Annotated in this window: 55 protein-coding genes and 1 other RNA gene (2 of these 56 only partly in view); 27 read left to right on the plus strand and 29 right to left on the minus strand. The window is 57.8% G+C overall.

Going from position 1 to position 57499, the window contains the following annotated elements; genetic code table 11:
- A protein-coding gene (locus tag LC093_RS18130; RefSeq protein WP_226668168.1) for a DUF6314 family protein crosses the window boundary here: on the minus strand, window positions 1-126 show its start. It extends 351 nt beyond the left edge of the window; only the first 126 of its 477 coding nucleotides appear in the window; it begins with the start codon at window positions 124-126; its stop codon lies off the left edge, out of view.
- 12 nt (window positions 127-138) lie between these two features.
- Between LC093_RS18130 and LC093_RS18135 the strand changes: the two genes are divergently transcribed.
- From LC093_RS18135 to ilvD, 4 genes are all read left to right on the plus strand, one after another.
- Window positions 139-1029 (plus strand): carboxylate/amino acid/amine transporter, encoded by an 891-nt coding sequence (locus tag LC093_RS18135; RefSeq protein WP_226668171.1) that lies wholly within the window; start codon window positions 139-141, stop codon window positions 1027-1029.
- 2 nt (window positions 1030-1031) lie between these two features.
- Window positions 1032-2186 (plus strand): acetylornithine deacetylase, encoded by a 1155-nt coding sequence (gene argE / locus LC093_RS18140; RefSeq protein ID WP_226668174.1) that lies wholly within the window; start codon window positions 1032-1034, stop codon window positions 2184-2186.
- A gap of 103 nt (window positions 2187-2289) precedes the next feature.
- Complete coding sequence (gene argA, locus LC093_RS18145) at window positions 2290-3603, plus strand: amino-acid N-acetyltransferase (protein ID WP_226668177.1); 1314 nt, start codon at window positions 2290-2292, stop codon at window positions 3601-3603.
- A gap of 182 nt (window positions 3604-3785) precedes the next feature.
- Complete coding sequence (gene ilvD, locus LC093_RS18150) at window positions 3786-5621, plus strand: dihydroxy-acid dehydratase (RefSeq protein WP_226668180.1); 1836 nt, start codon at window positions 3786-3788, stop codon at window positions 5619-5621.
- Between the two features lie 83 nt (window positions 5622-5704).
- Here the strand turns inward: ilvD and LC093_RS18155 are convergent, their stop codons facing one another.
- The 10 genes from LC093_RS18155 to lgt all read right to left on the minus strand — a co-directional run bounded on the left by LC093_RS18155 (window position 5705) and on the right by lgt (window position 14274).
- Window positions 5705-6370, minus strand: coding sequence for an energy transducer TonB (locus tag LC093_RS18155; RefSeq protein WP_226668183.1), 666 nt, complete (start codon window positions 6368-6370; stop codon window positions 5705-5707).
- Window positions 6371-6574: 204 nt separating this feature from the next.
- A complete protein-coding gene (locus tag LC093_RS18160) occupies window positions 6575-7909 on the minus strand; it encodes a tetratricopeptide repeat protein (protein WP_264193186.1) in 1335 nt (444 codons plus the stop codon).
- Between the two features lie 13 nt (window positions 7910-7922).
- Complete coding sequence (locus tag LC093_RS18170; protein ID WP_226668186.1) at window positions 7923-8543, minus strand: energy transducer TonB; 621 nt, start codon at window positions 8541-8543, stop codon at window positions 7923-7925.
- A 5-nt stretch (window positions 8544-8548) separates the two neighbouring features.
- Complete coding sequence (locus LC093_RS18175; protein WP_226668188.1) at window positions 8549-8950, minus strand: ExbD/TolR family protein; 402 nt, start codon at window positions 8948-8950, stop codon at window positions 8549-8551.
- 156 nt (window positions 8951-9106) lie between these two features.
- Window positions 9107-9634 (minus strand): MotA/TolQ/ExbB proton channel family protein, encoded by a 528-nt coding sequence (locus LC093_RS18180; protein WP_226668191.1) that lies wholly within the window; start codon window positions 9632-9634, stop codon window positions 9107-9109.
- Window positions 9635-9648: 14 nt separating this feature from the next.
- Window positions 9649-11019 (minus strand): MotA/TolQ/ExbB proton channel family protein, encoded by a 1371-nt coding sequence (locus tag LC093_RS18185; RefSeq protein ID WP_226668194.1) that lies wholly within the window; start codon window positions 11017-11019, stop codon window positions 9649-9651.
- On the minus strand, window positions 11016-11798 hold the full coding sequence (locus tag LC093_RS18190) for a DUF3450 domain-containing protein (RefSeq protein ID WP_226668197.1): 783 nt from the start codon (window positions 11796-11798) through the stop codon (window positions 11016-11018). Before LC093_RS18190 ends, LC093_RS18185 begins: the two co-directional genes overlap by 4 nt.
- Before the next feature lie 273 nt (window positions 11799-12071).
- Window positions 12072-12593, minus strand: coding sequence for a dihydrofolate reductase (locus LC093_RS18195; protein ID WP_226668338.1), 522 nt, complete (start codon window positions 12591-12593; stop codon window positions 12072-12074).
- Window positions 12593-13426 (minus strand): thymidylate synthase, encoded by an 834-nt coding sequence (locus tag LC093_RS18200; RefSeq protein ID WP_226668200.1) that lies wholly within the window; start codon window positions 13424-13426, stop codon window positions 12593-12595. The genes LC093_RS18195 and LC093_RS18200 overlap by 1 nt, the downstream gene beginning before the upstream one ends.
- The gene (gene lgt / locus LC093_RS18205) at window positions 13426-14274 is read right to left on the minus strand and encodes a prolipoprotein diacylglyceryl transferase (protein ID WP_226668203.1); all 849 of its coding nucleotides are present in this window, start codon (window positions 14272-14274) and stop codon (window positions 13426-13428) included. Before lgt ends, LC093_RS18200 begins: the two co-directional genes overlap by 1 nt.
- Before the next feature lie 55 nt (window positions 14275-14329).
- On the opposite strand from lgt, the gene LC093_RS18210 reads away from it, so the two are divergent.
- The 5 genes from LC093_RS18210 (at window position 14330) to LC093_RS18230 (ending at window position 21438) form a co-directional block, all read left to right on the plus strand.
- Window positions 14330-15181, plus strand: a complete 852-nt coding sequence (locus tag LC093_RS18210) for an NRDE family protein (RefSeq protein ID WP_226668205.1) — start codon at window positions 14330-14332, stop codon at window positions 15179-15181.
- Between the two features lie 357 nt (window positions 15182-15538).
- A complete protein-coding gene (locus LC093_RS18215; protein ID WP_226668208.1) occupies window positions 15539-17461 on the plus strand; it encodes a L,D-transpeptidase family protein in 1923 nt (640 codons plus the stop codon).
- Between the two features lie 240 nt (window positions 17462-17701).
- Window positions 17702-19033, plus strand: coding sequence for a L,D-transpeptidase family protein (locus LC093_RS18220; RefSeq protein WP_226668212.1), 1332 nt, complete (start codon window positions 17702-17704; stop codon window positions 19031-19033).
- A 12-nt stretch (window positions 19034-19045) separates the two neighbouring features.
- Window positions 19046-20230 (plus strand): L,D-transpeptidase family protein, encoded by a 1185-nt coding sequence (locus tag LC093_RS18225; protein ID WP_226668215.1) that lies wholly within the window; start codon window positions 19046-19048, stop codon window positions 20228-20230.
- Between the two features lie 674 nt (window positions 20231-20904).
- Window positions 20905-21438, plus strand: a complete 534-nt coding sequence (locus tag LC093_RS18230) for a DUF882 domain-containing protein (RefSeq protein ID WP_226668218.1) — start codon at window positions 20905-20907, stop codon at window positions 21436-21438.
- Window positions 21439-21511: 73 nt separating this feature from the next.
- Here LC093_RS18230 and LC093_RS18235 read toward each other — a convergent pair whose 3' ends face one another.
- Complete coding sequence (locus LC093_RS18235) at window positions 21512-22714, minus strand: imelysin family protein (RefSeq protein WP_226668221.1); 1203 nt, start codon at window positions 22712-22714, stop codon at window positions 21512-21514.
- Window positions 22715-22794: 80 nt separating this feature from the next.
- The gene (locus LC093_RS18240; RefSeq protein WP_226668223.1) at window positions 22795-23487 is read right to left on the minus strand and encodes an HAD family hydrolase; all 693 of its coding nucleotides are present in this window, start codon (window positions 23485-23487) and stop codon (window positions 22795-22797) included.
- A 415-nt stretch (window positions 23488-23902) separates the two neighbouring features.
- On the opposite strand from LC093_RS18240, the gene LC093_RS18245 reads away from it, so the two are divergent.
- Both LC093_RS18245 and ptsP read left to right on the plus strand, forming a co-directional pair.
- Window positions 23903-24406 carry an RNA pyrophosphohydrolase gene (locus tag LC093_RS18245; RefSeq protein WP_226668341.1) on the plus strand — a complete coding sequence of 168 codons (504 nt, stop codon included), beginning with the start codon at window positions 23903-23905 and terminating at the stop codon, window positions 24404-24406.
- Between the two features lie 84 nt (window positions 24407-24490).
- Entirely contained in the window at window positions 24491-26770 is a 2280-nt protein-coding gene (ptsP, locus tag LC093_RS18250) for a phosphoenolpyruvate--protein phosphotransferase (protein WP_226668226.1), read from the plus strand.
- 115 nt (window positions 26771-26885) lie between these two features.
- On the opposite strand, the gene gcvH is transcribed toward ptsP, so the two are convergent.
- Both gcvH and gcvT read right to left on the minus strand, forming a co-directional pair.
- Entirely contained in the window at window positions 26886-27275 is a 390-nt protein-coding gene (gene gcvH / locus LC093_RS18255) for a glycine cleavage system protein GcvH (protein WP_226668230.1), read from the minus strand.
- Window positions 27276-27370: 95 nt separating this feature from the next.
- Window positions 27371-28459, minus strand: a complete 1089-nt coding sequence (gene gcvT, locus LC093_RS18260; RefSeq protein WP_226668232.1) for a glycine cleavage system aminomethyltransferase GcvT — start codon at window positions 28457-28459, stop codon at window positions 27371-27373.
- A gap of 15 nt (window positions 28460-28474) precedes the next feature.
- On the opposite strand from gcvT, the gene LC093_RS18265 reads away from it, so the two are divergent.
- Both LC093_RS18265 and LC093_RS18270 read left to right on the plus strand, forming a co-directional pair.
- Entirely contained in the window at window positions 28475-28750 is a 276-nt protein-coding gene (locus LC093_RS18265; RefSeq protein WP_226668235.1) for a hypothetical protein, read from the plus strand.
- A 142-nt stretch (window positions 28751-28892) separates the two neighbouring features.
- Window positions 28893-29570 (plus strand): 2OG-Fe(II) oxygenase, encoded by a 678-nt coding sequence (locus tag LC093_RS18270; protein WP_226668238.1) that lies wholly within the window; start codon window positions 28893-28895, stop codon window positions 29568-29570.
- 30 nt (window positions 29571-29600) lie between these two features.
- Here the strand turns inward: LC093_RS18270 and LC093_RS18275 are convergent, their stop codons facing one another.
- From LC093_RS18275 to LC093_RS18310, 8 genes are all read right to left on the minus strand, one after another.
- Window positions 29601-30167: a CBS domain-containing protein gene (locus tag LC093_RS18275; protein WP_226668241.1), complete on the minus strand. Its 567-nt coding sequence runs from the start codon at window positions 30165-30167 to the stop codon at window positions 29601-29603.
- 127 nt (window positions 30168-30294) lie between these two features.
- Entirely contained in the window at window positions 30295-30582 is a 288-nt protein-coding gene (locus LC093_RS18280) for a hypothetical protein (protein WP_226668245.1), read from the minus strand.
- A 180-nt stretch (window positions 30583-30762) separates the two neighbouring features.
- Window positions 30763-31923, minus strand: a complete 1161-nt coding sequence (locus LC093_RS18285) for a hemolysin family protein (protein ID WP_226668248.1) — start codon at window positions 31921-31923, stop codon at window positions 30763-30765.
- A 6-nt stretch (window positions 31924-31929) separates the two neighbouring features.
- The gene (locus LC093_RS18290) at window positions 31930-32979 is read right to left on the minus strand and encodes a rhomboid family intramembrane serine protease (RefSeq protein ID WP_226668251.1); all 1050 of its coding nucleotides are present in this window, start codon (window positions 32977-32979) and stop codon (window positions 31930-31932) included.
- Window positions 32980-33163: 184 nt separating this feature from the next.
- Entirely contained in the window at window positions 33164-34399 is a 1236-nt protein-coding gene (locus LC093_RS18295) for a UbiH/UbiF/VisC/COQ6 family ubiquinone biosynthesis hydroxylase (protein ID WP_226668254.1), read from the minus strand.
- A gap of 41 nt (window positions 34400-34440) precedes the next feature.
- Window positions 34441-35721 (minus strand): FAD-dependent monooxygenase, encoded by a 1281-nt coding sequence (locus LC093_RS18300; RefSeq protein ID WP_226668257.1) that lies wholly within the window; start codon window positions 35719-35721, stop codon window positions 34441-34443.
- Window positions 35718-37052, minus strand: coding sequence for an aminopeptidase P N-terminal domain-containing protein (locus LC093_RS18305; protein WP_226668261.1), 1335 nt, complete (start codon window positions 37050-37052; stop codon window positions 35718-35720). The genes LC093_RS18300 and LC093_RS18305 overlap by 4 nt, the downstream gene beginning before the upstream one ends.
- Window positions 37052-37624, minus strand: a complete 573-nt coding sequence (locus tag LC093_RS18310) for a UPF0149 family protein (protein ID WP_226668263.1) — start codon at window positions 37622-37624, stop codon at window positions 37052-37054. Before LC093_RS18310 ends, LC093_RS18305 begins: the two co-directional genes overlap by 1 nt.
- Window positions 37625-37981: 357 nt before the next feature.
- On the opposite strand from LC093_RS18310, the gene LC093_RS18315 reads away from it, so the two are divergent.
- The 4 genes from LC093_RS18315 to LC093_RS18330 all read left to right on the plus strand — a co-directional run bounded on the left by LC093_RS18315 (window position 37982) and on the right by LC093_RS18330 (window position 39441).
- A complete protein-coding gene (locus LC093_RS18315; RefSeq protein WP_226668265.1) occupies window positions 37982-38188 on the plus strand; it encodes a TIGR02449 family protein in 207 nt (68 codons plus the stop codon).
- Window positions 38185-38499, plus strand: coding sequence for a cell division protein ZapA (locus LC093_RS18320; RefSeq protein ID WP_226668266.1), 315 nt, complete (start codon window positions 38185-38187; stop codon window positions 38497-38499). The genes LC093_RS18315 and LC093_RS18320 overlap by 4 nt, the downstream gene beginning before the upstream one ends.
- A 111-nt stretch (window positions 38500-38610) precedes the next feature.
- Window positions 38611-38792, plus strand: a non-coding RNA gene (gene ssrS / locus LC093_RS18325) — 6S RNA.
- Window positions 38793-38820: 28 nt separating this feature from the next.
- A complete protein-coding gene (locus tag LC093_RS18330) occupies window positions 38821-39441 on the plus strand; it encodes a 5-formyltetrahydrofolate cyclo-ligase (RefSeq protein WP_226668267.1) in 621 nt (206 codons plus the stop codon).
- A 91-nt stretch (window positions 39442-39532) separates the two neighbouring features.
- Here the strand turns inward: LC093_RS18330 and LC093_RS18335 are convergent, their stop codons facing one another.
- Together LC093_RS18335 and ilvA are read right to left on the minus strand one after the other, a co-directional pair.
- The gene (locus tag LC093_RS18335) at window positions 39533-39673 is read right to left on the minus strand and encodes a hypothetical protein (protein WP_226668268.1); all 141 of its coding nucleotides are present in this window, start codon (window positions 39671-39673) and stop codon (window positions 39533-39535) included.
- Between the two features lie 324 nt (window positions 39674-39997).
- On the minus strand, window positions 39998-41530 hold the full coding sequence (gene ilvA / locus LC093_RS18340; protein ID WP_226668270.1) for a threonine ammonia-lyase, biosynthetic: 1533 nt from the start codon (window positions 41528-41530) through the stop codon (window positions 39998-40000).
- A gap of 152 nt (window positions 41531-41682) precedes the next feature.
- Between ilvA and rpiA the strand changes: the two genes are divergently transcribed.
- From rpiA to LC093_RS18355, 3 genes are all read left to right on the plus strand, one after another.
- Window positions 41683-42360, plus strand: a complete 678-nt coding sequence (gene rpiA / locus LC093_RS18345; RefSeq protein WP_226668272.1) for a ribose-5-phosphate isomerase RpiA — start codon at window positions 41683-41685, stop codon at window positions 42358-42360.
- Window positions 42361-42379: 19 nt separating this feature from the next.
- Entirely contained in the window at window positions 42380-43003 is a 624-nt protein-coding gene (locus LC093_RS18350) for a hypothetical protein (RefSeq protein WP_226668274.1), read from the plus strand.
- A 178-nt stretch (window positions 43004-43181) separates the two neighbouring features.
- Window positions 43182-43523 (plus strand): DUF4168 domain-containing protein, encoded by a 342-nt coding sequence (locus tag LC093_RS18355; RefSeq protein WP_226668275.1) that lies wholly within the window; start codon window positions 43182-43184, stop codon window positions 43521-43523.
- Window positions 43524-43543: 20 nt separating this feature from the next.
- Here LC093_RS18355 and LC093_RS18360 read toward each other — a convergent pair whose 3' ends face one another.
- Window positions 43544-43876, minus strand: a complete 333-nt coding sequence (locus tag LC093_RS18360; RefSeq protein WP_226668279.1) for a helix-turn-helix domain-containing protein — start codon at window positions 43874-43876, stop codon at window positions 43544-43546.
- A 176-nt stretch (window positions 43877-44052) separates the two neighbouring features.
- Between LC093_RS18360 and LC093_RS18365 the strand changes: the two genes are divergently transcribed.
- Window positions 44053-45138: an AraC family transcriptional regulator gene (locus tag LC093_RS18365; RefSeq protein ID WP_226668284.1), complete on the plus strand. Its 1086-nt coding sequence runs from the start codon at window positions 44053-44055 to the stop codon at window positions 45136-45138.
- A gap of 56 nt (window positions 45139-45194) precedes the next feature.
- On the opposite strand, the gene LC093_RS18370 is transcribed toward LC093_RS18365, so the two are convergent.
- On the minus strand, window positions 45195-46451 hold the full coding sequence (locus tag LC093_RS18370) for an OmpA family protein (protein WP_226668286.1): 1257 nt from the start codon (window positions 46449-46451) through the stop codon (window positions 45195-45197).
- A 215-nt stretch (window positions 46452-46666) separates the two neighbouring features.
- On the opposite strand from LC093_RS18370, the gene LC093_RS18375 reads away from it, so the two are divergent.
- The 4 genes from LC093_RS18375 (at window position 46667) to LC093_RS18390 (ending at window position 53574) form a co-directional block, all read left to right on the plus strand.
- Window positions 46667-47815 carry an acyl-CoA dehydrogenase family protein gene (locus tag LC093_RS18375; protein ID WP_226668291.1) on the plus strand — a complete coding sequence of 383 codons (1149 nt, stop codon included), beginning with the start codon at window positions 46667-46669 and terminating at the stop codon, window positions 47813-47815.
- A gap of 65 nt (window positions 47816-47880) precedes the next feature.
- The gene (locus LC093_RS18380; RefSeq protein WP_226668293.1) at window positions 47881-49413 is read left to right on the plus strand and encodes a cryptochrome/photolyase family protein; all 1533 of its coding nucleotides are present in this window, start codon (window positions 47881-47883) and stop codon (window positions 49411-49413) included.
- A gap of 140 nt (window positions 49414-49553) precedes the next feature.
- The gene (locus tag LC093_RS18385) at window positions 49554-51644 is read left to right on the plus strand and encodes a hypothetical protein (RefSeq protein WP_226668295.1); all 2091 of its coding nucleotides are present in this window, start codon (window positions 49554-49556) and stop codon (window positions 51642-51644) included.
- Window positions 51645-51711: 67 nt separating this feature from the next.
- The gene (locus LC093_RS18390; RefSeq protein WP_226668298.1) at window positions 51712-53574 is read left to right on the plus strand and encodes an amidohydrolase; all 1863 of its coding nucleotides are present in this window, start codon (window positions 51712-51714) and stop codon (window positions 53572-53574) included.
- Between the two features lie 14 nt (window positions 53575-53588).
- Here LC093_RS18390 and LC093_RS18395 read toward each other — a convergent pair whose 3' ends face one another.
- Window positions 53589-54506: a helix-turn-helix domain-containing protein gene (locus tag LC093_RS18395; RefSeq protein ID WP_226668301.1), complete on the minus strand. Its 918-nt coding sequence runs from the start codon at window positions 54504-54506 to the stop codon at window positions 53589-53591.
- Window positions 54507-54733: 227 nt separating this feature from the next.
- Between LC093_RS18395 and LC093_RS18400 the strand changes: the two genes are divergently transcribed.
- Both LC093_RS18400 and LC093_RS18405 read left to right on the plus strand, forming a co-directional pair.
- Window positions 54734-56254 carry an aldehyde dehydrogenase family protein gene (locus tag LC093_RS18400; RefSeq protein ID WP_226668304.1) on the plus strand — a complete coding sequence of 507 codons (1521 nt, stop codon included), beginning with the start codon at window positions 54734-54736 and terminating at the stop codon, window positions 56252-56254.
- 199 nt (window positions 56255-56453) lie between these two features.
- The gene (locus LC093_RS18405; RefSeq protein WP_226668306.1) at window positions 56454-56984 is read left to right on the plus strand and encodes a hypothetical protein; all 531 of its coding nucleotides are present in this window, start codon (window positions 56454-56456) and stop codon (window positions 56982-56984) included.
- A gap of 49 nt (window positions 56985-57033) precedes the next feature.
- On the opposite strand, the gene LC093_RS18410 is transcribed toward LC093_RS18405, so the two are convergent.
- On the minus strand, window positions 57034-57499 hold the 3' portion of the coding sequence (locus tag LC093_RS18410; protein WP_226668308.1) for a glutathione S-transferase. It continues 224 nt past the right edge of the window; only the last 466 of its 690 coding nucleotides appear in the window; the start codon falls outside the window, past its right edge; its stop codon occupies window positions 57034-57036.

A 57499-nucleotide genomic window follows, 5' to 3' on the forward strand; every position in this document is an offset into this window, starting at 1 on the left:
CCAGTTTGTCTGGGAACCCGGGCCGTTACTGGCGGAAAAGCTGAAGGCGCGTACCTTTTTCAATCGCTCACAGAGTTGCGCCAGCGCCTCCAGCCGTTTGTAATCTGTAGGCATAGTTACTGACACACTACATACCCCATGCTTCTGTTGATTCTCGTTACCCTGCTGTGGGCATTTTCCTTCAGCCTGATTGGCGTGTACCTGGCCGGCCAGGTAGACAGCTACTTTTCCGTGCTTACGCGGGTGCTGCTCGCCACCCTGGTATTCCTGCCATTTCTCAACTGGCGTACGCCGGCACGCATCGCAGTTACCTTGATGGCTATTGGCGCGGTGCAACTCGGGCTGATGTACCTGTTCTACTACCAGTCATTCCTGCTGTTAACCGTGCCGGAAGTCCTGTTGTTCACCATTTTCACGCCTGTCTATATCGCCCTGATCTACGATTTACTGGCGCGCCGATTTTCGGCCTGGAACCTGTTAGCCGCCGCGATCTCCGTGGTCGGCGCGGCTATCATCCGCTGGGATTCCCTCAGCAGTGATTACTGGCTGGGCTTTTTTGTGGTCCAGGGGGCGAATCTGTGTTTCGCCATTGGCCAGGTAGCCTACAAGCAGTTTATGCAATCAACCTGCAGTCGTGGCAATGCTCTGCCGCCGCGGCAGACCTTTGGCTGGTTTTTCATTGGCGCCAGCATTGTCGCCGGTATCGCCTGGCTGGTACTCGGCAAACCACAATACCCTTCCAGCAACCTGCAATGGGGTATTTTGCTGTGGCTGGGCGCAGTGGCTTCCGGAGTCGGCTACTTTCTCTGGAACAAGGGCGCCACCCAGGTTTCTGCCGGCACTCTGGCCGCGATGAATAACGCGCTGATTCCCGCAGGGTTACTGGTAAACCTGTTGATCTGGAACCGGGAAGCGAATCTTGCGCGACTCGTCACAGGAGGCGCCATCATTGTTCTGGCTGTCGCCCTGAGTGAATGGCACAGTAGGTCCCGCAAAGGAAAACATCGCGACAGCACACAAGGATTTTGAGTATGAATGCCCGCACCCTGCCCAGCCTGCTGCAGCAACTGCAACAGCTGGTGGCCAGCCCCAGCGTCAGCGCCACCAATCCCACACTGGATATGGGTAACCGCGGCGTTATCGACCTGCTGGCCGCCTGGCTGGAAACCCTCGGTTTCAAAGTAGAGGTCATGCCTATCGATGGCCAACCGCACAAGGCAAACCTGATTGCCACCCTGGGCAGTGGCGATGGCGGACTGGTGCTGGCCGGCCACACCGATACGGTGCCCTATGACGACAACCGCTGGCAATCGGACCCGTTCAAGCTGAGCGAGCGCGACAACCGCCTGTACGGCCTCGGCAGCACCGATATGAAAGGCTTTTTTCCCATTGCCATCGAAGCGGCCAAAGCCTTCGCCGACAAACCTCTGCAACAGCCTCTCATTATTCTCGCCACCGCCGATGAGGAAACGTCCATGTCGGGCGCCCGCGCACTGGTGAAAGCCGGCCGACCCAAAGCCCGCTACGCCGTCATCGGCGAACCGACCGGGCTCAAGCCCATCCGCATGCACAAAGGCATGATGATGCACGCCCTGCGCATCACCGGCCAGGCCGGCCACTCATCGAACCCGGCCTACGGGGCCAGTGCGCTGGAGGCCATGCACGGCGCTATGGGAGAAATCCTCAAATTGCGCAGCGAGTGGCAACAGCGCTACCAGAACCCCGGCTTTGCAGTACCGGTGCCGACACTGAACCTCGGTTGTATTCACGGCGGTGACAATCCCAACCGGATCTGCGGCCACACCGAACTCCAGTTCGACCTGCGCCCGCTGCCGGGCATGCCCATGGATGAGCTGCGCGGCGAGCTGCACCAACGCCTGAAAAACACCGTTCACGGAGAAAAAATATCCTTCGAATTGGTACCACTCATCGGCGACGTCGAAGCGTATGAAGAGCCTGCGCAATCAGAGTTGGTAAAGATTGCGGAAAAGCTGACCGGGCACAGCGCGGCAAGTGTGGCCTTTGCCACCGAGGCGCCTTTTCTGCAAAAGCTGGGGATGCAAACCATCGTGCTCGGCCCCGGGGATATCGATCAGGCACACCAGCCGGATGAATACCTTGGGCTGGAGCGGATTGATCCGATGGTGGAAATTCTTACCGGTTTAATCGGCAAGTTTTGCCTCTAAGCAGACTCCTACGGTGTACAGAAATTTTCGCGAAGGCGCTGCTACCGCAGAAAGTACGGTATATTGCACCCATTAACGAACCACCTGCTGAAGTAGACAGAAAGTGAACACCGATAACACCACCCTCAACTGGTTCCGTAACGCCGCGCCCTATATCAATGACCTGCGCGGGCGAACCCTGGTGGTTGCCATTCCCGGGGAAGGTTTTGCGCACGAAAACTTCCGCAACCTGGTACATGATCTCGCGCTGCTGATCAGCCTCGGTGTACGCCTGGTACTGGTACACGGCGCCCGAGCCCAGGTGAATGAAGCTCTGGCACAGGCCGGTATTGAAAGTCGCTTCCAGGGTAATACCCGTATAACCGATCGCGAGACCCTGGAAATCATCAAGGGCGCGCTCGGCAAACTGCGTTTTGAAATTGAAGCCGCCTTTTCCCAGGGATTGCCGGATTCCCCCATGGCCGGCTCTTCACTTAGGGTGATTTCCGGAAATTTCGTCACTGCGCGTCCAGTCGGCATCATCGATGGCACGGATATGCGCTGGACCGGTCGCGTGCGGCGTATGGAGGCCGGAGCCATCCGCCGCGCGCTGGAAGAAAACGCGCTGGTACTCCTCTCCCCCATCGGGACTTCCCTGACCGGCGAGCTGTTCAACCTGAATTATCTCGACCTGGCCGCTGAAGCCGCCAAGGCACTCAGCGCGGAAAAACTGATCCTGTTCAGGGATGTGCCGCAACTCGAAGTAAAAGGCGAGCCGATCTATGACCTGAGCATCAACCAGGCCGAGGAAGTCGCGGAGTATCTCGACAGCGAAACCCTGAACTGCGCCATTGCCGCCTGTAACAGTGGCACCCAGCGCGTGCACCTGCTCAGTTACGCAGAAAACGGCGCGCTGCTGCAGGAACTGTTCCGTCGCGAGGGTGCCGGTACCATGATCTACCGGGACAGCTACGAAGTGGTTCGCCGGGCCCGTATTAATGACGTCGGCGGCATCCTCGGGTTGATAAGGCCGCTGGAAAAACAGGGCGTGCTGGTGCGTCGCTCACGGGAAAAGCTCGAGGCAGAAATCGATCATTTCACCCTAGTGGAAGTGGACGGTACCCCGGTGGCCTGCGCTGCGCTCTACCCGATCCTCGACGATCAGGGCGATACCGTGGCAGCAGAGATTGCCTGCGTTGCCATTCATCCGGATTTCCGTGGTGGTGGTCGCGGGGCCAAATTACTGCAGCATCTGGAGCGGCAGGCGCGCGCGCTGGAGCTACCGGAGATCTTCGTACTCACAACCCAGACCGAGCACTGGTTTATCGAGCGGGGCTTCACCCAGGTTGAGGTCAGCGACCTGCCCGCCAGCCGACAGTCGCTGTACAACATTCAGCGCAATTCCCGCATTTTACGCAAACAGGTTGTTCCGCAATAATTTTGCGGAACGCCGCCCGTAGCACGGATACAAATTGCGGCATATCTGCCCTTTGTTGCCAAACGCGCAAAATGCTTTGCACTTTGCTACTCTTTCGCGCCTGTGAGCGCTTCAGCGCCGATCCTGTAACCAGGCCCGCCACCTGTTCGACCGCGACCTGAATTCAATTAGTAAGAGTCACTATGCCCCAGTATCGCTCCCGTACCTCCACCGCCGGCCGCAATATGGCCGGCGCCCGCGCACTCTGGCGCGCCACCGGCATGAAAGATGAGGACTTCCACAAGCCCATCATCGCCGTAGCCAACTCTTTCACCCAGTTTGTACCCGGCCATGTACACCTGAAAGACATGGGCCAGCTCGTGGCGCGTGAAATTGAGAAGGCCGGTGGTGTGGCGAAGGAATTCAATACCATCGCAGTGGACGACGGTATCGCTATGGGACACGACGGCATGCTGTACAGCCTGCCCAGCCGTGAAATCATCGCCGACTCCGTGGAGTACATGGTCAACGCTCACTGTGCCGATGCGCTGGTGTGCATTTCCAACTGCGACAAAATCACGCCCGGAATGCTGATGGCCGCGCTGCGCCTGAATATCCCGGTCATTTTTGTTTCCGGTGGTCCGATGGAAGCCGGCAAGACCAAGCTCGCAGATCACAAGCTCGACCTGGTCGATGCGATGGTCATTGCAGCCACCGACGACGCCAGCGATGAACAGGTAGCCGAATACGAGCGCTCCGCCTGCCCGACATGTGGTTCCTGCTCCGGCATGTTCACCGCAAACTCGATGAATTGCCTGACCGAAGCATTGGGGCTGTCGTTACCGGGCAACGGTACCATGCTCGCGACCCATGCCGACCGCGAGCAGCTGTTCCTGCGAGCAGGACGTGAGATTGTGTCACTGGCCAAGCGCTACTACGAGGAAGACGACCTCTCCGCGCTCCCACGCTCCATTGCCAATCACGCTGCGTTTAGTAATGCCATGGCACTGGATATCGCCATGGGCGGCTCCACCAATACCATCCTGCACCTGCTCGCGGCCGCTCAGGAAGGCGAGGTGGACTTTACGCTCGCAGATATCGACCGCCTGTCACGGAAGATTCCGCAACTGTGCAAGGTGGCACCCAATACGCAGAAATACCATATCGAAGATGTACATCGCGCGGGGGGCGTTATGGCCATTCTGGGCGAGCTCGACGCCGCGGGCCTCCTGGACTCCAGCCAGCCCACAGTCCACAGCAACTCCATGCGCGACGCGCTGGAGCAGTGGGACATCTGCCGTACCGACGACCCGGAAGTGCACAAGTTCTTCCGCGCCGGTCCGGCCGGCATCCCCACCCAGCAGGCGTTCAGCCAGGACTGCCGCTGGAACAATCTCGATGGCGACCGCGAGAGCGGCTGTATCCGCTCCGCTGAGCACGCCTACTCCTCCGAGGGTGGCCTCGCCGTCCTGTTTGGCAACCTGGCCCCCAATGGCTGTGTGGTGAAGACCTCCGGGGTGGAAGAAGAGCTGTGGCACTTCGAAGGCCCTGCACACATTGTCGAAAGCCAGGAAGACGCAGTAGCAAATATTCTGGAAGGGCGAGTGAACGAAGGCGAAGCGGTTATCGTACGCTACGAAGGTCCCAAAGGCGGCCCAGGTATGCAGGAGATGCTGTACCCCACCAGCTACCTGAAGTCCAAAGGGCTGGGTAAATCCTGTGCACTGATCACCGATGGTCGTTTCTCCGGGGGCACCTCGGGGCTTTCCATTGGACACGTATCCCCGGAGGCGGCCGGCGGCGGCAATATCGGCTTGGTACAGGATGGCGATCCCATTCGTATCGATATTCCCAACCGCCTGATCGAAGTGGATATTCCCGAGGCAGAGCTGCAACGCCGCCGCGAGGCCATGGACAGCAAAGGGGCTGAGGGCTGGAAGCCAACTAAGCCCCGTCCGCGCAAGGTGAGCCGCGCACTCAAGGCCTACGCCCTGCTGGCCACCAGTGCCGACCGCGGCGCGGTACGGGAAATCGACTGACCCGCGTCCATTCAGCGACACAAAAAAGCGAGCCTATCGGCTCGCTTTTTTTATTTCTCCTATTTAAACAAAGATCCGGGGATCTACTCCGCCATGCGGAAGGTTATCCGGTTGCGCACGCCATGTTGCTCTACCGGTTTCCCTTCCACTACCGGCGGCCGGTACTTGAAGCGCGCCACCGCGTTCAGCGCGGCACTGTTGAATACATCTGTGGGAGCACCACTCATATCGAACCCACCGACAACACTCGGATCACGAACACTACCGTTACTGGTAATGGTGAACTCCACTACGACATACCCCTCAAGGCCTCTCGCCAGGGCCCTGCGCGGGTAGCGCGGAGCCGGTTTGTAAATTGGCAGTGGAGCAGAGTCCACCACAACAGGCCCCTGCTTTTCCGCCTTCACAGTCGGGCGATCAATGATTGTTGAAAAATCACCGGGCTCCACTTGCGGATCTACTTCGACCCGGGGAACCGCCGGTGGTATTTCCTGAGGTTTAGCCGGTGGCTCGGCCTTGATCACCGTAAGTTCGGTCGGCGGCATGTGGATAGGCGCAACCTTCGGCGCATCATCGGTCGGCGGCGCGCGGTAATCCGTTGCGATCAGTTGGGTCATACCAAACAGCAGCAGACCGGTTACCCCCAGTGCAAAAGCACCGCTGCGCAACAGTTTGATGGTTTTGAAAGACAGGGAAAATTGGGGACTGGCGAATGCAGTAAGACTACTTTGCGGATAAGCCTGTTCCATAACACCCCTCCTAATTATTTTCAGGTGTTTTAGTGATCACACAGTGAACTGTGTGGTTGGAAAAGCTGATCAGCTACTTACAGTATTTAGTTGAAATACACGAAGTTGCAAATAAATCGTATTTATTCTCTATATATCGAGCAAAAATTCGGTAAAAAAAAGGCCGCACATTGTGCGGCCTCGAAAACTCCGGAAAACACTGACTTACATGGCCAGTTGCGCTTCCCGTTCTTTCTCATTTTCAACAAAGGTAATCCACTGCTTGGCAAACTTCTCGGAACGCTTGTCGTCCAGCGCCTTCTTGAAGTACTTCAACGAGTCGTCGTACTTCTTCAGGTTCGCATTTGCCATGCCCAGAACGATATACAGCTGGTCTACGCGCTTGATATCGCCCTTTTTAAGTGCCTTGGCAGCCATGTCTACGGCTTCTTTATTCTTGTCCAGGTCCAGGTAGATACCGGCCAGACGGGAATAGAGATCGCCTTTGTCAGACATGCTTGCAGCAGCTTCCAGCTCCGGGATCGACTTTTGCAGCTCCTGAGCCATCTGGTACGCCTGAGCCAGGGTTTCCAGATTTTTGGAGTTGCGGGCAATCTTCTTCTCTTTGATGCCCTTTTCGATCACCTTCGCGCCCTTGTAAGGCATTTCAGCACCCATAAAGAGATAAGCCATATTCAGCAGCTCTTTCTCTTTCTGCAGGGCGCCGGCAACGTAAGCGGCTTCCATCATGTGAAGCATGTCGTCTTCACGCTTGAGCTCGCCGTACATGCCCGCCAGCTGCTTGTAGTACTCACCTTTCGGGTAGTGCTTCACCAGCTTCTCAAGGATATTGGTAACCTGCTTGTAGTCGTTTTTCTCGTAGTAGAGAAAACGCTGCAGGCTGTACCAGTTTTCCTTGGGCACCTTGCCTTCTTTCTCGTACATGGAAACAGCCTGATTCATATCAGCCATCGCCTTGTTGTTGTCACCCAGCTGGTAATAAGCCTGGGCGCGCAACGCGTACGAGTCAGCGGTAACAGTTTCGGAAGCAGCAAACCACTTGTTCAGGTAGTTCACAGCCTGCTTGTAGTCTTCGGTTACGAAGTACAGCTGGGCGATGGTTTGCAGCGTGCCTACTTCGAGCGCTACCGGCAGGTTTTCTGCACCCTGCTGCAATACCTGCTTGTAGTAGGAAATCGCCTGCGGGTACTTCTCCATGCTGTAGTAGACAAAGCCGTAGAAGTAGTACATCTGCGCGGCTTCATAGCCGTTCAGCTTGCTCTTACCCGCTTCCATCTCCTTCAGCGCTGCGAGGGCTTCCTGCCACTTCTGGGCGTCGGCAGCTTCCTGCGCTTTACCCAGGTACTTAAATGCGCTTTCACGCATCGCAGGTGTCTTGCGGGTCTTCTGCTCTGCAGCTTGCGCCTGAGCAAAAGAGCTGGATACACCAACTGCTTCCAGAACAGTCACACTTACGGCGGGAGCCAGTACCAAGGGCAGCGCTACGGACGTGCGCAGGACGAACTTGGACAGGCCTTTCGTCACGGTCGTCATATTCATATGCGTCCCCTAATTATTGCGCCATATTGAAGCTGATCTTGGTTTTTACACCAGGCACTTCAATAGGCTCGCCGTCAACAACCCGCGGCTTGTACTTGTACTTCAACGCGGACTTCACTGCTTCGCGGTTGAAGATGGTGGTTGGATTGCCGTCTTTTGTGAAGGCTTCCACCACGCGCGGATCCCGTACAGAACCGTTCTTGGTTACCGTGTATTCCACGATTACCCAGCCTTCAATGCCACGCTGCAGTGCACGACGTGGATACTGCGGCTGTACTTTCACGATCGGAAGGTAGTCACCCTCGCTCGCGAAGCCACCAATACCGGTCACTTTCAGGTCGGCGTTGGCCGCCGGCGCTGACATGTTCAGTGCATTGTCAATGTCGGGCTGATCAAACTCCGGCTCCGGCATTTCGGGCGGCGGTTGCTCAGGCTCGTCTGGCTTTTCCGGCTTGCTGGTATCGTATTGTGTTTCGATCTTCGTGTCCGGCATGACGACGTCGGCTACCTTGATCTGCTCCTCTTCCTTCGGAGCACCCAGGTTCGCTTCAATCAGCGCATGCATGGTGAAGATCAGGGCAAAAGTGGTGGCTACTGCCAGCGCACCTGCCCCAACTAATCTTACCGGGTTCATAGTTGTTAACTCTTCTCTGTAGCGACCGACACTTTCTCGATACCAATTCTCCTGGCCGCATCAGCGATCAGGGCAACCTTCTCGATACTCGCTTCTTTATCGGGCTGAATTACCAACCACCCTTTCGGGTTTTCCGCGTAGAGACGCTCCAGGGTATTTTTCACCTGACGGTCGTCTACTTTCTCTTTGGCAATCCAGATTTCGTCGTTGTCGTTAATCGCTACCAGAATAGAGGCGGCTTTGAGGTCAGCGGTGGTCGCTTCCGGCTTAACAACATCGACGCCCGGTTCCTTGATGAAGGTCGCGGTGACGATGAAGAAGATCAGCATGATGAACACTACGTCCAGCATGGGCGTAAGGTCGATCGCGCCGGCCTCTTCTTCCGCCGTAGTCTGTTTTCTGCTCATTGCAACTCTCTTTAGCGAAATGCTATTAGCGAGATTTGGCCTTGCGAAGCCTCCACCGCACCCTAAGTGTTAGTGAAAGCTCCATGGATTGGCTAAACCTTCTCAGTGTCCGACCTGCACAAATACTCCAGGCCGGTCACTTTGATTGTGGTGCCGTCAGTGATCCATCGTCAGATGGTCTTCCAGCAGCTGGGTTTCACGCTCAGCAGTACGGGTGATGTAAGTATTTGCAAATACACCTGACAGTGCGGTCACCATGCCCGCCATTGTCGGGATGGTAGCCATGGATACACCACTGGCCATTTGCTTTGCATCACCACCGCCGGTGATCGCGAGCACTTCGAACACGTTGATCATGCCCCATACGGTACCCAGCAGGCCGAACAACGGCGCGAGGGCAACGCAGGTCTGGATCATGTCCATATTGCTCTGGATCTTCTCGGATACCCGGGAAATCAGCGCGTAGCGGATCTGGTGGGCACCCCAGGATTTGCGCTCGGGGCGCGCTTCCCAGGAGTCCACTGCGCCCTGAACATCGCGTTTCAGGCCGCCATTGAAGTAAAAGACCCGCTCAAAAATCAGCGTCCACATGAAGAAGGTCAGGCCGGCGATCAGAAGTAGTACTGGCCCGCCCGACGCCATAAAGGCGTTGACGGCGGCCCATGCGTCATTTAATGCGTGCATGTTGCCGCCTCCTCTTATTTACGCTCAGCGTTTTCTGCAACGATACCGGCACTCTGCTCGTCCAGAATGTGCAGGATGCGCTTGGCACGGCCGTTCACGATGGTGTGCAGCAGTACAGTCGGGATCGCAACACACAGACCCAGAACGGTGGTTACCAGTGCAGAGGAGATACCGCCAGCCATTGCTTTAGGATCGCCCGCGCCGAAGATGGTGATCGCCTGGAAGGTGATGATCATACCGGTAACGGTACCCAGCAGACCCAGCAGCGGAGCAACCATGGCAATGATCTTCAGCAGGTTCAGACCGGATTCGATGGCCGGACGCTCTTTCAGCACCGCTTCTTCCATCTTCAGTTCGAGGGTCTCGCCGTCTACACCTTTGTTCTCTTCTGCTACAGCCAGAACACGACCCAGCGGGTTGTTGGTGTTCGGGGTAGAGGAACGCAGCTGCGCGTTAACTTTCGCGTTTACGCCAGACAGTACGATCAGGCGCCACACAGCCAGCAGTACCGCAACCACACCAACAGCACTGATGATGTAACCAACGATGCTGCCCTGGTGCCAGCGCTCAACGATGCTCGGGCTAGCAATCATGGCTTTCAGGTAAGAACCACCGGTAGGACCAGTCGGGTCGAGGCCGAACGGAGAGAAGCCCTCGGTAGCAGCCTGCAGGTCAGAAGCCATGCTCAGGAACTTACCGTCAGGCTGGCGGATCAGCTCAGCCATCTTCTGCTTGTCGTTCATTTCCAGGTATTTGCCGTTGGAAACCAGGTTAAAGTTACCAACACGCACAACTTCCTGCTCAACCTGCTCACCGTCGGGCAGGATTACAGTGCCGTTGAACTTAACAACCTTGCCAGATTCAACAGTCTCACGCTGCAGTTCGTACCACAGACGCTCGATTTCCTGGATGGTCGGCAGCTTGGTCGCAGAGTTCATTTTGTCGATCAGCTGATCGAGGAACTCAGCGCGGCCCGGGTACTGAGCGGAAACCAGGGAAGTGTCCAGGTTTGAGCGCAGGTCGCCGGCGGTAGAAGTCAGGTGACCAAACAGTTCTTTCAGAGAGCCGAGGCGCTCGTCCAGCTGCTGGCGCTTCTGCTGAACCAGCAGCTCCTGTTCTTCGTACTTCTTCTCCAGCGCCGCAGAGCGGGCTTCTTCGGAAGTACGGGTGTTTTCAGCCTGGGTCAGCAGGGAAGCCTGGTTGGCTTTCTGGCGACGGAAGTCTGCTTCACGCTTTTTGTGCTCGGCAGATTCAGCGATTTTGGAGCTCTGAACCATCTTCAGCAGCTGATCCAGGGAAGTAGCTTTGTCCTGGGCGACAGCAGAAACGCTGAACAGGCCAGCCGCTGCTACTGCAAGGACGCGTTTGGCGATAGAGGTTTTCATTGCGCAGCCTCCGGAGCCGGGATCGGCATAGTCATGATGTCGGTGGTAGCCTGTTTCTTGGCGATTTTCAGACCCTGCATGATGGCGCGACGGTATTCGCCAGCGTCAATCTGAACCCATGCCTTCTGCTCTTTGTCATAAGCCAGGGAGATTTTGGAGTCAGTGGTCTGAGCTACCAGAGCGATACGACCGATCTGCAGCACGCTTACTTCGCGATCCTGACCGTTTACGTTCAGGGTATCGCCGTAGGTGTCGATCTTACGGGCGTATTCAGATTCGAACTTGTACAGTTCCAGCACCTGACGGAATTTCTCCGCTACAGTGATATCGGAACGGTCCATGTTGTTCTTAACATTGGCCAGGTTTTGCTTACGATCGGCCAGTTTGAAAGGCGCGTCCAGTTCGATGAACTGCTCCAGGCCGTCCAGCATACGCAGGATCAGCGGCTGGATCTGACGCTCGATCACGGTTACCTGATCGATGGACTCGTCGAGGTCCTTGATCACGGACAGCTGGTTGGCCAGCTGCTTCTCGAGCTGGCGGTTGTACACGCGCAGACCGTCGATTTCTTTATTAACAACCTTGAACTGCTGGAGCAGATCGGAAGTTTCCTGAGCAATCTTGTCGATGCGTTTTTGAGATGCGGTAGCAGCAGCAGTTTTCTGCTGGCCGACCTTGAGAACGGTATCGAGTGTATCCGCAGTGGCTACGCTACCGTACAGTGCGCCGGCAGACAGCGCAGTGGTCAGCGCCACAGCCATGAATCGCTTGGTTTTCATTAGACCCCCCAGTGGGTTCAATATTTCACAACATGGTCGCGATGAGTTAGCTGCCACAACGCGGTAGATTTTTGGTTTGAAGACAGCTAAGAGCCGCACATTGTAAACAGCCGATTTGATTATTCAAATGCCGAATGACTGAGCCGCCCCTCCTGGGTAGCAAGGTAACACCGAGGTAACAACTTCGGGTTGCCTGCACACATTTGCAGCGACACTTACTGTGCAAACTTTGAACAAACCTACCCGAAGGGATAAGGATTGATCAAGTTGTTTTTATTTCAACCTGTCGTACTGAACTAAGCAGTACTCAAATTCATCCCGCTCGGAAGCGGGGTAACATTCCCTGCTGGACTCTTGCCAGCTATGGTCAATTTCGGGAAAGAAGGCATCCCCTTCCACTTCCGCGGCGACCTCGGTGACATACAGGCGAGCGGCCAGAGCCATGGCCTGCTGGTAGACTTGCGCCCCGCCGATCACCATGACTTCCTCCGCGCCCTCCTTGCTGGCGACCGTATTCGCCACCTGCAAGGCCTGTTCCAAGTCCGGCACAACCGTTACGCCATCGGCCCGCCAGTCAGGATTGCGGGTAATCACGATATTCTCCCGTCCCGGCAGCGGCCGCCCGATGGACTCGAAGGTTTTACGCCCCATGACCACGGGCTTCCCCAAAGTGGTGCGTTTGAAAAACTGCAGGTCACCGGAAATTCGCCAAGGCAGCGCGTTTTCACGGCCGATCGCCCGGTTACGCGCCATCGCCACAATCATCGCCAGCGGGATACTACTCTCGCCAGCCATCATACAGCCACCGGAGCAGGAATATGTGGATGCGCTTCATAGCCGCGCAGCTCGAAGTCCTCGAAGCGGAACTCGAACAGGTCTTTCACCTCGGGGTTGAGTACCATCTCGGGCAGTGGCAGCGGCTCCCGTGACAGCTGCTCTTCAACCTGCTCCGCATGGTTCGAGTAGAGATGCGCATCGCCAAAGGTATGGATGAACTCCCCCGGCTGCAGTCCACAAACCTGGGCCAACATCAGGGTCAGCAGGCTATAGGAGGCGATATTAAACGGCACCCCGAGGAAAATATCTGCACTGCGTTGGTACAGTTGACAGGAGAGCTTGCCGTCCGCAACGTAAAACTGGAACAGCGCATGGCACGGGGCAAGTGCCATGCGACCGGCACGGGCATTGTCGCTCGGCGACACGCCCTCATCCGGTAAATCGGCCGGATTCCAGGCACTGATAATCAGGCGGCGGGAGTCCGGGCGGGCTTTGATTTGCTCCACCAGCTCTTTGATCTGGTCAATATGGCGTCCATCCGCAGTGGGCCAGGAGCGCCACTGGTATCCGTATACCGGTCCAAGGTCACCGTCTTCTGTGGCCCACTCGTCCCAGATCCGCACGCCGTTTTCCTTCAGGTATTCGATATTGGTATCGCCCTTAAGGAACCACAGCAGCTCGTGAATGATCGAGCGCAGATGGCATTTTTTGGTGGTGATAAGCGGAAAACCCTGCGCGAGGTCAAATCGCATCTGGTAACCAAACACACTGCGTGTGCCGGTACCGGTGCGGTCACTTTTCAGGGTGCCGTTGTCGCGCACATGGCGCATCAAATCGAGGTACTGCTTCATTACTTGGCGCCACTCTTGGCTGTAGTTTTCAGTTGTTCAACGTCTTCGCTGCGGCCTTCCGGCAGCGACTGGGTGCGGTAACTCCACACCAGTAACAGGATACCCGCCGCAATCATCGGCAGGCTCAACAGCTGGCCCCGGGTCATCCAGCCAAACAGGTCGAAGCCGATATGGCCGTCGGGCTCGCGTACAAACTCCACCAGGAAGCGGAAGAATCCGTATAAAAGAAGGAACAAACCACCAACGGCCAGACGTGGACGGGGCTTACTCGAGAAGATCCACAGCACCACAAACAGTACCAACCCTTCGAGGAACGCCTGGTATAGCTGGGATGGGTGACGCACGAGCAGTTCGGGATCCCGCGGGAACACCATCCCCCAGGGGCCTTCCGTTTCACGCCCCCAAAGTTCCTGGCCGACAAAGTTGCCGATGCGACCAAGCCCCAGGCCAATGGGAACCAGGGGTGCCACAAAATCGATCAGATCAGGGAACGTAGTGCCAATCTTGCGCGCATAGAGGGTCGCCGCCAGCATCACACCCACGAGCCCGCCGTGGAAACTCATACCGCCTTCCCAGACCTTGAACAGGCTGAGCGGGTGCGCCACCAGCTCGGGAAAGTTATAAAAGAACATGTAACCCAGGCGACCACCCACCACTACACCGATGGCGCAGAACAGGATCAGGTCTTCCACTTCCGACTTGATCACCGGCGACCAGGGCTTGCTGGCGCGGCGCATTGCCAGCCACCAGGCCGCGGCAAAACCGGCCAGATACATCAAGCCATACCAGTGAACCTTGAGTGGACCTATGGCCACAGCGACGGGATCTATTTCGGGATAAGTCAGCATGCTCAAACCGCAGTTATTCGAAGTGGGCGTTATTATGGCACTTTGCAATTGACGAATGCGAGACAACATGTGTCTGCTCCTGATCGCCTTCGGGCAGCACCGGGACTACCCCCTGCTGCTGCTAGCCAACCGGGATGAGTTCTACCAGCGCCCGGCCGCAGCGGCTGCGCCCTGGCAGGACCAGTCTCTGATCGCTGGCCGAGACCTGGAAGCTGGCGGCACCTGGATGGGAATTGCCCCCGCCGGTCGGGTAGCGGCTGTGACCAATATCCGGGAGCCCGGTGTCGCGCCTCCCGCTGATGTACTCTCCCGGGGTGATATCCCGGTGCAGTTTCTTACCGGCACCCTGCCGCCACAGGACTTTGCCACCCAATTGCCGGGCCATCGCTATCGGGGCTTTAACGCCCTGCTGTATGCACATGGCGAGCGCCCGCAACTCATCTGCGCCGGCAATCGGCACGAGCCATTTGAACTGTCGCCCGGTTACCACGGCATATCCAATGGGGCGCCAGATTCGCCATGGCCCAAGGTGGAGTCCGGCTGTAAATCCCTCGAACAACTGGTCACCAGACTTCACGGTAACGCCACCCGTAACCTCGATAACGATAATTTCGTCATGCCGGCACTGGCGCTACTGGCGAATGACACCCGCGCGCCCATTGAGCGCCTGCCAGACACCGGGGTAGGTACCGCGCTGGAGCGGGCGCTGTCGTCCATTTTCGTGCGCATTGAGGACGGCGACTCTGGCAACCAGGAGCAACGCGGCCAGTCTCTTACAGGAGGCTACGGTACCAGGGCAAGCACCCTGGTCGCAGTAGATCGTCGCGGACGCACACAGCTGTGGGAACAGAGTTACGTTCATGGGCACGCGAGTGGCCCCATCCGGCACTACACCTCTGAGTACTGACACCCGTTCCTACTCAGCCCACTCTTCACCCGACTCAGCACATCCAGTAAGCAGCACTCCGGCAAACCCGGTCCACAAGGATTCCGTAAGGTGAAATGAACCAGGCGCCAAGCAAATTTTGCATTTGTTGCCATACTTAATTTCACAGGCCGGCTGATGTTGAGTTTCGCGCAATACGAGCTCTGCGGATGCCGCTATAAAAGGAAGGTCGCGCGGGATGCTCGACGCAGGCACGCCGTCGCCAGGAATATCCTGTCGATCAAATGGGGACAGGCGCGCCGGAGTTGGGAAGGTATGAACGATCGGGCACCGGCTTCCGCACTGTAAACCGGCGCCCTGCTGTATCGCTGAGGTACCATGTCATATTTCATTCCAGAGCGTCGCAAACGCAAGTCGCCACTGCCTATGTTGATCCTGGGCAGTCTGTGTGTGTTTGCCCTCTACTACGCCTATACCGCAAACCAGAAAACGGTGCCCGTGCTGCCGGAAAATGCCGTGCGGCCGCACCTGTTAAATTGGCTGGAGGATAACCCGGACGCCTGGCCGGCACAGGACCCCATCTTCAATCCGGTTGCCGTACGCCGTATCTACCGCCGCACCGACTACCGGTTGCTGTGGTTTGATAACTACAGCCTGAGTGACACGGCCAACGACCTGCTCAAGCAGCTCACTGCATCCAGCTCGGGCAACCCCAGCAGCATGGTGGACTACCGTTATCACCTGGGTTATTTCGACCGCACCCTGCGCGATACCCCGCAGCGGCTGCAGATGGCGGCGGTGCTGGATGTCCTGCTTACGGACGCCTTCATCTCCTACGCGCAAGACACCCAACTCGACAAGCTCAAGCCCGAGAGCCCGAAAAAGCATCGCCCGCTGCGCCAACGGAATATCACTCCGGTCAACCTGACCGAGGGTGGTTTTCAAATGGCCAGTGCCCGTGTGACTCCCAGAGCCAATGACAGTGGCCGCCAGTACTTCCGCGGTTACAACCGTGGCAGCCAATCGATCGACCGCTCGCACTACTACACCCAGCGCCAGTCGCGTCCATCCACCTATGGCAGCAGCCACTCGGCCCGCTACCGGACCCGTAGTTATCCACAGGCCTACCCTCAATCCTATCCCCGCTCCATGCCGCGATTCCGCAGCCTTCAGGACGGCAGTGGCGGGATGGCACCCGCGCACGGTGAAGGCATGTGGGTTGAGGAGAACACCCCCTACGGTGGCGACTCCCAGGCGCTGCGCGAGCAACTGGCGTTCTACCGCAACATCGCTTCCAGCGGTCGCTGGCGGCCGATGCCCGCCGGCCCGGCGATGACCCTGGGCGCCAAACACTCGAATGTTGCAATACTGCGGAACATGCTGGCCCTCTATGGGGACTACTACAGCTACGGCAGTGAACCCAACAGCAACAAATTCGACCAGCGGTTGCACGATGCGGTAGTGCGCTTCCAGATCCGCCACGGCCTCCGGCCCGACGGTATTGTGGGCAAGGCCACTCGTGAGCGCCTGAACATTTCCCCGACTGCACGGGCCCACATCATCGAGGCCAATATCCGCCGTCGCGAGAAACTCCCCACCGGACTTGGTGAGCGGTTTATCCAGGTGAATGTACCGGAGTACCGCCTCCACTATGTGGAAAGTGACCGTGTGAAGCTGTCGATGAACGTAGTGGTCGGCAAGAAAATTCACGAGACACCGGAGATCAACACCCGGGTGGCACGCGTTGTATTCAACCCCACCTGGACCGTGCCCCGTAGTATCCTGGTCAACGAGATTCTGCCCAAGGCCCGCGCCAATCCGAGTGGCATGGAAAATATGGGATATCGGGTAGTTAATGGCAGTGGCGATTACCTTCCTCTGACGCCAAAAAACCTGAGTACGGCCGCCAGCGGTGGATTCCTGATGCGCCAGAAAGGCGGCGAGCAGAATATTCTCGGCCGGATCAAATTCGAGATTCCCAACTCGGATGACATCTACCTGCACGACACCCGCGCCAAGAGCCTGTTCTCGCTCACCGACCGCGACTACAGCCACGGCTGTGTCCGCCTGGAAAAGCCCCGGCAACTGGCCGAAGCCCTACTGCGCAGCGAGCCAGGTGACTGGAGCCGCTATCGGATTGAGCAGCTGACCACCGGTGATGAAACCACCGAAGTCAAAATGAGCCAGAACATCAAAGTCTACGTTACCTACTGGACCGCCTGGGTCGATGGCGAAGGACGTATGAACTTCCGTCCCGACATCTACGGCCGGGATGGCCTGGCAGCCAATCAGTTCGACTAGTTTTTCGTCCCCCCTCTGATTCCATTCGCCGGGCGGCCCCGCCGCCCGGCATTTATTCCGAATCCAACGGAAGAGCCCCCCTCCGCATACCCCAATCGAATTTGGTACCACCCCGGTCACAAGTTACCAATTAGGAACATAACCACTGTCGCTTGCGGCTGTGGCGGCTGACCCGGAAACAGATCCGGGCAGCGGATTAGTGTTCAGGGCTTACAGACTTTCGGGTTCAGGGGTACAAGCATGGGATTCAAGGGTGCCAATCACACGGCCAATCTGCTCTTCAACCGCGCCGCGCTGGCCGCGGTGTTTCTATCGCTAACCGCTCAGGCCACAGAGGGCGACAACCCGCAACAACCGAAAGAACAAGCGCAAAAAGAGAGAACCACAGCCAATGCCGTCGAGCAGGCGACAGAACACTCCTATCCACACACATCCCAGCAGACACGCGAAGCCGAGTACAGTCCGTTCACCCCGTACGGGCGCCAGTACGCACTGATGCGCGAGGAGCTCGCACGCTACCGCGCCCTCGCAGGCGGAAATTTGTGGCAACCGCTGCCCAACGGGCAATCTCTGGCCCCGGGCATGCGGGATGAGCGCGTCAAGGTCCTGCGCTCACTGCTGATGCAATATGGAGACTACGTCGTCACCGGAGATATGAGCGAAAGCGGGTTAAACAGGAACCCGGCAAGTGATCCGGAAAAGTACGACGAACAGCTGCATACCGCTGTGCAACGATTTCAACGTCGCCACGGCCTGCGTACCGATGGCGTAATCGACAACGCCACCCGTTCACACCTGAATACCCCGCCGGACAAGCGGCTGCAAACGCTTGAGGCCAATCTTGAGCGCTGGCGCGAAATGCCCAAAGATCTCGGGCACCGCTATATTCTGGTGAATATCCCTGATTTCACCCTGCGGCTGGTCGCCGGCGAACGGGAGCAGTACCGCATGCGGGTGGTGGTTGGTAAAGCCGAACACAAGACGCCGCAATTAAGCACGCGCCTGACCCGCGTAGTGTTCAACCCCACCTGGACGGTGCCGCGTAACATTGCAGTTCGGGAACTGCTGCCGAAAGGCAGCGCTAACCTGGTCGCCGGGGGATACCGGCTGGTCAATAACCGCGGCAAGTCCGTGCCATTCAGCGGCAGCAACCTGCGCGCCCTGCGCCTCGGCAGCGTCGCACTCCAGCAGCGCGGCGGCGACGGCAATGCACTCGGCCGTTTCAAATTCGTGATACCCAACCGCCAGGCAATTTTTCTGCATGACACCAACAAGAAAAACCTGTTCAGCCGCAACCAGCGCGCCTTCAGCCACGGCTGCATCCGGCTGGAGGAGCCACAGGAACTGGCACGGATTGTACTCGCCAGTCAGGGCAACTGGACCGAAGAGAAATTATCCCGGATGGCCACAGGCAGCCGCACCCGCGGCGTAGCCCTCGAGCAGCCGATCCCGGTCTACATCACTTACTGGACGGCCTGGGTCGACGAGGAAGGTTTACTGAACTTCCGGCCGGACATCTACGGTCGCGACGGCCAGCCATCACTCGCGGAGAACTCCGGGATTGAGGAGTAAGGGGCCTACATCATGAAGTTGCGACTGCCGAATCTGCGAACCTGGCGACAATGGCCACTCTTGCTGGCCGCGGTTGCCATCAGTGCCACAACCCTGACTTCGGAAGCAACCGCAGCCAGGCGACCCGTGGCGGATGCTGTAGACTTCGCCACAGCTGGAGCCCAATTGCGCAGCCACGCCCAGCGCTACCATCACCTGGCCAAAAAGTGGCAGCCATTAGAGCCCGGCGCATCGCTACGTCCAGGCCAGAGAGCCTCGCGCGTGGCCCATTTGCGCATCCTGCTGCGAAAATACGGCGACTACACCGGTCAGCCTGGCCCGCTGCAAATCAGTGGCGGTGACCCGAAACGCTTCGATGCGGGCCTGCAACTGGCCGTTGAGTCCTACCAGCGCCGCCACGGCCTGGCTGTAACCGGCTACGCAGACAAACCAACCTTGATAGCGCTCGCCCGCTCACCGGCCGAACTGGCACGCCAGATGGAACTCAATGCCAGCCGCTGGGACAAGATGCCCCCGACCCCCGGCAAACGCTATATTCTGGTGAACATTCCGGACTTCCGCCTGCAACTGGTCGAAAACCGGAAAGTCTCCCTGGCGATGAAGACTGTGGTAGGCAAAAGCAGCAAGCGCACGCCGGCCATGAGCACCAAAGTCACCTCGGTCGTATTCAACCCGACCTGGACGGTACCGCGCAGCATCCTGCTGACCGACCTGCTGCCAAAAGCGCGTAATAACCCTGAGGCAATGCACAAGCGGGGATACCGGGTCGTGAAATACGGCACCAACAGCACCACCCCCATTTCCGATGCAGGAATCAAAAGTGCGGCGAAAGGAAAAGCCACACTCCGTCAGATCGCAGGCCCCGGCAACACCCTGGGCCGGGTAAAATTCATCATGCCCAACAAGCAATCCATTTATCTGCACGATACCCAGGCCCAGAGCCTGTTCGAGCAGCGCCATCGCGCGTTCAGCCATGGCTGTATCCGCCTGCAACAGCCTGAAGAGCTGGCCTATGCATTACTCGAACATCAGGGTTGGGACAGAACCCGTATCGCACAGGTGACTACTGGCGACGAATCCTTTGCCATCAAAGTGGACGATCCACCTCCGCTGTTTATTACCTACTTCACGGCCTGGGTGGATCCTGACGGCCAAGTACAGTTTCGCCCGGATATCTACCACCTGGACGAGCACTGAGGAGAAACCTGGCAAACCTGAACAGAGGCTGGTCCCCAATAGTCCGTGCTAACTTTCCACCGTCGCCACCAGCCTCCTCGCCGGTGGCGAATCCCCACTCACCTCATCATGGACAGGCATCATGGACAGGCACCATGGACAGGCACCATGGACAGGCACCGACGGTCAGCCAGTACAGGAAACCTATAGCGAAAGACTGACCACCTCCACATTCCCCCAGTGAAAGACCGAAATTCCCCACACCCGGGAGAAGCGCTGACGCGCTTCCCCTGTTCTCGGCCAGTCAACACGTGGTATCGCTCCTAATCCACGCCACATTGCAGGCTATCAACCGCTGACTTCCCCGCTTTCATCGATATTTGTCACAAATTGCGGGCATCGGCGTCACAGGACAAATAGTCAACACCAGCCAGTCAGAAAAGAATTTCATTTCCATTTTGACAACGTTGTCACGGGTTTTCCCGAAGACTCCGTGAACAAAACGCAACAAAAGTTCTGTTCCGGTAGTAGCACAGGATTAATTTCACCAGAGCAATTTCCAACGAATTCGTCATTAGAGCTGATCAGTTTGTAACCAAAGTCTATTTTTTGTACATTCTTCTCATACCGAGTGGCACCGGAGGCAACTCAACAAAGGCATCACTCAACACAACTAGTAGAGGCGGTAACAGGGTATGAAAGAAGTTTCCAGACGCAGGTTTTTAGCAGTTTCTGCAGCGACCGCGGCGGCGGTTTCAGCCGGCCCGGCACTGGCAAAGGTAGGTAAATCGCGCACGCTGAAAATGCGCAACCTCCACACCGGTGAGCGCCTGAGCACAGCATACTGGGCAGATGGCGACTACGTTGGCAGCGGACTCAAGCAGTTCAACCGACTGCTGCGCGACCACCGTGCCAATGAAGTGACACGTATGGATCCGAAACTGTTCGACATCGTGTACAAATTGAAAGAAAAGCTGAATTACAGCGGTGAGATCGAGATCATCTCCGGTTACCGTTCAGCCAAGACCAATGCCAAACTGCGCGCTGCAGGCCGCGGCGTGGCCCGCCGCAGCTACCACACCCGCGGCATGGCCCTGGATATCCGCATGCCGGGTGTCGCGCTGTCCAAACTGCGCCAGGCCGCATTGGACCTGAGGGCGGGTGGTGTAGGTTACTACCCGAAGAGCAACTTCGTGCACGTTGACACCGGTCCGGTTCGCCGCTGGTAATACGCCGCGAGCCAGGCACAAAAAAACCCGGGCAATGCCCGGTTTTTTTTGTGCCTTCCGACCGCGCATGCGGTCAGTTCGACGGACTGGTAAGGCTTACCGGCGTCATATCCTGCTCCTGTGCCGGTACCCGGGTTTCCCCGGAAATCAGCCCGGTGATGACCTCAACCTGATCGCGACTGCGCTGTAGCTCAGCTGGATCGGCCAGCTCGAAAGGGTCTTCCATTTTCAGCAAGCGCGCTTCCAGCTCGGCAAAAGCCTGTGTCAGGGCGTCAGCCTGGGGCTGATCCAGCAACAGGTCTGCCAGACCACCACTGCCGTTTTCTGGCAGCCAGCTTTCCTGCAAAGTGCGCAATATCGCCAACAGGGCCTGCTTCGAATCCGCCGCGAGACTGCTTTCCACATCGCTTTCAGAACTTTCAGGAATACGCGGCAACACTTCATCCCGCAGCAGCTGGACGTGCGCGTTGCGCACGGTCTGCAGCCGCGACACGGGCGCCTGGGCCAGGAACCGCTGGGACAGGTCGTTGGCATTCAGTGGCCAACGACTCGCCAGACGCTGTATATCCTCGCCGATCCCCTGAGTGATCAGGCGGGTCAGCTCACGGCGCCGGTTGGCCGCCTGAGCTTCCGGGTGCTCGCCACCGGAAGCAGCTTCAAACTGGTCCGCCGTGCGCTCGCTGGTAGGTCCCCAGAGCATAACTTCCAGTGCGTGGAACCCGGTGCTGGCCTCTTCGTGTGCAGTCAGGCGATGCTGCTTGCGCAAGTTCGCCAGGGTCAGCTCGATCGCGGTGTCATTGACGATGCCACTGGTGGAATAACCTGGCACCGTATCCAGATAGCCCGCCTGGGCCGGCCAGCTGTTCAGGGCCAGCAGTAACTCTTCACCCTGCTGATGCAGGTCTGCCGGCGCAAAGGCGACTTCAATATAAGGCAATGACGCCGACAGCTCCCGATGTGCATCCAGCCATGCCAGCTTGGCGGCCTCCAGGTGATCTTCTGTGGGCGACTCAAGCAGTGTGGTCACCGCGCGCCCCAATGCATCCGCCGCGGCCTGTGCGTCGATAACCTGCGTTTGCCCCGCCTGCCAGAACTGGTTGGACAGGGCATCTGCGACAGCGCCGTTTATCACAGTCCCGGTATCAGCTGCGGGGCTGCCCTCTGCCACCGCAGGCGATTCCGTCTGCCGCTCGCAGCCGCTACTGAGCAGCAGAAACCCCGTGATGGCGGTAACGGCCAATGGAAGAAGTACCCCGTGTCGTACTGCTTTACTCACCTGATGTCGATTCCCGAAATATCCAAACTGAAAATAGAAAAGAAGCCCCTGCGAGACGGAAACCCGCCGCAAGAGACTGATTAAAAACTCAGCGCGTCACTGTATTCCGCCCGATCACCGCGCAAGCTGATCACCCGCCAGCCACGCTCCAGCGCTTCGCGCTGCAGGCGTTCGTCCGGATCAACCGCGACCGGGTGCTCTACCTGCTGTAACAGCGGCAGGTCGTTAATGGAGTCGCTATAAAACCATTTTTCGCCGCGGGCAAAATGGCTGTTCTCGTCCAGCCAGGCCTGCAGACGCAACACCTTGCCCCCCTGAAAACACGGCTGTCCGGCGACCCGGCCGGTGAACCGACCTTCAATCTCCTCCGGTTCCGTCGCGATCAGGGTATCAACGCCCAGGCGTTCGGCAATCGGCGCCACCACAAAGCGGTTGGTCGCGGTAATGATCATGATGTGATGCCCCGCCTCCCGGTGCCGCTGGATCAGGTCCTCCGCGTTGGGCAGCCAGATCTCACTGATCACTTCCTGCATGAATTCCCGCTGCAGGTTGTCCAGCTGCCCCCGAGAGATCTGCGCAAGTGGTTCCAGCGCAAACTCGAGGTAGGCAAAAATATCGAGATCACCCCGTTGATAATCGCGGTAAAAACGGTCGTTCTCACTGCGAAAACGCTCGCCATCCACACACTCACGGGCAACGAGGAATTCACCCCATGCGTGATCGCTGTCGCCACCGATCAGGGTGTTGTCCAGATCAAAAATTGCCAACTGCACAAAACTCTCCTTTCTTCACTATAGGGCACCCTTGACGCACAGGTGATCTTTCCGACCAATTTTGTGCCACGCGTCCCAATCATCCATTGCCCTGCCGCACACCGACACTGCTATTTGGGCGCCGAAATGGCACGCGATTCTAACCTGTCGGTAAAAGGCATACACAGACCCGTTTCACTGAATTGCCGTAATTCAGTCGCTGTGGAACAATGCAGAACAACTGTGTGCGGCAAACACCGCACCATAAAAAATTGAGGACGGAATTTTGGGCGACGGCAAGCAACCACCCGCCGGGCGAAAAAAACGCCGCAAACCCGCCAGAAATTCTGCGCGCAATGATAAGACCAAGAGCGGTAGAAATGACCGCCGGCAGGCCGCAGAAGCCACTGGTAACGTTTCGAATAACGACAGCAATATCGACAGTGAAGGCTTCCGCCCCAATGTCGGCATCATTGTTGTGAACGAGCGCGGCCAGGCTCTCTGGGCGCGCAGGGTTGGAGGCAAAGACGCGTGGCAATTTCCCCAGGGCGGCATCAATCCGGGCGAGACCCCGGAACAGGCGTTATACCGGGAGCTGTATGAAGAAATCGGGCTGACCCGCAGCCAGGTCACCATGCTGGCCTCTACCCGAGGCTGGCTGCGATACCGGCTGCCACAGCGCCTGGTGCGGAAACGCTCGGAGCCACTGTGTATCGGCCAGAAGCAAAAGTGGTATTTGCTGCAGTTGAACGCCGAAGAGAGCAACATCAGCTTCAATAACGGCTACAAACCGGAATTCGACCACTGGCGCTGGGTGACTTACTGGCACCCCCTGACCAAAGTGGTGACCTTCAAGCGGGAGGTCTATCGGCGCGCACTCACGGAGCTGGCGCCCACGCAATTACAGTTGGAAAGACGCTGGCTGCAGCGCGACCGCTAACCCGGCCAGCGCCGCGGCCGTCTCAGGCCGCCAGCGCTCTCCGGCCGTGCGCCGGAGCCAAAGACACTCGGCGAGGAAGCCAATTTGCTCGGATCACTGCGTAGCATCGTTCAGGAGGTCAACACCGCCCGGGATTTGCCCTCGGTGCTGGATATCATTGTCCGGCGTGTTCGGGAGGTCATGAAAACCAAGGTTTGCTCGGTTTACCTGCGTGACAAGCAAACCGGTAACTATGTGTTGATGGCCACGCAGGGCCTGAACCAGGATGCGGTCGGGCAGGTTTTCCTGGCCCCCGGCGAAGGCCTGGTGGGTAACGTGGTTACCCGCGAGGAACCCATCAACCTGGAGCAGGCCGAAGCCCACCCCGCTTTCCAGTACTTCCCCGCTACCGGCGAAGAGCGATTCTCCGCCTTTCTCGGCACCCCCATCATTCATCACCGCAATGTACTCGGCGTACTGGTCATCCAGCAGGCGGAAAAGCGCCGCTTTGACGAGGGCGAAGAAGCGTTCCTCGTCACCCTGTCCGCCCAGCTGGCCGGGGTAATCGCACATGCCGAAGCCACCGGCGCCCTCGCCGCCATTGGCCAGCAGCGCAACGAAGCCAAATTTGGCGGTATCGCCGCCTCCCCTGGCGTTGCCATCGGTCGCGCCCATATCGTTGCCCCGCCCGCCAACCTGGCTACCGTGCCTTTTGCGTTCAGTACCGATGTGGATGCTGAGCTGGAGCTATTCCAGGAGGCTCTCGCCGCAGCGCGGGACGAGATACGCGCGGTGGGAGAAAAGCTCAAGGACAACCTGAACAAGGAAGAACGCGCCCTGTTCGATGCCTACATCAGCATGCTCGACGACAACTCCATTGCCGTTGAAGTGTGCGAGCGTATTCGCCAGCAGGTCACCGCCAGCCGCGCGTGGGCGGAGGTAATGCTGGAGCATGTGCGGCGCTTCGAGGCGATGTCTGACTCTTACTTCCGCGATCGCGCCGCCGATGTGCGTGACCTGGGAGCACGAGTGCTGATGCACCTGCGCCAGCAACAACAGAGCCAGCGGGACTATCCGGAAAACACCATTCTGGTGGGTGAAGAACTGACCGCTGCGGTCCTCGCGGATGTGCCACCCAGCAAGCTCGCCGGCCTGGTTTCAGTGAAAGGCTCCGCCAACAGCCATGTAGCCATCATTGCCCGGGCCATGGGGCTGCCTGCAGTGTTGGGTGCTCAGGAGTTGCCGTGGGAGCAGATCGACGGTGCCGATCTGGTAGTCGATGGCTACCGTGGCGAGCTGCATATTCACCCCGGGCCGGAACTGAAGCGCCGCTATGACGCCATCGTCGAAGAGGAACGCGAGCTCGCCCGCAATCTCGATCACCTGGCGAAACTTCCCTGCGAAACCGCCGATGGCCACCGAATACGCCTGTGGGTAAATACCGGGCTGATGGCGGATGTAGTGCGCTCCCTTGAGCGTGGAGCGGAAGGCGTAGGCCTGTACCGTACCGAAGTCCCCTTCCTGCTCCGTGACCGCTTTCCGTCGGAAGAAGAGCAGCGCGAGATCTACCGCGAGCAGCTACAGGCGTTTGCTCCGCGCCCCGTTACCATGCGCACCCTGGATATCGGTGGCGACAAGGCCCTGACCTATTTCCCGATCGAAGAAACCAACCCGTTTCTCGGCTGGCGCGGTATCCGCGTCACCCTGGACCACCCGGAAATTTTCCTCGCCCAGGTAAGGGCGATGATGAAAGCCAGTCTCGGTCTCGACAACCTGCGCATCATGCTGCCGATGATCAGTGGCGTGAGCGAGCTGGAAGCGGCGCGCAAACTGGTCGACCGGGCCTACGACGAATTACTGGACGAGGGATACGCGATCCAGCGTCCACCACTCGGGATCATGATAGAAGTCCCCTCCGCGGTGTACCAGGCCCGGGAGCTGGCGGCGCGGGTGGATTTTATGTCGGTGGGCAGTAACGACCTGACCCAGTACCTGCTGGCGGTCGACCGCAACAACAGCCGTGTAGCGAGTATCTACCACAGCTTCCACCCCGCAGTGCTGCAAGCGCTGCTGCAGGTGGTCACAGCGGGCCACGAAACCAATACCAAAGTTGGGATCTGTGGCGAGCTGGCCGGTGACCCCGGCGGTGCCCTGTTGCTGGTAGCCATGGGCTACGACGTGCTATCCATGAACGCAACCAACCTACCGCGGGTTAAAGCCGCACTGCGGGAAGTGAATAAATCTGAGCTCGACCGACTGCTGCAACATGTCCTGAAGATGGAGAGCCCGGAGCAGATTGAAGAAAAACTGCACGGTTATCTGCAGGACCTGGGGCTCAAGGCACTGGTACAGCCACAGCAGACTGAAGCGGACTCAGACAAGTAACCAAAGTACGAACACGGGGCTGCGAAGGCAATGATCGCCACAAGCGAGACAGTCCCTGCAGAAACAAAAACGCCGGGCTGAGCCCGGCGTTTTTTCTGGCGTGCGCCGATGGCAATTAGCCCTCGTCACTTTCCGCCTTGTACGCTTCCGCGTCCAGCAGCTTGTCCAGCTCACTTTCGTCACTGGGCTTGATGCGGTAGAACCAGCCATCATCGTACGGGCTGGAGTTAACGGTTTCCGGCTCGTCTTCCAGAGCCTCGTTCACCGCAACCACTTCACCGGAGATCGGCGAGTAGATATCGCTGGCCGCTTTTACGGACTCAACAACACCTGCTTCTTCACCGGCAGACAGGGTCGCGCCCACTTCCGGTGTTTCCACGTAAACCACATCACCCAGGGCATCCTGGGCGTGGTCGCTGATCCCTACAGTGACAGTGCCGTCTTCTTCCAGACGAGCCCACTCGTGGCTGGAAGCGTATTTCAGTTCGCTGCGAATCTCGCTCATGAGCGTTTCCCTCAAAATAACTGCTAAACAGTGTATGCAAATAAATCAGAATTCAGAAAAATCGGTGCCGTGGTGCCAGGTATGTCTGGCAGCGCTTACACCAGAGACTTGCCGTTACGCACGAAGCTCGGCTTCACCACCCGTACCGGAACCAGTTTTTTGCGGATCTCCACCTGCGCGGTGTCCCCAACACTGACCGGTACCCGGGCCATCGCAATGGAGTAGCCGAGGGTCGGTGAGAAAGTACCGCTGGTGATGATACCCTGACGTTCAGTGCCGTCCACTACTACAGACTGGCCAGCACGCAAAACACCGCGCTCTTCCAGCACCAGTCCGACCAGCTTGTTCTCCACGCCGGCCTGTTTCTGCGCTTCCAAAGCCTCGCGGCCGATGAAGTCCCGAGACGCCGGCTCCCAGCTGATGGTCCAGCCCATATTGGCTTCCAGCGGAGAGGTGTCATCATCCATCTCGTGGCCGTACAGGTTCATGCCAGCTTCAAGGCGCAAAGTATCACGTGCGCCCAGTCCGCAAGGAGCAACCCCCGCATCCGCCAGCGCCTGCCAGAATCCACTCGCGTCTTCATTCGCCAGCATAATTTCAAGGCCATCCTCACCGGTATAACCGGTGCGGGCAATGAACCAGTCGCCACGCGCAAAGCTCTGGAAGATCTTGAGCCCATCAATGGCAGCGGTCCAGTCGATACCCAGTACTTCCTTGACCTTCTCCAGCGCCAGCGGCCCCTGGATGGCAACCATTGCCAGGTTCGGACGCTCGGTCAGGGTTACGTCAAAATCCTGCGCCTGCTGGTTCATCCACGCCAGGTCTTTTTCGCGGGTGGCGCAGTTTACAACCACACGGTAGCCCGGGTCGCGGAAGTAAACGATCAGGTCGTCCACCACGCCGCCCTTTTCATTGAGCATACCGGTGTACAGCGCCTTGCCCGGATTGCCGGCCAGCTTGGCCACATCATTGGCAACCAGCTTGCGCAGGTAATCGGTCGCACCTGCGCCGTCGATATCGACGACAGTCATATGGGAAACATCAAACATGCCGGCTTCTTTACGCACTTTGTGGTGCTCATCCAGTTGGGAGCCGTAGTGCAGAGGCATGTCCCAGCCGCCAAAATCCACCATTTTGCCGCCCATAGCGACATGGGCATCGTACAGTGCCGTTTTGTTTCCCATTTTGATTCCCGAAGTATGAAAGTGTTCTCTTATGCCACTTTGCCTCAAGGCGTTCAGCGGCAATTTATGGCGGCGTATTCTAACGGCCGCAGAACAGGAGATGCCAGATGGCAACACTCTGCAAAGACTAGCAGCAACAGTGAAAAATTTTATGTATTTACCGTCAGGAAGAACAAGGCGCCAGCTCACAGGCTTCTGGCACAATTTTTAGCCAACAAGGTGTACCCGACATGCCGCCTCCTCAATATTGCCACTCCGGCCGCCGGCGAGACCGCCAGCGCCTACCTGTAGCCCCCGACAAAATATGCCAATTACAGCTGGCGCGATCAGAAAACAGGCAGTATAAATAGCGCCAGACCGCCTCAGGCATCCCTCGCGCGGCATACCCTACCCGTCAGCGGCCACCCTGGCCTCCGATTTGGATTTACCCTTATTGAACATTTTGAATTCTGCGGCGGAAGATCTCTGGCGCCGCGGCCCCGACGGTGACGACCCGCTCGACCGCATCGCAACCGCCCTGCGCGGTCCCGGCTACATTGTATTGCCGGCACCGCTGCCCCCGGCCTTGCTGGGTGCTTTATTACGCCACTTCCGTTCGATCGACCGCACACGCTTCCAGAGTGCCGGTATTGGCCGCGAAGGCGATCACCAGCTGAACCAGTTTGTGCGCACCGATGAGATTTTCTGGCTCGACAAGAGCAACCCCGCGGTAGGAGCCTATCTGGAGTGGGCGGAAAACCTGCGCCTGGGGCTGAACCGGCGGCTTTTCCTTGGCCTGTTCGACTACGAGTGCCACTACGCCCGGTACGAGCCCGGTAGCTACTACAAGAAACACGTGGATGCCTTTAAAGGCGGTACCAACCGTATCGTCAGTACCGTTCTGTATCTGACGCCCAACTGGCAGCCGAAAGACGGGGGAGAACTGCAGATTTACGCGCCCGACAGTGACGAGGTGATCGAAAAAGTCGCCCCGCGTTTCGGGCAGATGGTGGTCTTCCTGTCTGAAGATTTCCCTCACGAGGTACTGACCAGCAACCGGTCCCGCTACAGCGTTACCGGCTGGTTCCGGGTCAACAACAGCCTCGGTGAAAACATCGACCCGGCCCGCTAAGCGGGTCGGGCCCGTGGTGCATCTGGATAATCAGTGCATGGCGGTGACAGACCGCATGAGCTCAGCGATATTTGCCGGGGTTTCAATCGGGAACTCCATATGCAGGCGTGCGGCAACCTCATCCACATTGATAATCCCCCGCACATGATGCTGGTCGGTATCCACCACCAGACAGTGGCGCTGACCACCGCTGCGTAGTGTCGCCAGCACATCGCGAATAGACGCCCGTTGCAGCTCCGAATAACTGAGGAGCTGCAGCCGGTCGCGGGTACGCATCAGGTCACCGACGGTGAGCTCATGGCGGCTGATTCCCGCCGCGACATATTGCATCACCCGCTGCGGGGCAACGTCCTCTACCGTCAGCAAACCAATAAAATCCCCGCGATGATCCATAACCAGTACCGAATTCAGGTGGCCGGTGCGCAGAACCTGCGCCGCATCCATCGCCGATACGGAAGCTGTCAGGATCGACGGGTGATGCAGCTTGAAGTCCGTGACGAAATGCAGTGCCGGGGAGTCCAGTGACAGTTCATCAAACTCCTCCGGAAATACCAGCTTGTCTGTATCGTGCAGCGGGGTGAGACTGAGTTTCTTCATAGCAATAATTCTCTTTTTTCGGGCGTGCGCGAATAGATCGCGCAATTGCAGCCCAAACTTCTGTGGCCCGGGCAATCCAATTGGAAAATCGCCAGGTCAAATTCTGTTTTTGGAAAAGTTGGAGAAATTATTGCGAGGCCGGCGGCCCGCGAATGGTGTGCGCAGCGCGCACTTGAGAAAAGAGGAGTTCGGCAGGAGCAACGGGAAAACCCGCAATTGCAGCAACAGGTAATTGCAACTGCGGGGTAGGAACAGGGTGCGGATCACACTCATCGGCCGACGACGAGTCGGGATCCTGCAACAGTGCGCTTATCTGCTTGTCTGCATTATCCAGCTGCAATACCAGCGGCTCTGCGCGACCTTCGGCACAGAGCAACATGGATTGCAGTAGTATCAGCAGGATTCCAAGGCGCACGTTTATTCGCTCATTCGAATTAGTTTTTCCCTTTACTCATTTATCTGCCCGCCACGGGTATTTTTCAAGTGTCCTGCGACGAATGGCAGGCATTTATCGCCTGAGTGCCACCTGCCTGCACCAGACTCCCGTTATGAAGCACGTTCATTGGAGCATACCGCGGCCGCAATGTTCCCCCGGCTACTGGTCTTCAGGCTTATCGGTATCACCGTCACCTTTCAAGACGTCGCCGATCTTGCGCTGCAGGGCCTCCTGAGGCTCCTCCTCATCCTGTTCCGACTGGGCGGACTCATCCACCCGCAAACCGTAACGCTTGGAACGCCAGCGCCACAGGCGCTTGGCCAGCTCCTGCCGATCCGGGGTTTTATCCGCTTCGTCGACAATCTCTTCCCCGAGCAGGGTTTCGAGAATATCTTCCAGTGTTACCAACCCTTCGAGACTGCCGTATTCATCCACAACCGCACTGATCTGCACCCGCCGCGACAGCATTTTGTGGAATACCTGATAGATCGCCGCGGTTTCCGGCAACATCAACAAGTCGCGGCTCAGGCTTCGCAACTGACGGTCGTGTTCGCCGCGTGCATAGGCGAGCAGCAGGTCCTGCTTGAGCACGAACCCCACCACCAGCTCTGGGTCATCCTGCTCGTAGATCGGAATACGGGAAAAGCGGCTCTTTTCCACTTCACCGTAAGCATCACCAACGGTCATATCCCGCGATAGGGAAAAGACCACTGTCCGCGGTGTCATCACCTCGCGCACAGAATGGTTGCGCAGGGTAAAAAACAGGTTGTGGAGAATACTGGTTTCGTGACGCTCCAGCTGGCCCTCGGCCTCCCCTAGCTCGGCCATCACAGCAAACTCTTCGCGGCTGAACCCGGTCAGCGTCGGCCCGCGTGTGAGCCCACGCGTGAGCCAGTCCGACAGCCACACAAATGGCTTCAGAACCCAAACCAGGTATCGGAGGCAATAAGCGGTGACGGGCGCCAGCTGGCGCCAGTACAGCGCGCCCAGGGTTTTCGGAATGATTTCGGAAAACACCAGGATCAGGAGAGTCAGGATCGCGGAGGCAATTCCCAGGTAGTGGCTACCAAATACTGCAGCGGCCTGCGCACCGGCACCAGCAGCGCCAGCGGTATGGGCAACGGTATTCAGGGTCAGGATTGCGGCCAGCGGCGCGTTGATATCATCCTTCAACTGCCGCAACACGCGCCCCGCGCGCTGCCCCTCCCGCTCCAGCAAACTGATGTACGGCCGGGTGACACTCAGGATGACGGACTCGGCAATGGAACACAGGAAGGAAAAACCGAGTGCAATCAGGACGTAAATAACCAGTAGCAACATGGGGTATCAGAAAGTCTCTCGCGCGTTTTTTACTGGCCGCGCTTGCGGGGCGAAGCGTCGAGCACCGCCGGCCAGGCAAAATAGCAGGCCGAGGATCAGGCCCGAGGCAAAACCGGCAATGTGGGCGGCGTTGGCAATGCCTCCGGAAATGAAATAATCCACCACACCGCTCATACACACCAGCAGCCATATCACCGCCACCCAGATCAGGGAAGGCGGCACATCCCGCCAGCCCGGTACCCAGCGCTGGACGACAAACGCCGCTCCGACAAGTGCGTAGACCACCCCGGACATTCCCCCGAAAAGTACCTGCGGCGACCAGAAATACTGGACCAGGTTGGAAACCGGCGCACTGATGAATACCAGCAAAGCAAACAGCCAGGAGCCCGCACGCGCCTCCAGGGAACGGCCGACAATCCAGATACCCAGGCTGTTAAACAGCGCATGTGGCAGGGAGAAGTGCACCATCGCTGGCGACCACAACCGCCAGTACTCCCCCTGAGCCAGATGTGCAGCCAGGGAAGATTGACCAAAATCGAAGTCACCCGCCTGCTGGGGAAAAATCACCAGGCCCTTGACCCAGCCCTGACTTAATAAAGCCCAGCCAATAAAGCACAGAACGATAAGCAACAGGCTGACCGGAGTCTGGCCCAGGCGCCACTGGGGAATCACAGAATACGGAACTTCGCTGATACTGGGCTCGCCGGATACCGGCTCTTGCCGGGAAGTTGTATCAACCGGGCCTGCGGGGTCTCCTGCGACACTCTTTCCCGTGGACTGAGCGACATCAGAGCCTTGCAGGTCCGGGGGCTGCATATCCGATGGCTGCTCTTCGTAGACGTGCACCGAAATCTTTTCGAGATCCACCTCGCCCGCGTGCCAGCGCTGTAGCAGCTGTCGCATTGGCTCGGCCAGTTGCGGCGCCAGAGTGGCGACGCACTGGTGATTGCGCTCTTCGCTGATTCGCATCGGCAGCTGGTGGCGGCGAATAAACGCCGCCACTGCCGAGAGGTCATCCTGCAAGGGAAATTCGTAGACTGTTACCCAATCGCTCAACACTGCACCCCTGTAGCGCCAGCCACTGCAGTCGCAGCGGTCTGATTTCGATGTTTTACGTGTGCGAGGACTCTAACAAATTTTTGCGCAGCGAGCCGGGAAAAACCGGAATAGCCGGCTGCTGAGATGGGGCGCGACGAAGGTAAAAAAGCGCGGTCTGGATAGCCGCGCGTGCGACAAAGCATTACACAGACATGGCGCGCATGATGATCCGCTTTTTCAGCAGCGGGCTCGCATCCACCATGCTGAGGCCGGTGTTGCGCAACCAGCGCCAGTGCAGATCACCGGCGCCAAACAGGGATTTGAACGTACTCATGGCTTTCAAAGTTGCGGCATTCTCCCCTTTGCGGCGACGCTGATAGCGCGCCAGTACGGAAGCATGAGACGGGTTCAGATCGCGTTTGAGTGCGCGATCAACCTCTTCCGTCAATACACGCACATCCATAAATCCGAGGTTGACGCCCTGCCCCGCAAGCGGATGAATACTGTGCGCGGCATCGCCGATCAGCGCCGCGCCCGGCCCATAGTAGGCCTCGGCATGACGCGCTCGCAGCGCAAACGAGAAGCGCTCACTAACAAACTCCACCGTGCCAAGACGGCTTTCAAATGCCTTTTCCAGGTTCAGGGCAAATGCCTTGTCATCCAGCATCACCAGTTCCCGGGCCAGTTCGTCGTCGGCGGACCACACGACGGCACAGTGATTGTCATCGCCGAGGCCGGAGAGTGGCAGGAACGCCAGTGGCCCGGTGGACAGGAAGCGCTGCCACGCCGTGAACTGATGGGACTGTTCACAGCGCGCTACACAGACCAGAGCGGTCTGCTTGTACTCGACATCCCGGGTGCGGATACGCAACATATCCCGCACCCGTGAGCGCGCGCCATCGGCACCGATTAACAGCCGCGTGGTCAGCACTGGCGGCGCCTCATTCAGGCCGTCAATGGCATCGTGGTTCTGGTCGCGGGCCTGCAGGTGCCACAGACCGCAGTCACGCCACCAGCTTTCCAGTTTAAAACCGGTCACGAGATCGACATTGGGCAGCGCCTCAATACGCTCTCGCAATGCGGCCAGCACCACATTGTTCTCCACAATATGGCCGAGATTTGGCATCTGGACATCGCGGCAATCAAACCACACGGAACCGGTGCCTTCGGCGTCCCACACCCGCATCTGGGTATAGGGGCACTCGCGTTTGCCGGCAATCAGCTGCCAGGCCCCAACTTCTTCCAGCAGATCTCTGGAAGCTTCTGTCAGTGCGACCACACGGGCATCGTAAGCATCCGGCTTAACCTGCGGTTCGATCTCCGACGCCTCCAGCAGCGAAATTCGCAGCTGAGGGTGACGCACGGCCAGTAGAGCTGCTTGCGCCATGCCCACCATACCGCCGCCAACGATGGTGATATCCATCCGCTGTCTGTTCATAGGCCGTTGCTCTCCGGTTCTTATCCGATGCCGTATTTCAGTTAAATGCCCAGGCCCGCCGCCTGGCGCACGAAGCCAGATCGCAATGGGGGCGCCAGGGTCAATCCCATCAGCCCCGCCTGCCGCAGCCCCTGCGCAAACAGGTTGCGTGCCGCGAACAGGGGGGGCGTACGATCACTGAAACCAATCGTGAGTTGTTGATCAAGTTGACGTTCGCGCCAGTAAGCCTGCATTAAGTCTAGCTCTCCGGCGGAAAGTTGCCCGCTGGCAATCTCCGTCTGGTGCGCAGCCAGCGTTCGCGCCAGCCCATCGCAGTCCCTCAGGGTGAGATTGAACCCCTGCCCGGCTACCGGGTGCAGGAAGTGCGCACAATTGCCCACCAGCGCGATGCTGCGTCGCACCTGTTCGCGGGCGAGCGATAATTTGAGCGGGTAACCGTGCACCGTACCTGCCCGCAGGATACGCCCGGCCCGCCAGCCGAACGCCTTTTGCAGTTCGGCAATAAACTCGCGCTCTGGCAAACCCGTTACCCGGTCCGCATCAGCCTCCTCGCAGGTCCATACCAGCGCTGCGCGATGCACGCCGTCGCGTTTTGGCAGTGGCAGTAATGCCATTGGCCCGGTATCAGTAAAACGCTCGAAAGCAACGCCGCCGTGATCGCGCTGAAGACCAACAGTAGTGACCAGCGCGCGCTGCTGGTAATGCACTTCACTGGTTTCGATACCGAGGCTGTGACATAGCGGCGAACCAACGCCGTCGGCAATAACCAACAGCCCCGCCTGCAGCGGTTGTTCGCTCCCTTGGCCATCCTTCCAGCTCAGGCAGGCGCCCGCAGGATTCACCACAACCGCGGAGACATCCGCCGGTGCCAGGATCCGGGTCGCTGTGGCAGACAGTGCGCGATACAGGGCCGGGCCCAGTGCCGCGTTTTCGATGACCGCACCGAGCATGCCCTCAAAGCTGGCCCGCTGCTCGCGTCCGGCATCGAGGGATACGCCCAGTGAGTGGCCGCGATCCGACACCTCGACCCGGCGGATCGGCGCAGCAAAGTCGCGCACCTCGGACCACAATCCGAGCTGATCAAATACCTGCAGGCTTCCGGCGGCAATGGCCGTAGCGCGGGTATCAAAGCTCGGCAATTCAATAGCGCTGCCGGGCTCGCGCAATTCGTGTTTTTCCAGCAGTGCGACCTTCAACCCGGGACAGTGGTGTGACAACAACAGGGCCAGACAAGCCCCGGCCATACCACCGCCAACGATGGCTACATCTACAGTTTCCACATCAGAGCCTTCAGCGTTTACATCACAGCCTTTCGCGCTCACAACAGAGCCTCCTGAACCAGGTCACCTGCACGCATCAGGTGTTCAATATCAGCCACAGTTTTCGGCGCAGCTGACGACAATACCTGCGGGCCACCTTTTAGCAGCGCAACATCGTCTTCAATACGAATACCGATACCACGGAATTTCGCAGGCACCCGGTCGTCAGCCGCGGGAATATAAATGCCCGGTTCCACGGTCATCACCATGCCCGCTTCCAGCTGCCGCCACTGGCCATGCACCTTGTAGTCACCGACATCGTGTACATCCATACCCAGCCAGTGCCCGACCCGGTGCATATAGAAACGCCGGTATGCGCCTGACTCGATCAGTCCACTGAGATCCCCCTGCAGCAACCCGATATCCTTCAACCCTTCGGTGATCACCTCGACACTCGCCAGATGAGGCTGGTCCCAGTCATTCCCTGCCACGATGTTGTCGATAGCGGCCTGCTGGCCGGCAAGCACAATCTCGTAAACCGCTTTTTGCGCACCACTGAAACGGCCATTAACCGGATATGTACGCGTGATATCCGCCGCGTAACCACGGTACTCACAGCCCGCGTCCATCAACACCAGGTCACCACTTTTCAGCGGCGCACTGTTGCTGCAGTAGTGCATTACCAACGCGTTGTTGCCGCCACCCACAATGCTCGGGTAAGCGAGCTCGCGCGCTCCCGCCGCCATACAACTGTGCAGGAATTCAGCTTCCAGATGATATTCCGACAACCCCGGTTTACACGCAGCCATCGCGCGGCAGTGGCCCTGCGCACTGATTTCCGCGGCACGTGCCATCAGACGGATTTCTGCCGCACTCTTGAACAACCGCAGATCGTGCAGCAACGGATCCAGACTGACGATCTCCGGCGCTCCACTACTTCCCGGCGCGTTGGCAATTGCAGAGAGGTAACCCTGAAGGCGACGGTCCAGCTGCGGGAAACGCCCGGTGGTGTAATAAATGTAATACCGCCCTTCCATCAGGCCCGGCAGGATGTCATCCAGGTCGCCTATCGGGAAAGCGTCACACAGGCCACAGTTTTCCGCCGCCTGTTCCGGCCCCATACGCGGGCCATCCCACATTTCTTTTTCTGTATCCCGTTCGCGACAGAACAGCAGCGATTCCCCCTGCTGCCGGCCAGGCATCATGACCAACAGCGACTCGGGCTCCGCAAAACCTGTCAGATAACTGAAGTCACTGTCTTGCCGAAAGGGGAAATAGGTATCGCGGGAACGCAGTTGCTCCCGCGCCGAAGGCACGATGACCAGGCTGTTTTCCGGTAAAGCCTCGAGCAAGCGTTGCCGACGGCGTACATATTCCGCGCGGGAGATTGTCATCAGTGCACCGTGTGTCCGCCATCTGGCGATGCCGCGGTGTCACCGCCCGGGCCATTGCACTCTACAAAAATATTCAGCGCGGCCATCCGGACATACTCCTGAACTTCAAACAGCTGCGCTTCCTGCTCTTTGCTATTTTCCATCTGCTCGGCATCCAGCTGGGCAATTTCGGTGAGGTCTTTCAGTGCCTCACTACTGGTAGGCAGCAGGTCGCTAGCGTACTTACCAACGCCGAAACCGTGTAGGAACCCCTCACACCAGAGACACAGGCTCCGGCCTTTTTCCGCCAGCTCATCACTCTCTGACAGCAATGGCTGAAATGAAAAATCGCTACCTGAAAGCGCTTTCAGGCTATTATCGGCGAGCAGGACGGCATTCCGTTGGAGGTCGGCAGGAATCGCATCCAGGTCCAGGAACTCGACAAGTTCCTTCTGCCAGCGCGCTTTATCCGGGCGCGTGCCGCTGCTGAGCAGGCCGCAAATAAATCCGTGCAGTTCGCTGGGACCTATTTTTCCGCCGGCTGCCAGGATCTGGCTGGCGAGATCGTCAAACAGGCTATCCGCTGCAGCCATAATCTACTCCTAATGAATTCGAAACAGGCGGTCGAGACAAAACACTACAGACGTCTCAACCGGGGTGTGCTTACGTGCGATTTTTCCACAAACTGATACATTTGTGTCGAGCAACATCGCGCGGGGCAATTGACCCTCTAATACGCCAGCAATATAGTAGCGGAATCGCCCGGCGCTGACAGTCGTGGCACAGGTATAAGCTACCTCACCGCACATTTGTTGCACGATTGATTGAGAATGACTGATGGCCGGCGCAGCAAAACAAGGCACGCCGCCGCCCGCAGGTAGTCCCCGTTGCCGGCGACCCTGCCCGACATCAGCCGCAGGGGTTCGCGGCGAATCGAAAACGCAGGAATTATGGACAAAATACAGGCGTTGGAACTCAAGTTGGACACGCTGATCGACCAGGTTCAGCAGCTGGCCGCCGACAACCGCGCACTGCGTGAACAGCAGGGTCAGTGGCAACGCGAACGCCAACGGTTAATACAGAACAACGAAGCGGCCCGCAGCCGGGTTGAAACCATGATCAACCGCCTGAAAGGGCTGAACCAAGAAAACCAATGAGCAGCAAACCCCTGAATACCGCCACCGTGGCCGTGACCATACTCGACAAGGAGTATCGCGTTGCCTGTTCTGAAGAAGAGCAGACCGGCCTGCAGGCGTCCGCCAAGCTGCTTAATGAACGCATGGCCCGAATCCGTAACAGCGGATCGGTGATTGGCGGCGAGCGTATCGCCGTGATGGCCGCGCTCAATATTGCCCACGAACTGATTCAGGCCAAGGCCGAGCTTGCCCGGCAGCCCGTGGAAGAACAGATGATTGAACGCCTGCATGAAAAAGTGCAGGCCGCCCTGAGCAAATTTGACGAGTCCTGATTCTCTTCTCCCGCCCTGCCGCGGCATCGGCATTCCCTTGACATTAGCGCCCGGAGCAATTTTTCCGGGCAAAGCCATTTAGCCTTTTATAGCCCCAGGCGTTATACTTCGTATGCCCTGGAGTGTTGGCCAGTTGACTATGTCCTCGAGCCGATAATATCACCCTGGAGGTTTCCAGCGGGTGCTGGTGTGCAAGTCCGCCATGTAGCGGAAAGCCTAATGCATCGCGGGAACCACCACCTTGAGCCTTACGGTTCAAGGCTACGTCATCAGCCGCATCTCCCGGGGCTCTTTATCTTCCTTTCTGCGCGCACCTGACCGATGCCGGATTTCCACACCCAACCGATTGCTGGCGCGATGCCCAAAGCCCAGTTGCGCCGCCTGATGCGCACCGCGCGCCGCGCCCTGAACACCTACCAGCAACGCACCGCCAGCCGCCGTCTGTGCAACCGTTTGGCACTGAGTGCCGAACTGCAACAGGCGCAACATATCGGGATTTACTGGCCGATGGATGGTGAAGTGGATCTGCGACACCTGCTCGCGCGCTTTCCAGACAAGAAGTTCTACCTGCCGGTGCTGCCGCGGCGCCCGAGGCAACAGCTGGCTTTCCACCGCTGGTATGGTGAAGCGCTGTGTTTCCGCAACCGCTATGGAATTCCCGAGCCGCTTAGTGGCAAAACCCGCAGCCAGTTACGCGCACCACACTTCCTCGACGTGGTTCTGATGCCGCTGGTCGCGTTCGATCCGGAAGGCGGCCGCCTGGGCATGGGCGCAGGGCTCTATGACCGCACCTTTGCCTTCAAGCACCGTATGCCCGGCTGTGGCCCCAGACTGATTGGTACTGCACACCAGCTGCAATGCGTGGATAAACTGCCTGTGGATAACTGGGACATCCCCCTCGCCATGGTCGCCACCGACCAGCGGCTGTACCACTGCGATTAGCCATCACCAGCAAAAAGCCGCTACCCCAATACCAAAAAAGCCGAACCCTGAGGTTCGGCTTTTTTGGTATTTCTACGCGCGGGCTGCGGGGTTAACGAGTAACCACGCCCTGCTGAAGCGCCGCCGGAGCTTCTTCCTCGTCAGAGGAAAATACCTCTGTGAGGCCGGCACTACTCAGCAACACCCCCGCGACAAAGACAACTACAGCGAGTGTCAATGCATCGGGCTTCATGGGGACCATCCTGTAAATTTCGAATTTTTGTAGTTTTCGAATCTTTTGGTATCTGCCGACGATCTGCGCCGCCGGTCCGGAGCGTTAGACTGCACCTGAGCGAAAAGTTCTGGCCTCTTCGCAAAAGATTTGCAGCAACAGCAACCGGTTAAAAGATACTCGATCAGTGGCCAAATAGTAACCCGTCAAGTTTTTTATTTTGAGAGAAAGCTCACATTTCAGGAATTGCAAGTTCGACAGATCGCCCGCTGTGATCTACTCGCCGCAACCTCTGACAAGTGGCGCACCATTCTTGCGCCACGTTGGTGCGTGCATCAGTCCCAATCAGGCCCCACGGGCCAAAAAGAAGCGATAAGCCGGATTCTCGGTCTCATCCCAGAACGGATAGTGCAGCTGATCCAGCAGTGCCCTCAGTGCGGGCCGCTCGGCTTCCGCCACCTCCAGACCCACCAGTACCCGCCCGTAAGCGGCACCGTGGTTGCGGTAGTGGAACAGGGTGATATTCCAGCGCCCCGCCAGCTGCTCCAGGAAGTTGCGCAAAGCTCCCGGGCGCTCCGGGAACTCGAAGCGGTAGACGACTTCGTTCTCCACCCCCAGCGCACGGCCACCGACGAGGTGGCGGATATGCAGTTTCGCCATCTCATTGTCGGTGAGGTCCGTCACCTGGTAATCGAGCTCGGCCAGTTGTCGTACCAGTTGCTGACGATCGGCATCCGTCGTCACCTGCATACCGACAAAAATATGCGCCTCGCCGCCATTGCCGTCGCCACCGGCATAGCGGTAGTTGAATTCCGTAATGGAGCGGTCGCCCAGGTCGCGGCAAAACTGCAGGTAACTGCCCGGCTTCTCCGGGATTGTCACCGCCAGCACCGCCTCGCGCTTCTCGCCTATCTCGGTGCGTTCACTGATATAGCGCAGGCGGTCAAAATTGGTATTGGCGCCGCTGCACACAGTGGCAAGGGCCTGATTCTGGCAACCCGTCTCTTCGATATATTTCTTCAACCCCGCCAGCCCTACGGCGCCGGCCGGTTCGGCAATGGAGCGGGTGTCTTCGAAGATATCCTTGATCGCCGCGCAGATCTCATCGGTAGTCACCGTGATGACTCCATCGATGGTTTCGCGCAACACGCGGAAGGTTTCCTCACCAATCTGCGCCACCGCAACACCGTCGGCAAACAGGCCCACTTGCGGCAGGCGCTCCCGGTGGCCCGCATCCATGGCCGCTTTCAGGCAGGCGGCGTCTTCCGGTTCCACCGCGTACACCTTGATCCCGGGGCGAACATACTTGATATAAGCCGCCATACCGGCCGCGAGGCCACCACCGCCCACGGGAATAAACACCGCATCGAGGTTGCCCGGCTGCTGGCGTAGCAGTTCCATGGCCACAGTGCCCTGTCCCGCGATCACATCCGGGTCATCATAGGGATGCACAAACACCAGACCGCGCTCTTCCACCAACGCCTTCGCCCGCGTCGCGGCCTCGTCAAACGTGTCGCCATGCAGCACCACTTCCGCACCGCGCATGCGTACTGCATTAACCTTGATGGCAGGGGTAGTGGAAGGCATAACGATGGTGGCGCGAATACCCAGCTGCTGAGCGCCCATTGCCAGCCCCTGGGCATGATTGCCGGCCGAAGCCGCAATAACACCGCGCGCGCGCTGCTCCTGCGGCAATTGCAGCAGTTTGTTGTAGGCACCACGAATCTTGAAGGAGAACACCGCCTGCAGGTCTTCGCGCTTCAGTTGAATGCGGTTACCTGTGCGATGCGACAGCTGGCGCATCGGCTCCAGCGGGGTTTCGGTGGCGACATCGTAAATACGCGCGTCTAAAATGCGCTTGATATAGGACTTGGGCATGACAGAAATCGGCAGCCAATAGATTACTGAAAGCCAGCCAGTCTAATCTCTAGACAGCAGCAAAGCCACTTTAAAACCGTTTTTGCGCGAAAAAATATTCGAAAGATGATATTTCGATAGCAGAAATTGCACAAAAGGACGTAGAACCTCCCATGAACCAGGATCAACTCAAGCGCGATGTCGCCCGTGCCGCCGTGGAATACATCACCCCTATGCTGGAGGCCGAAACCATTGTCGGCGTCGGCACCGGCTCCACAGCCAACTTCTTCATCGACTTTTTGGCCGAGAAAAAAGGCCTGTTCGATGGTGCCGTAGCAAGCTCCGAAGCCTCTGCCGAGCGGCTCAAGTCCCACGGTATCCCGGTATACGATCTCAATGCCGTAGACAGCATCCGCGTGTACGTGGATGGTGCGGACGAAACCAACCCGCTGCTGGAGCTGATCAAGGGCGGCGGCGCTGCCCTCACCCGCGAGAAGATTGTCGCCGCCTGTTCCGACGAATTTGTGTGTATTGCCGATGAGAGCAAGTGGGTGAAGGTACTGGGTGATTTTCCGCTGCCTGTTGAAGTCATCCCCATGGCGCGTTCTTATGTGGCCCGTGAACTGGTGAAGCTGGGCGGCGATCCGGTTTACCGCGAAGGTGTACTGACCGACAACGGCAATGTGATTCTGGATGTGCACAATATGCAGATTGCCAAACCCATAGAGCTGGAAGCGGCCATCAACAACATCACCGGTGTGGTCACCAATGGCCTGTTTGCAGCGCGCCCGGCCGATATCCTGCTGCTGGGCACCGCCGATGGTGTTAAGACGATAAAATCCAAAGTGTGACGTAACCAGATCGAGACAGATGCTTTACAACAATAAAAAGTTCAAGCTTGCGCTGCTCGCCCTGCCCCTCCTGGCGGCGGGCTGCGCAACCACACCGCCCAGCAATACCGACGATCTCTGCGAAATATTCCGCGAGAAAGACGATTGGTATCACGACGCAGCCAAAGCCTCACGTAAATGGAACACCCCCATTGCCACGATGATGGCGACCCTGCATCAGGAATCCCGCTTCGTGCACGACGCCAAGCCGCCGCGCACCAAAATCCTGTGGATTTTCCCTGGCCCCCGCCCCTCCGATGCCTACGGGTATGCCCAGGCGCTGGGCACCACCTGGCGCGGCTACCAGCGCGCCACCAGCAGCTACGGCGCGGACCGCGATGACTTTGCCGACGCCATCGACTTCGTGGGCTGGTACCACAACACCAGCCAGCGCCAGTGCCGTATCAAGCCCAATGACACCTACCACCTGTACCTCGCCTACCATGAGGGGCAGGGAGGCTTTAACCGCCGTACGTACCGCAGCAAAAAATGGCTCCAGAACGTAGCGCACAAAGTTTCTGCGCGATCCCAGAGTTACCAGCGGCAACTCAATAGTTGCGAGGCGTCACTGAAAAAGCGCAAAAAGTTTCTCGGCCTGTTCTGAGAACCTGGTCAACGGGTTTGCAGTCTGGCGGCAAAAGGCGCAAGCAGAATCCAATAGCGTCTACCCTTTGCAGACAGCAGCTTTGCAGCCGCATTTCGACAAGGCTCTGTAGCCCTCACAAGACGCTGGGCGTGCGCCACGCACAGATGCGTTTTACCCGAACAATCGAGAGGTGCTCATGAAGCCAAACATTTTCTACAGCGCGGCCCTTGCACTGCTGCTCGGCGCTAGCGGTGCATTTGCCGAATCCGTCAGCCAGGCGCAGCTTGAAAAATTTGCCGATGCCTATCGTGCAATCGTGGATCTCAGCCGCGAATACGCCCCCAAACTGAAAAGCGCTGCCGATGCCGCTGCCGCAGAAGCGATCAACGTGGAAGCCCAGGCCAAAATGCTTTCCGCCGTTCAGGGCGCCGGCCTGAGCAAAGAAGAGTACCAGTCCATTGCCGAGCAGCTGCGCTCGGATCCGGAACTGCTGAAGCAGGTCAACAGTATCCTGCAGCGGGATGCCCCGGCCCAATAAGCCGGCCGTCCCACCCCCGCTTATGCTTCCTGCGGCGCCGGCACATTATCCGGCGCCAGCTCCAGCGCCTCGCATATACCGCTCAGGTGTTTGTATACCCACTCCCGATCAATAGACCCCCAGTCCTCCAGCGCGTAGTAGCCGTCGTTATTACGGACCCCTTCCTGGACAAAAATCACGCGGGTACCGTGCCCGGGCAAGCCCTTGGCAATGATGTCCTGTACAGTACGACGCGGCCAGCCAGTAACCTCCTCCAGCGCGGGGTTATTGGGTTTTGGCAGCTGCTCGATCAGGTAGGTGATTAGCAGCCGCCGGCAAATGGTGGGGTTCAAAGCAGTAGGTGTCTGACTCAAGTTTCACTCCCTTTTAGAGATACTACGGATACGCTTTCCCGCATTTTTAGCACGGATTGGTCACATCACACCAAGCCGCCGGTCACCCCCTCCCGGTGACACGGGACTTTTTATGCACCTTTTTGCATAATCCCGCAGGCCGATGAGAGTCAAAAAATTAGCCGGAAAGCGTGACCATGGAGACAGAAACTCAGCCAGGTATCAATATGGATACTGCCGCGAGTATCGGAGAGCCAGAAGAGCAACAGGCCCCCCATCCACAGAAGGGGATTCTGGCTGCCACTGTGCATGCACATCTTGTGGGCGCCCGCGCCGCTGGCATTGACTGCGAACAGCTGCTGCGCGATGCCGACATAGACCCGGCAAGCAGTGCCGAACCGGACGCGCGTGTTGGCCGCGAACAGGTCGCGCGCCTGCTGCGCAAACTGTGGGACCTGCTGGGTGACGAAACCGGTGGATACCTTGTTCGCCCCTGGCAACCCGGTACCTTTGCCATGATGGGGCATGCGGTGCTCGGCTGCCCCAATCTCCGCCGCGCCCTGCTCCGTTCCAGCCGCTTCGTCTGCATGGTGAGCGACGACCTGCACATCAAGCTGGTGGAAGATGGCGAAGAGGCGCGCTTGATCTTCCATCACGGCAACGCCAAACAGCTGCCGAACCAGAACTTCGTCGAATCCCTCGCGGTGATCTGGCTGCGCTTTTTCAGCTGGCTGATTGATCGCACCATTTTGCTGGAACGGGTACACCTCGCTTTCCCGCCGCCGGATTACGATGAGGAATACAACGATATGTTCCCCTGCCGGCACTATTTCCACCAGCAGGAGACCTGCCTGGTATTCAGCACCCGCTACCTGAACATGCCACTGGTGCGCGATGCTCAGCAGCTCTCCGAATTCCTCTCCCGCGCGCCGGAGTGCCTGTTGACCCAGTACAAGTCGGACAACAGCTTCACCGGTCGCATACGCCGTATGCTGCAGAGCGACAACAGTATCGAGAACCTGTCCCTCGATGATGTGGCCGAGCGCCTGTTCACGTCGCCGCAAACCCTGCGCCGGCGACTCAAAGACGAAGGCAATAGCTGGCAGGACATTAAGGATTCCGTGCGCCGCGATATGGCCATGTATCAGCTGAAGCAGCAGGAAACCGCAGTGGCGGAAATCGCCGAGCGACTCGGGTTCTCAGAACCCAGCGCGTTCAACCGCGCCTTCAAAAAGTGGACCGGGCTCGCACCCGGTGCCTACCGGGAAAAATTCCGGAATTAGCCATAAAAAAACCCGCGGCATGCCGCGGGTTTTTTCTTTTTCAGGGAGAGCAACCGTTACTCGCTGAAGCTGGTTACCTTCACCGCGATACGGCGGTTCTTCTGCTTACCCTCTTCCGTGGTGTTGTCCGCGATCGGGCTGGAAGATCCCATACCACTCGCGGTTACCCGGCTCGTATCGATTCCGGCATCCGTCAGCATCTTCATCACGGCCTGGGCCCGGGATTCAGACAGTTTCTGGTTGGCCGCCGCATCGCCTGAGGAGTCGGTATGACCTTCCAGCGCAATGGCGAGGCCAGGGAACTCCTGCATGATTTTGATCAGCGTCTGCACGTCCGGCAGAGATTCTGCATTGGGCATGCTGCCATCGGTGGGGAATTCGATGTGCAGGGCGAATTCACGGTTTGGATCCCGTTGCGCATTGGCCAGGTACTCACGGAATGCCGTTCCGAAATCCACCATGGCTTCATCGGTCGTCGGCGGAACCGGGGAAGTCCCCATGGGTTCCACTGGTCCGGTGTCCGGCGCGGTTTCCATGGGCTCGGTCGGGGTCTCGTCGACAATCACTTCTTCTTTCTGCTCGATTACCGCACCCGTTCCATCATCCAGCCGTTCTTTCTTGGCACACATGTTCAGTGCCCAAAGAACCCCCAGCGCAATTAACAGGGGCCACAGCCACTTTCCGATGCCGCCTTTGCGCGCCGGTGGCGGAGGAGCCGCCGCGTGTACCTTCTCGCGCGGTGTGGTTTCCACCACGGTGCGCTCGGCAAGTTCATCCAGATTGGCCACGCCGAGCTCTTTCAGGAAGCCCGGGGGCAATTTGTCACGAACATGCGCTTTCTGCCCCAGCAACAGCGCGGCAAGGCCACCCATATTGAGCCCCTTGCTCTTCACCAGCTTGCCGATCAAGGACATCACAACCGGTGCTGCAATACGCAGCAGGCTGCCACTTTTGGTACTGTTCAATCCCAGTGCGGAAGCCAGTACATTGATCGCGCCGTCGCGCTTGGTCCCAAGGATACCGTCAAGCAGGCTGCCACCGGTCTGTTGCAGGCTGGTCATCTTACCCGCGTCCGCGAAAATATCGGCCGGTGACGACAGGTCCAGGGACTTGCTCTCATTCACCAGATTCATCAACGCGCCAAGCCCGCTCTCACTGCCAGCTTTGTTCAGCATCGCGGCAATGACCGAGGCCGCGCTGGTCGTGAATGCGGGCTCGGCCTGGCCATCGGGTAACCCCAACGCCTTGCCCAGCGCACCCAGTCCTGAAGAACCCAAATGGCGAACCGCCATTTCCAATAGATTGTCAGCCATTTGTTTACCTCTTCGATTTCACCCAGCGGAAATACTCTTCTCAGTGTACGGCACCAAAAACAACCGATTAGGCCGTTTCAGAATAAGCGTTAGAACATAAAGCAGAATTTCTGATGGCAATGGAGAAAACCGGCGCAATTCGGCATTACAGCGCGCGCTACTTCGGCTAATTTAAGGGGGACTGATCATTCCCAAAAAAATAATCGGCACAGCATATGATTCCAAGAACCGTCTACAGCCAGGAACACGAACAATTTCGCGACAGCGTACGCAAATTCCTTGAGGCCGAAGCCGCGCCCTACCATCACCAGTGGGAAAAGGAGGGGCAGGTCGACCGCGAACTGTGGCGCAAAGCCGGCGCTATGGGCTTTCTCTGCCCACAAGTCCCCGAAGCCTACGGCGGCCTCGAGCTGGATTTCGGCTACAACGCTATCGTCGATGAAGAAATCTCACGACAGGGACTCACCGGTATCGGTTGGGGGCTGCACTCGGACATCGCCGTGCCCTACATCGTCAATTACGGTACCGAAGAACAGAAACAGAAATACCTGCCCGGCTGTATCAGTGGTGATATCGTCACCGCCATTGCCATGACCGAACCCGGCGCCGGATCAGACTTGCAGGGCGTGCGTACCAGCGCCATCAAAGACGGCGATCACTATGTATTGAATGGTTCCAAAACCTTCATCACCAACGGCCAGCATGCGGACCTGGTCGTGGTCGTCGCCAAAACCAATCCCGGCGAGGGCGCTGCCGGTGTCAGCCTGCTGCTGGTAGAAGCCGATTCTCCAGGGTTCAAAAAAGGTACAAATCTGGAAAAGGTGGGCATGAAAGCCCAGGACACCTCCGAACTGTTTTTCGACGATGTAAAAGTACCGGAGCAAAACCTGCTCGGTGGCGAGGGCCAGGGTTTTATCTATTTAATGCAGGAATTGCCACAGGAGCGCCTCAGTGTCGCGGTCAACGCTATCGCCAACTGCGAGGCCGCCATCGGCTGGACCATTGAATACGTCAAGGACCGCAAGGCGTTTGGCAAACCCATTGCCGCCTTCCAGAACACCCAGTTCAAACTCGCGGAGCTGGACAGCGAACTTACCGCGCTGCGGGTATTCATCGACCGCTGCCTGGAATTGCATTACGACAAAAAACTCGATGTATCCACCGCAGCCAAGGCCAAGCTGCTGGCCACCGACTTCCAGTGCAAGTTACTCGACGAATGTATGCAGCTGCACGGCGGCTTCGGCTACATGTGGGAATATCCCATCGCCCGCGCCTGGGCCGACGCACGCGTGCAGCGTATTTACGCCGGCACCAATGAAATCATGAAACTGATCATCTCGCGAGGCCTGTTGAAAGACTCCTGATCCGATCAGAAGCGCGATACGTATAGCCCGGTAGCACCCATGTATTACCGGGCATATTCCTCACCGTGAAGACTCTGCGACTCATCCTGGGCGACCAGCTCAACCACCATCATTCCTGGTACCGCAACGACAGCGCGGAGACCCTGTATTTCATTGCGGAAATGCGCCAGGAAACCGACTACGTCTGCCACCATATTCAGAAGGTCGCCGCCTTCTTCGAAGCGATGGAAGCCTTTGCCGGCTGGCTCCAATCCCGGGGCAAGCAGGTAATCCACTACCGTCTCGATCATCCTGACAATACGCAGAAACTCGGCACCAATATCGCCAACCTGATCCAGACCCACGGGATAGAGAAGTTTGAGTACCAGCTTCCCGACGAATACCGACTCGACCAGCAGCTGCAGCAGCTCGCCGACGACCTCAGTATCGAAACCCAGGCCTTCGACAGCGAACACTTCCTCACCCAGAGGGACGAGCTAGCACAATTTTTTAACAGCAAGAAATCCCTGCTGATGGAGAGTTTCTATCGACATATGCGCCGCAAGCACAATGTGTTGATGGAAAATGAGGAACCGGTAGGAGGCGAGTGGAATTACGACAAGAGCAATCGAAAAAAATGGAAAGGTAAACCGGCGATTCCTCACGAACGCGGCTTTCGCAAAGATGTGCGCACAACGCTGGCGCGGATAGAGAGCGCAGAAGTGAAAACCTTCGGTCATATCGACCCGCAACACTTTTCCTGGCCCACAACCCGGAAAGACGGCCTGAAAGTACTGCGCCACTTCTGTACACACCTGCTGGTGCACTTTGGTGATTTCCAGGATGCGATGGACCCGGACGAGGCCTATCTGTTTCACAGCCGCCTCAGCTTTGCCATGAACTGCAAACTGCTGCATCCGCGTGAAGTGATCGATGCCGTGATCAATCATTGGCAACAGAACAAAAACACCATTTCCCTCAATGAGGTTGAAGGGTTCGTTCGGCAAATTCTTGGCTGGAGGGAATATATGCGGGGCGTTTACTGGTGTGAGATGCCCGGTTACGCAAAGCTAAACCACCTGCAAAATCACCGTGACCTGCCGGCATTTTACTGGACAGCAGAAACCCGTATGAACTGCCTGCACCACGCGATCAAGAACAGCCTGGAGCACGCCTACGCACACCATATCCAGCGGCTGATGATTACCGGCAACTTTGCTTTACTCACTCAGGTGCACCCGGATCAGGTCGACGACTGGTATCTGGGAATCTATATCGACGCTATCGAGTGGGTAGAAATCACCAATACCCGGGGGATGAGCCAGTTTGCCGACGGCGGTCAGGTTGCCACCAAGCCGTATATCAGCAGTGGCAGTTACATCAACAAAATGAGTAATTATTGCCAGGGCTGCTGCTACGACGTGAAAGAAAAGACCGGTGAACATGCCTGCCCATTCAACAGCCTGTACTGGAACTTCCTCGCTGAAAAGCACAAGTACTTTGCAGAAAACCCACGCATGGCGATGATGCTCAGTCTGCTGAAAAAAATGGACCCGGAGGAGCTGAAAGCCTTGCAAAAGCGTGCCCACCAAATCATCCGTAATCCCGACTCGTTCTAACCCGACTTCGCCTTCATACGTTCCGATTAGCGCCACTTAACCAGGCACACTCTACGTATCCACATACCGCCAACTATAACTTGGCAAGCTACGCACCAATATGCGTATCAATAGTTGCACTGATACGGACGAGTAATGACATGACCCTGATATTACGCGCCTTAATTCCTCTGGTGTTGGCGATCACTGCGCTGTCTGCATACGCAGCCGACCAATACATCGAAGGCCGGGTAGAAAGCGGAGACGAGCCTATTGCCGCGGCTGAGGTAACACTCTGGATCACAGCTTCGGAAGGACCACAAAAGGTGGCGCGGGCAAAGAGCGGCAACGATGGCCGTTTTACGCTGACACTCGCCGACAGCAAAAATCCTTCGGGCATACTCTACCTGACTGCTGACGGCGGCGTTCCCAAAGCGGGCGTCGGCAGTAAACCGAATCAGGCAATCCGCCTGCTCGCCATTCTCGGCCATTCGTCACCAGCGAGGGTAACGGTGAATGAGTTGACCACGGTCGCATCCGTATGGACCGCCGCGCAGTTCATCAATGATGGCGCCCTCAACGGCGCACCTCTCGGCTTGAAAATTGCCGCGGGTAACGTGCCCAATTTTGTGGATCTTCAAACCGGGGAGCTGGGCCCGGTGATACAGGATCCCCTGAACAGCTCCCAGACGCCCACCCTGGCCAAGTTCAATACCCTCGGGGCACTGCTCGCTGCCTGCATCCGATCGCCAGACAACTGTGCCCGCTTGTTTGAGGCAGCGACACCACCGGGCGGGCCAACACCGGCGAATACGCTCGTAGCGGTGCATAACATAGCCCGCCACCCCTCACATCAGGCACGGAAAATTTTTGAACTGCTCGACGTGTTTTACCCCGTACCTGTAGGAAAGCGCTGGCGCTACACGCCCTATATTCCCTACCTGAATTTCGCCCCCAGTGCCTGGACCCTCTCGCTGGTTTACAGCGGCGGCGGCCTCAACTCGCTGGGCGGTATCGCCATCGACCGCGATGGCAATATGTGGGCCGATGACAACTTTTTGGTCGGTGCCCAATCGACGATTTTCGAGGGCTTCGGCGGCGGCCTTTCCAAGCTGGCACCCAACGGCAAACCGCTGTCGCCGATGACAACCGGATTTCGCGGCGGCGGCATCGACGGTCCGGGATTCGGCATCGCCATTTCAGCGGACAACAAAGTCTGGGCAACCAGCCTCGCCGGCAGGAATATATCCGTGTTTGACCGCATCACCGGCAAACCGCTGTCTCCGGAAAATGGTTACGACTTTGACGGTAAGCTGGGCGCGATGCAGGGCATCATCGTCACACCCGGGGGTGATGTCTGGGCGCTGGATAACGGCCGGGACCAGATTGTCCACCTGCCCAACGGCAATGCCGCCAAGGGGCGTATTCTCGGCCGCACGGTCAACGGCAAACCCACAGATGGAACACTAAAGCTGAAAGCACCGTTTCACCTGGCCATCGACCAGCAGGACCGGATCTGGGTAACCAATAGCGGCGGCGACACAGTAACCCGGTTTCCCGTCAGCAACCCGGGCAATGCAGAGCAGTTCAAGGTCGGCTTCGCGCCGCGCGCCATCGCTATCGACAGCCAGGGCAATGCCTGGATCGCGAATACCGTAGGCCACCTTTCCACCAAGGAGAAACTTGCGTTTATCGAAGCAAAAATCAAGGCCAAGGCGGAGCGGCTCAAGGGCAAACAGTCAGAGGCCAGCCGGGCCGCGCACGAATGGATTGATCTCTACGAAATTATTACCAAATTTCCCGGCGGCGATGTTTCCCTGCTTAACCCGGAGGGGAAATTGCTCGGAACCTTCGACGGCAACAAGAGCATCATCGGCGCCTGGGGTATTGCGATCGACGGCAACGACCACGTCTGGGTGGCAAACTCTACCGGCCGCTCCATCAGTCAGCTGTGCGGCGTGCGTACGGATACCTGCCCGACGGGCGTGAAAACAGGACAGGCAATTTCACCGAAATCCGGATATATCGGTGGCTTACAGATCGTAACGGATGTGGCCATCGACCCCGCCGGCAACGTGTGGGTTGCGAATAACTGGGACAGGCCCGATGAGGGATTCAAAAACAAACCCGATGAGGCACTGTCAACCCGCTTCGGCGGCAATGGCGCGGTCGTATTTTTTGGCCTCGCGGCTCCGGTAAAAACGCCCCTGATTGGTCCAGTGCAGTCGCAATACGGATTGGAAGAACCCTGACGGTCAGATCCCTTCGCCAAGGCTATATTGTAAGGACTTAATTTCCACTGCTTAAAATGGAAACTCGATGATTTTTCTGCTTCGCGCACTTGCTGGAATACTTCTTATCACCACTTCCCTTCAAGTATTCGGTTCAGAAACCGCGGACATCATTTTCCACAACGGCACAATTATCACCATCAATGACGCACAACCCCTGGCTGAAGCGGTGGCAGTCAAAGATGGAAAAATCCTCGCGGTGGGCAAGAAAGCAGAAGTGCTCAAAACAGTGGGCGAAAATACCAGGAAAATCGATCTCGCCGGCAAGACCATGCTTCCCGGTTTTTTCGATTCCCACGGCCACGCCTGGATGATCGGAATCCAGGCGATGACCGCCAACCTGTTGCCGCCACCAGACGGCGACGGTAAAGACATCCCCGCTTTGATCAAGCTACTGCAAGACTGGGCAGTAACCAACCAGGCCTCGGTGAAAAAAATCGGCTGGATTGTAGGCTTTGGTTACGATAACTCGCAGCTGGCGGAACAGCGCCATCCTACCCGGCAGGATCTCGATAAGGTTTCCACCGATATTCCTATCCTGATCATCCACCAGTCTGGCCATCTGGGTGTGGGCAACTCCAAAGCCCTGAAAATTGCGGGCATATCCGCAGACACAAAAAATCCCGAGGGCGGTGTATTCCAGCGGGAAACCGACGGCAAAACCCCAAATGGGGTTGCGGAAGAGTATGCGTTCTTTCAACTGGTTGGCGCCTTCGGCAAAGCGCTGAACGAAGATGCCAACGACCTGTTTGCGGTTGAGGGCACCAAGCTGCTTGCCTCTTATGGCTACACCACCGCGCAGGAAGGCCGCGCCACCTCCGCCTCACTCAACGCCTTGAAGCGGGTTGCCGACAGTGGAGAAATAAAGATCGATGTAGTCGTTTATCCCGACATCCTGGAAGTGCCTGACATACACCCATCACGCCAATACCATAATCACTTCCGGGTCGGTGGTGCCAAACTCACCATCGACGGCTCCCCACAGGGCAAAACTGCCTGGCTGACAAAACCCTATTTCAAACCGCCTCCGGGACAGAGCAAAGACTACCGGGGATATGCGGCCATCACCGAACAGCAGGCGATGGATGCTGTAGAGAAGGCCTTTTCCAACAACTGGCAGATCATCGTGCACTGCAACGGCGATGCCGCCATTGACCTGTTTATCAAGGCTGTCAGGGCTGCCGAGAAAAAATACCCGAACGTGCACAACCGCCCGGTGTTAATCCACGGACAAACCCTGCGCCGGGACCAAGTGGACGAAATCAAGGCGCTGGTTGTTTTCCCCTCCCTGTTCCCAATGCACACTTTCTACTGGGGTGACTACCACCGGGAATCGGTACTCGGACCGGAACGCGCGCAGAATATTTCTCCCACCGGCTGGCTTATGGAGCAGGACATGATATTCGGCACCCACCACGATGCGCCGGTGGCCCTGCCGGACTCCATGCGCGTGCTGTCTGCCACCGTCACCCGCCGTACCCGCAGCGGCCGCGTACTAGGCCCGCAACATCGTGTACCCGTCGCCACGACACTCAAAGCCATGACACTCTGGCCCGCGTGGCAGCATTTTGAGGAAGATAGAAAGGGATCGATCGAGGTGGGCAAGCTCGCTGACTTCGTCGTACTTTCCGATAACCCACTGGAGGTTCCAGAAAAACAATTGGCTGATCTAAAGGTACTGGAGACGTTTAAACAAGGCGAATCGATTTACAAGCGCGGATCAGAGCAAGCCTCAGCCCTATCACCCGCCCTGTTCGGCGTCTCGATGCCCGCCACAAATACGACAAACCTGCATGAGGCAGGCATCAATCACCAACACGGGGATGGGTGTTTTAACGATGCCCTGAGCGTGCTGCTACACGCCCTGGAAAAGAAAGAAGCGGATAACTGAGAAGCTAAGACCTGTCAGTGTTCGGTGCCCCGCACTACCGCATCCTGATAGCGTTTCGGGCTCATGCCAAACTGCTGATGAAAGCGACGGCTAAAGTGGCTCAGGTGGCGGTAACCCAGATCGAAGCACACCCGGGTAACGGATTCGCCCCGTGCCAGGCGCCCCTTGGCTGCCTCCATGCGCAAATGCTGTTGGAACTCCAGTGGCGTGCAGCCAAGGTGCTTTTTGAATTCACTGAAAAAGCGGCTGCGACTCATGCAGGCGACCTTGGCCAAACTGTCGATATCCAGAGGCTGGTCGAGGTATTGCTGGATCTGGTGCAGAGCCGCACCCAGGCCATTCACCTCCGGATTGTTTTCACATACGTTCAGCAGGAACGTTCGCGTTTGCTGGCGAAGCATGCGTACGATCAATTCACTGATACCGAAATCCACCAGCAAATCGCGATCGTCGAAGTTCTCGGTGAACGTGGTCACCAAGCGCTGCAACAGGGATTGTGTCGCCGGGCTGTGGCGCGTATGGATCAGGGAATCCGGGCGGTAGCGCCAGTCTTCAAACTCACGCTGGAGTGGTGCTGCGCCATTCAACTGGGCACACACTTTCTCAACCCGCTCGCGGGAAATTTCCACGGTGAGGCAGGAGGTCGGGTTTTCGAGACGGGCCTCGGGGAAATCAATCGCCACCCGCTCACCGGGTGCCATCACAAAGGATTCCTGGGGCAGGAAATCTGCACTGTAATCATTGGCCGCATGCATGATCTTGCGCCCGCTGATCATGCCGCAATACAAGAGTTCGCCCGCAGAAAGGCCAACCCGTTCGGCGGGTAAATAGGTGTCGTAAATACTCAGTTCGGAGCTGGGTCCGGCAAATGAAACACGGTTCTCCACCAGCTCACGTGGCTTTTCCCGGCCACGGATGATCGCTTCGCTCATAGATTCCCTGTCGTTGTTTTTATTATTTACTGGCTGCTGGATTCAGGATCAACTCTTCTGTACTCAGGAGAAAGCAGCCTGTGTCCACGCCCGTTATTTTTTTATCGCTTATAACTAAAACAGCCGGGGGTACTCATCGCCGTTCAAGAGTACCGCCGGGGCCGGGAGAGCACAACGTCCCGGTTGGTACCAACAAGCAGAATAATTACCCAAAGAGGAAAATAGCGATGATCTATACACAACCCGGACAGGATGGCGCCCTGATCGACTTCAAGGCGCGCTATGGGAACTTTATCGGTGGCGAATGGGTGCCCCCGGTTAACGGCAATTACATGGAAAATATATCCCCGGTTACCGGCGAAGTATTTTGCGAAGTGCCCCGCTCCGGCGCTGCCGATATCGAACTAGCACTGGATGCCGCCCACGCAGCCAAGGATGCCTGGGGCAGAACCGCGGCCGCCGAGCGCGCGAATACCCTGTTGAAAATCGCCGACCGCATTGAGCAGAATCTGGAGCTGCTGGCCGTCGCCGAGACCTGGGACAACGGCAAGGCCGTGCGCGAGACCCTGGCTGCGGATATTCCCCTCGCCGTCGATCACTTCCGCTACTTCGCCGGCTGCCTGCGCGCGCAGGAAGGCAGTATGGCGGAGCTCGATCAAAACACGGTTTCCTATCACCTGTATGAACCGCTGGGCGTAGTCGGTCAGATCATCCCCTGGAACTTCCCGATCCTGATGGCGGCGTGGAAGCTGGGCCCGGCACTGGCGGCCGGCAACTGCGTGGTACTGAAACCCGCCGAGCAGACGCCGGCTTCGATTCTGGTGCTGATGGAACTGATCAGCGACCTGGTACCGGCCGGGGTGATCAATATCGTCAACGGCATCGGTGAAGAAGCGGGCCAGGCACTGGCCACCAGTACCCGTATCGCAAAAATCGCCTTTACCGGCTCTACCGCTGTCGGTGGCCATATCCTCAAGTGCGCGGCGGAAAACCTGATTCCCTCGACGGTAGAGCTCGGTGGCAAGTCCCCGAACATCTACTTCGCCGATGTGATGCAGCAGGAAGAGGCCTTTATCTGCAAAGCCGTGGAAGGTCTGGTGCTCGCGTTCTTCAACCAGGGGGAAGTGTGTACCTGCCCTTCGCGCGCGCTGATCCAGGAATCCATCTACGACGACTTTATGCAGCATGTGGTCACGCGCACCAAGGCCATCAAACGCGGTAACCCGCTGGACAGTGAGACGCAGGTCGGCGCCCAGGCTTCTCTGGAACAGTTCGACAAGATCATGACGTATATCGAAATCGGCCAGCGCGAAGGGGCCGAGGTCATTTTCGGCGGCGGTGCCGAGGAGCTCGGTGGCGAGTTCCGCAAGGGCTATTACGTGCAGCCCACCCTGCTGAAGGGCCACAACCAGATGCGCATCTTCCAGGAAGAAATCTTCGGCCCCGTCGTCGGTGTAACCACCTTCAAGGACGAGGCGGAAGCGCTGGCGATCGCCAACGATACGGAATACGGGCTGGGCGCCGGCGTCTGGACCCGGGATATGAACCTGGCCTACCGCATGGGCCGCAATATCCAGGCGGGCCGTATCTGGACCAACTGCTACCACCAGTATCCGGCCCACGCCGCGTTTGGCGGTTACAAGAAGTCCGGTATCGGCCGCGAAACCCACAAACGCGCGTTGGAACACTACCAGCAGACCAAAAACCTGCTCGTCAGCTATGACACCAACCCGCTCGGCTTTTTCTGATCCATCATCCTGTAGGCATACTTGGGGAGCTTCGGCTCCCCCTTTTTTACCGCCGCTTTCCTGGCTGCCGACGCCATTGCCGGCAATCTCCACCTCACAACCTCACCGGATTCTCTCAAGTTTTACAGCGGCCCGCCGATAGTACGTCCACCCGCTTTAACCGGGGCGATCCCGTTATTTGTGTCACAGGAATTGAGTAATGGTTGAAAGAGTCGTAGTAGTCGATGGCAGGCAGGTCGCTGCTGAAGGCGTAGCGAACGTTATTATGGGCACCTACATCGGTATCGGTGCCATCATGTATGGCCTCTACTGGCTCGTTGGCTTTTTCACTCCGAGGCTGCTGGAAGAGGGCCTTGGCATACTGACTTTCCTGATTGCCCCCGGCGCCATCCTGCTGTGTGCGTTCCTGCTCCTGATTGTACTTGTCGCGGCCATCTCATTTGAAGACCCAATCACACAGCTCGCCTATGCCGCCGGTATAGGCTATGTGACGATACCCGTTGTTCGCGATATGGGGCTGATTGGCTATAGCTCTGCGGGAAAATACATCGGCTTCTTTATTATTTTTGCCGTCGTATTCAGTCTTCTAAAAGCACTGATGCAATATCCCAAGGTATTGAAGGCAACCAAGATACTGGGCGGGATCATTATCTTCAGCCTGCTGCTGTTTCCTTTCTCGAGCTCGACAATGGATATCCTCTACGCTGCCGGCTGGGTTAATCCCACATAAATTCAAGCTGACGAATCAGGGCAGGAGTAATCGACTGTCCTGCCATGATTCAGGTCCGGATAACCTGTCGTAGCGACGCCTCTATCTGGCCGCCACAATACCCCTGCCCCCATTCCTCGCGCTGCGCTTCAAGAAAAGGGCGTATCGCCGGGCGCGCTTCCACCCGCTTTACCAGCGCCGATATCGCCGGCGCATTTTCCTCTAGATCCGCGTTCAGCGGCGGGAAGGTATATACCATGGTTCCAAACAATGCCGCTGCAGCGATATCAGCAACGGAAATAGTCGAACCCAGCAGGAATCCCTTGCCATCCTTCAACCCGTGTTCCAGCCCCGTCTTCTCAAAGATCTGCATCCAGTCCGGCAGGCGGGAATACCGGAAGGTTTCCCAGCTCTTTTTGTCCCACATCGCCAGCCCGTGGAAGTTGGTGATTTCCAGAAGAATGTCGTTACAGTCCAGCAAGGTTTTCAGGGCGAGAGTCTGGGGTTCCGGGCGCTTGGGCAGGTAGTCATACTTC

It is taken from the genome of Microbulbifer aggregans, from assembly GCF_020524005.1.
Taxonomy (GTDB): Bacteria; Pseudomonadota; Gammaproteobacteria; order Pseudomonadales; family Cellvibrionaceae; genus Microbulbifer; species Microbulbifer aggregans_A.

What these genes read in the sequence shown, in the direction of transcription:
- gcvH (WP_226668230.1), bottom strand. Translation starts at nt 27,275, where the DNA reads ATGAGCGAGATTCGCAGCGAACTGAAATACGCTTCCAGCCACGAGTGG.
- LC093_RS18135 (WP_226668171.1), top strand. Translation starts at nt 139, where the DNA reads ATGCTTCTGTTGATTCTCGTTACCCTGCTGTGGGCATTTTCCTTCAGC.
- LC093_RS18160 (WP_264193186.1), bottom strand. Translation starts at nt 7,909, where the DNA reads ATGAATATGACGACCGTGACGAAAGGCCTGTCCAAGTTCGTCCTGCGC.
- LC093_RS18265 (WP_226668235.1), top strand. Translation starts at nt 28,475, where the DNA reads ATGAAAGTGTTCTCTTATGCCACTTTGCCTCAAGGCGTTCAGCGGCAA.
- LC093_RS18330 (WP_226668267.1), top strand. Translation starts at nt 38,821, where the DNA reads ATGCCGGATTTCCACACCCAACCGATTGCTGGCGCGATGCCCAAAGCC.
- LC093_RS18220 (WP_226668212.1), top strand. Translation starts at nt 17,702, where the DNA reads ATGGGATTCAAGGGTGCCAATCACACGGCCAATCTGCTCTTCAACCGC.
- LC093_RS18225 (WP_226668215.1), top strand. Translation starts at nt 19,046, where the DNA reads ATGAAGTTGCGACTGCCGAATCTGCGAACCTGGCGACAATGGCCACTC.
- LC093_RS18395 (WP_226668301.1), bottom strand. Translation starts at nt 54,506, where the DNA reads ATGAGCGAAGCGATCATCCGTGGCCGGGAAAAGCCACGTGAGCTGGTG.
- LC093_RS18320 (WP_226668266.1), top strand. Translation starts at nt 38,185, where the DNA reads ATGAGCAGCAAACCCCTGAATACCGCCACCGTGGCCGTGACCATACTC.
- LC093_RS18310 (WP_226668263.1), bottom strand. Translation starts at nt 37,624, where the DNA reads ATGGCTGCAGCGGATAGCCTGTTTGACGATCTCGCCAGCCAGATCCTG.
- LC093_RS18285 (WP_226668248.1), bottom strand. Translation starts at nt 31,923, where the DNA reads ATGTTGCTACTGGTTATTTACGTCCTGATTGCACTCGGTTTTTCCTTC.
- LC093_RS18385 (WP_226668295.1), top strand. Translation starts at nt 49,554, where the DNA reads ATGACCCTGATATTACGCGCCTTAATTCCTCTGGTGTTGGCGATCACT.
- ilvD (WP_226668180.1), top strand. Translation starts at nt 3,786, where the DNA reads ATGCCCCAGTATCGCTCCCGTACCTCCACCGCCGGCCGCAATATGGCC.
- LC093_RS18375 (WP_226668291.1), top strand. Translation starts at nt 46,667, where the DNA reads ATGATTCCAAGAACCGTCTACAGCCAGGAACACGAACAATTTCGCGAC.
- ilvA (WP_226668270.1), bottom strand. Translation starts at nt 41,530, where the DNA reads ATGCCCAAGTCCTATATCAAGCGCATTTTAGACGCGCGTATTTACGAT.
- LC093_RS18370 (WP_226668286.1), bottom strand. Translation starts at nt 46,451, where the DNA reads ATGGCTGACAATCTATTGGAAATGGCGGTTCGCCATTTGGGTTCTTCA.
- LC093_RS18315 (WP_226668265.1), top strand. Translation starts at nt 37,982, where the DNA reads ATGGACAAAATACAGGCGTTGGAACTCAAGTTGGACACGCTGATCGAC.
- lgt (WP_226668203.1), bottom strand. Translation starts at nt 14,274, where the DNA reads ATGCTGACTTATCCCGAAATAGATCCCGTCGCTGTGGCCATAGGTCCA.
- LC093_RS18350 (WP_226668274.1), top strand. Translation starts at nt 42,380, where the DNA reads ATGCTTTACAACAATAAAAAGTTCAAGCTTGCGCTGCTCGCCCTGCCC.
- LC093_RS18230 (WP_226668218.1), top strand. Translation starts at nt 20,905, where the DNA reads ATGAAAGAAGTTTCCAGACGCAGGTTTTTAGCAGTTTCTGCAGCGACC.
- LC093_RS18175 (WP_226668188.1), bottom strand. Translation starts at nt 8,950, where the DNA reads ATGAGCAGAAAACAGACTACGGCGGAAGAAGAGGCCGGCGCGATCGAC.
- gcvT (WP_226668232.1), bottom strand. Translation starts at nt 28,459, where the DNA reads ATGGGAAACAAAACGGCACTGTACGATGCCCATGTCGCTATGGGCGGC.
- LC093_RS18305 (WP_226668261.1), bottom strand. Translation starts at nt 37,052, where the DNA reads ATGACAATCTCCCGCGCGGAATATGTACGCCGTCGGCAACGCTTGCTC.
- LC093_RS18195 (WP_226668338.1), bottom strand. Translation starts at nt 12,593, where the DNA reads ATGGCTGGCGAGAGTAGTATCCCGCTGGCGATGATTGTGGCGATGGCG.
- LC093_RS18295 (WP_226668254.1), bottom strand. Translation starts at nt 34,399, where the DNA reads ATGAACAGACAGCGGATGGATATCACCATCGTTGGCGGCGGTATGGTG.
- LC093_RS18275 (WP_226668241.1), bottom strand. Translation starts at nt 30,167, where the DNA reads ATGAAGAAACTCAGTCTCACCCCGCTGCACGATACAGACAAGCTGGTA.
- LC093_RS18190 (WP_226668197.1), bottom strand. Translation starts at nt 11,798, where the DNA reads ATGAAAACCAAGCGATTCATGGCTGTGGCGCTGACCACTGCGCTGTCT.
- LC093_RS18355 (WP_226668275.1), top strand. Translation starts at nt 43,182, where the DNA reads ATGAAGCCAAACATTTTCTACAGCGCGGCCCTTGCACTGCTGCTCGGC.
- LC093_RS18365 (WP_226668284.1), top strand. Translation starts at nt 44,053, where the DNA reads ATGGAGACAGAAACTCAGCCAGGTATCAATATGGATACTGCCGCGAGT.
- LC093_RS18390 (WP_226668298.1), top strand. Translation starts at nt 51,712, where the DNA reads ATGATTTTTCTGCTTCGCGCACTTGCTGGAATACTTCTTATCACCACT.
- rpiA (WP_226668272.1), top strand. Translation starts at nt 41,683, where the DNA reads ATGAACCAGGATCAACTCAAGCGCGATGTCGCCCGTGCCGCCGTGGAA.
- LC093_RS18400 (WP_226668304.1), top strand. Translation starts at nt 54,734, where the DNA reads ATGATCTATACACAACCCGGACAGGATGGCGCCCTGATCGACTTCAAG.
- LC093_RS18200 (WP_226668200.1), bottom strand. Translation starts at nt 13,426, where the DNA reads ATGAAGCAGTACCTCGATTTGATGCGCCATGTGCGCGACAACGGCACC.
- LC093_RS18405 (WP_226668306.1), top strand. Translation starts at nt 56,454, where the DNA reads ATGGTTGAAAGAGTCGTAGTAGTCGATGGCAGGCAGGTCGCTGCTGAA.
- LC093_RS18335 (WP_226668268.1), bottom strand. Translation starts at nt 39,673, where the DNA reads ATGAAGCCCGATGCATTGACACTCGCTGTAGTTGTCTTTGTCGCGGGG.
- LC093_RS18215 (WP_226668208.1), top strand. Translation starts at nt 15,539, where the DNA reads ATGTCATATTTCATTCCAGAGCGTCGCAAACGCAAGTCGCCACTGCCT.
- LC093_RS18170 (WP_226668186.1), bottom strand. Translation starts at nt 8,543, where the DNA reads ATGAACCCGGTAAGATTAGTTGGGGCAGGTGCGCTGGCAGTAGCCACC.
- LC093_RS18210 (WP_226668205.1), top strand. Translation starts at nt 14,330, where the DNA reads ATGCGAGACAACATGTGTCTGCTCCTGATCGCCTTCGGGCAGCACCGG.
- LC093_RS18185 (WP_226668194.1), bottom strand. Translation starts at nt 11,019, where the DNA reads ATGAAAACCTCTATCGCCAAACGCGTCCTTGCAGTAGCAGCGGCTGGC.
- LC093_RS18155 (WP_226668183.1), bottom strand. Translation starts at nt 6,370, where the DNA reads ATGGAACAGGCTTATCCGCAAAGTAGTCTTACTGCATTCGCCAGTCCC.
- LC093_RS18180 (WP_226668191.1), bottom strand. Translation starts at nt 9,634, where the DNA reads ATGCACGCATTAAATGACGCATGGGCCGCCGTCAACGCCTTTATGGCG.
- argE (WP_226668174.1), top strand. Translation starts at nt 1,032, where the DNA reads ATGAATGCCCGCACCCTGCCCAGCCTGCTGCAGCAACTGCAACAGCTG.